This window comes from Actinotignum inguinis (assembly GCF_051265835.1).
GTDB classification, from domain to species: Bacteria; Actinomycetota; Actinomycetes; order Actinomycetales; family Actinomycetaceae; genus Actinotignum; species Actinotignum timonense.
Window position 1 is genome coordinate 1 of record NZ_JBOZDP010000016.1, and the last position, 40,667, is coordinate 40,667.

Below are 40,667 nucleotides of genomic sequence, written 5' to 3' on the forward strand. Positions count from 1 at the left end.
CACACCCCGCTGCCGGCGGACGTGGCCGTGCTTATCGAGTCACTGCCAAAGTCGCACTAAATGAGCCAAGTCAGGACTATGAATAGCACCGGCGCGGTGTGCGCGTGAGTTATTTGCGAATGAGGAGGCCGGCAGCCTGCTCCTGGGCAGTGGTCAAACGCTTCCCGGCTTCTTCCCAATTGACAATATTCCAGATCGCCTTGACGTAATCGGCCTTGACGTTGAGGTAGTCAAGATAGAAGGCGTGCTCCCACATATCGAGCTGGAAAACGGGCAGCACCCCGGCGGGCACATTATTGGCCTGGTCATACATTTGGTAGATCACCAGTTTGCCGGCCACGGAATCGTAGCCGAGCACCGCCCAGCCCGAGCCTTGAATGCCGGTGGCCACGGCCGTGAACTGCTGCTGGAAGGTGGCGAAATCACCGAAAGAATCCTTGATCGCTTCGGCAAGTTCGCCTTCCGGCTGCCCACCGCCGTTGGGAGAGAGCAGGGTCCAGAAAATCGAGTGGTTAATATGACCGCCCAGATTGAAGGAAAAATCCTTCGTGTACTGGTTTACCGCCGTGAAATCGCCCTTCTCGCGAGCCTCGCTAAGGTTCTCCAGGGCTTTATTGGCACCGTCCACATAGGTCTTGTGGTGTTTATCGTGGTGGAGCTCCATGATCTTTCCGGAAATATGCGGTTCGAGTGCCGCGTAATCGTAGGGAAGATCGGGGAGGGTGTAGGTTGCCATTCTCATACTCCAATTCTGGGCGGCATCGCGGTGCCGCCCGTTAGATATGTTCGGAATCTCCGAACAGTAATTGAATGCGAACGTCATCAGTATATGTGGTGTCTGGCACATAGGTGGCGAGAATGGAGGAGGTTTAGCGCTCAGCCAACCCGGGCGATTCTTCGGCGCCCGGGAAGGAAGCGGAGAAGCGGTGCGCGGAGGCGAGGGGGACCGCGAGGGGAACCTCGCCCTCAATAGCGAGCACCCGCGAACGCGGATCAGCTAGCCACGCGGCCAGAAGCTGGGTTTCCTCCGGGTGGGCGTGCTCGGCGGCGCGGGCGGGAGCCGCGAGCAGGGGAGTGGCACTGCGGAGCGCTGCGGCATGTTCGGGAACATCGCGGGCTTCGCCGACCGTCGCGCTAGCAAGCAGCCTGCCGTAACTCGCGAGGATAATTTCCCAGTGATCCTCTCGTTTAGACGCAGCGACGACGCAGCTTGCTTGCCACAGCGGAACCAACAATTCCCGCCGCTGGGCTGCGGTGAGGAGCGCCGAAAGTCGGTCGCGTTCCACTCCGGCTTCTTCGAAACGTTCTGCACCGGCCAGGCGGGCAATGCGGGCCATCTGGTGATCCCACACTTCGGCAAGGGAGCCGGCCAGCAGCCGGCGGGCGCGGGAGATGGCCACCGCGGCGGTGTTCACGGTGCCTCGCGGGGCAAGATAGCAGGGCGCGTGGGAGGTAAAACGGCACGGGCAATCGCTCAGATCTGCCTGGCGGGGCACATTGAGGCCGGCGGGGTTGAGCCCGGCTTCATCGCCGATGAGTTCAGCGGCGCGCCGGGCAGCGCTGCGGGAGCCAAAAGGTCCCAGGGAATTCGCGACTTCCGTTGCCGAACAGCTGCGCGTTATTTTCAGGCGTGCCACGGGCGTGGTATCCAAGCTGATCCAGGTGCGGGTTTGTGGGCGGCGCGAGCGGCGATTATAGGGCGGGTCGAAGCGGGTGATATCGCGCAGCTCCACTACCCGTGCCTCCAGCAGAGTGGCGGTGGGTGTGCTTTCTACCCGGGTGGCCAGCTCTACCATTTCTGCCATGCGGCGGCGTTTTTCCGCGGCGGTGAAATACTGGCGCACCCTCCGGTACATATTCCCGGAGCTGCCCACGTAGAGAACCTCATCATTCGGGCCGATAAAACGGTAGCTACCCGGGCCGTGCGGCACCTGATCGGCGAGCACGGCGCGGCGGCGCCGGCGGGCCGGAACCGGATTGGATGCGGTGAGCAGGTCCTCAATATGGGTGACTCCCAGCGGGCCGAGCCGCCCGATCATCGCGTGGAGCACATCCACGGTGGCCCGCGCATCATCGAGGGCACGATGGCTTGGCTGCACCGTGGCCCGGCAGTAGCCAGCCAGGGTGCTCAATTTATGGTTGGGGACTTCGTCGCGGGTGAAAATACGCCGCGCCAGCCCGAGGGTATCGAGAACGCGCAGCCGTGGCCAGGGCACATCTATCGCCTCGCAAGCCCCGCGCAAATGGGACATATCGAAGCGGGCGTTATGAGCCACGAGCACCGGTGGTTCCGCCGCCCGGTTTCGGGCAGGCACTCTACTGCTTGGAACGGGAGTCCCACCGCCGGAAACAGGAGCTCCACCGTCAAGCGCTGGGACATCGGGCTCAAGAAAATTGAGAAAAGCAGGGAGGACCTCGCTGAGCGGGGGAGCGCTTACCGCCATCGCGGTGGTGATTCCGGTGAGCACGGTGATCTGAGCCGGGATGGGCACCCCGGGATTGACGAGTAAGGAAAACTCCTGCACCACCTCCCCGCCGCAAACTTTCACCGCCCCTATTTCGGTGAGTGAATGCGCCCCGGGCTGCCCTCCGGTGGTTTCCACGTCCACCACCACGAAGGTCACTTCCTCCAGGGGAGTACCGAGGTCCGCGAATTCCAGCTGGCGGGGCAGCAACGGGCGGCCGGATCGATACACCTCAATGGGTTCGGTATCGATCCGGGTGCCAGGGCGCTGAGCATACCGCGATGTCATGCTTTTTACCCTAGCGCGGAGCTACGACATAAATTCGCGGGGAAGGGGCGTGCTACAGGCGGGCGCCGTCGTCGTACGGATCGGTATCTTCGCGGGCGGGTGCCGTCAAAATAATGGCGACAACCACGCCCACCAGCGCCCCGCCGGCCAGGATCCACGCGGTCAGGCGCGGGGCGGGCAGTAGGCCAATAAACATGAGTGCACTGATGAGGACCAGCACCCCGGTGGCCACCCATGCGAGACTGGCGTAGCGGTGGGCGGGGGCTTGGGGAACATAGTATTCTTCGCGAGAGGCTGGGTCGAAAGTGGCGTCGTCGTCGGAAAAATCTGAATCTTCCGGGGCTGGGGACCAATCGCGCGGGCCGGCCGCGCGCCCACCACCCAGTGCCCACGCGGCATCGGTGTAACGCGGGGAAGTATCCACCGGAGGCAGCGCGCCGCCGCCATCGCGGGCGCTATCGATATTGGCTCCCACGCCTTCGGCTTCCAGTTCGCGCGCGATCTTGTCCCACTGCGCATCGAAGCTATTTTCGGGGCGCTCGCCTGTAGGTCCTTCTCCCATGAAAGACACTATAGCGGCGGGTATAATCAACAGCGGAATAATCCCCCAATCAGAAACGGAAGGTTAACGATGACTGTCCGCCGCGTTGCGCTCTTGACCGCCGGAGGTTTCGCCCCGTGTTTGTCCTCGGCCGTGGGTGGCCTCATTGAGCGCTATACGGAAATTGCGCCCGATGTGGAAATTATTGCCTACCAGCATGGCTACCACGGGCTGCTCACCGGGAATTACATCACCATCGATAAAGAAGGGCGCGAACAGGCCCATATCCTGCACCGTTTCGGCGGTTCGCCCATCGGTAACTCTCGCGTCAAGCTGACCAATACCGAGGATCTGGTCAAGCGTGGCCTCGTGGAAGAAGGCGTGAACCCGCTGGAATTCGCCGCCCAGCGCCTCGTGGAAGATGGCGTGGATGTGCTCCACACCATCGGCGGCGATGATACGAATACCACCGCCGCGGATCTGGCTGCCTACCTGGAGGAAAACGGGCATCACCTCGTGGTTGTGGGTCTGCCTAAGACCATCGATAATGACATTATTCCGGTGCGCCAGTCCCTGGGTGCCTGGACCGCCGCGGAGGAAGCCTCGCTTTACGCCCAGCATATTATTGGTGAGCATCGTTCCAACCCGCGCATGCTCATCGTGCACGAAGTTATGGGCCGTAATTGCGGCTACCTCACCGCGCAGGCTTCCAAGTACTACCACGATTGGGTTCAGGAGCAGGAATGGGCTCCGGCGCTTGGCCTGACCAAGGAACGCTGGGATGTACATGCCGTGTTCCTGCCCGAAATGGCGCTGGATATCAACGGCGAAGCCGAGCGCCTGAAGAAGATCATGGATGAGATTGGCAACGTCAATATCTTCCTTTCCGAAGGTGCGGGTGTGGATGAAATTGTGGCCGAAATGGAAGCCGCCGGCCAGGAAGTGCCGCGCGATCCCTTCGGGCACGTCCAGCTCGATAAGGTCAATCCGGGCCGCTGGTTCGCGGAGCAATTCGCGCAGAAGCTCGGCGCGGAAAAGGTTATGGTGCAAAAGTCCGGGTACTTCTCGCGCGCCTGGCACGCCAATGCTGAGGACCTGCGCCTCATTAAGGGCATGGTGGATCTGGCTGTGCAGTGCGCCCTGGAAGGCAAGCCCGGCCTCATCGGCCACGATGAGGAAAACGGTAACGTCCTCACCAATATTGCTTTCCCGCGGGTGAAGGGCCACAAGGCTTTCGATATCACCCAGGATTGGTTCGTGGAGACCATGAAGGCCATCGGCCAGGAGGTCCGCCCGCACGCCTAATGCGGCTGCGCCGTGGGCCTGGGCGGCCCGGCTGAACCGTATTCACACGCGATTGCTCGCCCCGTACCGGTTGACCTGGTGCGGGGCGAGTTTTTTCTGCGGAGCCCGTGGTGGTGCGGTTCGTGTTTCGCGGTGCCGCGCGTGGTGGTGCGGTTCGTGTTTCGCGGTGCCGCGCGTGGTGGTGCGGTTCGTGTTTCGTGACGCGCGCGTCTCATTGCATCGACGCGATTCTGCCCGCGCACCCGTTCCGGGCTAAGATTTCGTTTATGTTTGAGGACGATACTCATAAAATTGCCGCGCTGGCCCACACCTGGCGCGAGAAGCCCGCTCTGCACCAACCTCATTACGAGGACGAAGCAGAGCTCGCTGCGGTTATGCAGCGCTTGGCGAAAATGCCGCCCCTGGTTTTTGCGGGTGAATGTGATCGGCTGCGCGAAAGTATCGCGGCCGCGCAACGCGGCGAAGCTTTCGTCCTCATGGGTGGGGATTGTGCCGAATCTTTCGAGCAAATCACCGCGGATCGCATCCGTGCCAAGGTTCGCACCCTCCTGCAAATGTCGGTTATTTTGACGTACGGGGCTTCGGTGCCGGTGGTGAAAATCGGGCGGATGGCCGGCCAGTACTCCAAGCCGCGCTCCCAGGCCACCGAAACTATTGGGGACACCACCCTGCCCTCCTACCTGGGCGATTCCATTAACGGGCACGAATTCACGGCCGCGGCGCGCCGCCATGATCCGCACCGTTTAGAGGAGGCTTACCTGTACTCGGTGGCCACTCTTAACCTCATGCGTGCCTTCACGCGCGGCGGTTTCGCCGACCTGCGTTCCGTGCACGATTGGAACCGCGGTTTTATTGCCAACCCGGCCTACGTGCGGTACGAAAAAACCGCGAGCGAAATTGATCGCGCCATGCGTTTTGTGACCGCGGCCGGGGTCGACGGCGCCCAGCTGGCAGAAACACAACTGTATTCCTCCCACGAGGGCCTGGTGCTGCCCTTCGAGGAAATTATGATGCGCATCGACTCGCGCACCCACGACCCCTACCTCACCTCCGCACACTTCCTGTGGATCGGGGAACGCACCCGCGATGTTAATGGCGCCCACGTGGAAATGTTCTCCCACGCACGTAACCCGATCGGGGTGAAATTAGGTCCGACGACGACGCCAGATACCGCTCTCGCCCTTATCGATAAGCTCAATCCGGAAGGTGAACCGGGCCGACTCACCTTCATTACCCGCATGGGGGCCGGGCGGGTAGAAGAAGCCCTGCCGCCCCTGGTGGAAGCGGTGCAGCGTGATGGCCGCCCGGTCACCTGGGTCTCGGATCCCATGCACGGAAATACCATCAAGGCTTCCAATGGAATTAAGACCCGCCGCCTGAGCGATATTATGGCGGAAATCCGTGGGTTCTTCGCGGTCCACGAAGCCCTCGGTAGCCACCCGGGCGGTATTCACGTGGAACTGACCGGGGATGACGTGACGGAGGTGCTGGGCGGCTCCGAAGAGATCTTTGAGGAAACCCTTACCGAACGCTACGAATCGCTGGTCGATCCGCGCCTGAACCACCAGCAGTCCCTCGAGCTGGCTTACCAGCTGGCCGAAATGCTGCGCGACGTGCACCTGTAAAACGAGGGCGGGGCGCGCGTGGCCTGGGCTAGCGTGGCCTGGCTACCGCGCCGCAATAATAAGGGTGACCTTCTGCCCGGGCGCGGCGCTTATGCCGGGGCCGGGATCCTGGCGCAGTACGGTGCCCGGCGCGGCAGCCCGTATTTCCCGGTAGCGTACCTGCACCTGGAAGCCCGCTTTTTTGAGCGCGGCGCGCGCCTCCGCCTCCGCCATATCCGCCACGTCGGGAACGGTCGAGTCCAGGGCCGCACCGGCAATGAGGAGCTCAACGGTGCTTCCCGGGCGCACCCGACTCCCCGCCTCCGGATCGCTACCCAGTACGGTGCCCGGTGCCGCGCCGTTCCCGCCGCGCACCTCCGTCTCCACCGTGAGCCCGAGCGCCTCTATCTGGCTGCGTGCTTGGGTGAGACCGGTAGCAAGCTCAGGCACCGTTACCCGCGCCCACGGGCCGGCCGTGAGCGCCCAGGTGGCACCTCCTGCCCCGGCCAGCAATGCAATTGTGCATATCCAGGCAGCAATCCGCCACGCGCGGGCGCGCCGCCGCCCAGCGCTGTGCTGCCGAGGTGTTCCCGCACCGCGCGGCGAGAGTGCCGTATCTTGCTGCGAGCTTGCCGGCCGCGCCGTAAGTTTCTGGGTGGGGCGGAGGACGGACGGAGCACGGTGCACCGGGGCGCGCACCGGAACGGTTGCATCCGCGCCAGCGTTGAGCGTGGCGGCGCGCCCCGTGCTTGCGGCAACCGCGGTCTCCAGCTCCGCGCCACCACAACCGCCCGCCTCATCCTCACGGTGCACCGGCTGCGGGCGGCGCGGGGTGACCGGAATACGCCGCAGCGCGGCATCATCAGCGATGCCAGCCCGCAGCCCCCGCAGCAACTCGCGGGCCTCCACGGCACTCGCCGGGCGATCCGCCGGATTCTTCGCGGTGAGCACCCCGATAAAAGAATCCACCTGCGCCGGCAGCCACGGATTATCCCCGGCCAGGCGCGGCAGATCATCCCGGGCCTGGGCCGCCGCGAGCTGCGCGGCTGAATACCCGGCCCAGGGCAGGCGCCCGGCAAGTAACTCAAAAAGCACCAGGCCGGTGGCATAAATATCGCAGGCCGGGCTCACCGCCCGCTGCTCCAAAATTTCCGGAGCGGTATAGGCAAGAGTTCCCCAGCGCGGCAGCGCCCCCGAGGAAGCACTCACCGCATGTGCCAATCCGAAATCGGTCACCGTCACCGCGAGCTGTGGAGGGCGGACAGGGGAGGGCGGCGGGCAGGCGTCGTCGAATAAAATATTTTCCGGCTTGATATCCCGGTGGATAATGCCGGCCCGGTGGGCAGCGGCCAGGCCCTGGAGCACCTGGTCGCAGATGTCGAGTGCGGTGCCGAGCTGGAAGGAACCCAGGCGCTCCAGCTCGTGGCGCAACGTGGGGCCGGGCACGTATTCCATAACGAGGTACGCGCGCTCAGCTGCGCCGTCGTTCCACACCCCGCGGTCATAAATAGTGACGATATGCGGGCTGCTCAACGCGGCAACCGCCCGCGCTTCCCGCTGAAAAAGCCGCGTGAAATCATCGAGGGCGGCTAAATCGGGGTGCATAATTTTGATCGCCACCACGCGATCCAGCTTCGTATCGTAGCCGCGGTACACCGTGGCCATCCCGCCGCGCGCCACCGGGGCGTCGAGACGGTAGCGGCCCTCAAGCCACCCGGTCGGCAGGGAAGGAATAGTCACACACCTAGGGTAGCGCGCCGCTTCGCAACGCCGCGTTTAGAAACTCTTGGCCGCGCGCAAGACCCGCAGCACATACTTTTGGGTCGAGGGATACGGCCCCGCCTCCCGCAGCCGCGCCAGGCCCTGATAGTAGGCGGCAATTGCCTCGTGGGTACTGGAGGTATGGCGCTGCAAATAGCGAATAATCGCAATACCTGCGGTGATATTATCCGCGGGAATAAGCCAGTCCAGATCACGGCCGACCATCCGCCCCGCCCACCGCGAAGCCGCGGGAATCAGCTGCATCACACCCGCCGCACCGCTGGGGGAGAGCGCCCGGGAATTAAAACCGGATTCGATATAGGCATGCGCCATTGCAAGCCGAGGATTGACGCCCATAAGCGCCGCCGTATCACGCACCATCTTCTGTGTTTCCGCCCGGCTCGGGGCGATAATCGCATTTAAACGCGCCGCGATTTCCGCGTGCGAAAGCTCGTAGCGCGGGGCCGGTGCCTGCGCCCGCAAACGTGCCAGATTCGCCTTCGATCCCACCGTTTCTCACTTCCTGGCCGGTGCGGGGGACATCTCGATTGCGCCCCGGCCGCTGTTCCACTTGTGACAATAGTGCACTGTTGTGAAAATGTCACCAGATTGTGACGATTTTGTAATGGCGACGACGCCGCGCTCTTGCCCACCTGCGCGCTTGGACGGCCGCGGCATTAAGATGGGAAGCGTGGAAAAAGAGAATACAACTGTGACGTGGTTGAGCCTTCCGGAGCTGGCCGATTACCTCGAAACCGATCTGCGTACGGTACGCTCCCAGCTGCGCGATGCCCGTTTCCTGGCGGTACGGCGCGGGGAAAATAACGCACTCTATGCCGATGCGGGGCAATTTGTGGTGAAAGAGGGGCGGCGCGTACCCCTGCCCTCGCTGCGCGGCACCATTATTTCCCTGCGCGATGCCGGATATAACGACGACGAAGCCCAGGAATGGCTGCGCCGCTTCGAACCGGAACTACGCAACACCCCATTGGATGCGCTGATTACCGGGCATACTCATGCGGTCCGGCGCGTTATCGCCGGCCTGGCTTTCTAGTGGGTGCGTGAGCGCAGGCGCTGGAGGAGTTCCCCTAAGCTCTCGCGGGCGGCCTCATTCAGGCGCGGCAAGATAGCCCGCGCACTATCTTCACGTTGGCGAATCATCTTTTCCACGTGAGCCCGCGCTCCGGAGTCCTCCATGAGGGCCTGAGCGCGAGCGACGTCGTCGCCCTCCAGACGCTTCCCACGCAAGGACCGCAGCCACCGGGCATCCACCTCGCTGACTCGCTCCAATGTTTCGAGGAAGAGGAAGGTGTTTTTCCCTTCCGTGAGGTCATCGCCGGCGGGTTTGCCGGTGACGGCCGGATCGCCGAATATCCCGAGGATATCGTCGCGCAATTGGAAGGCCTCACCGAAAGGCGTGGCGAAAGCCCGCAAATCTGCGATTGTTTCCGGGGCGGGTTGTTCGGCGAGCGCCGCCCCGATAAGCAGGGGGAAGAGCGCGGAATACGAGACCGTTTTATGGGTGATAATCGCGTGGATATCTTCCCGGGTAGCTGCGCGGGTGTATTCGCAGCGGATATCGAGGAACTGGCCGATACCAACGTCCTCACACATGGTGAAGAACGGCTCGAGGGGGGCACTGCGCCCGGCGCTCACCGCTTCTTGGGACGCCAGTGCCAGCACGGCATCACCCACAATCAAACCGGAGCGGAAACCGTAGCGTTCCGGGGAACCATCCCAGCCCGATGCGCGGTGATAATTCGCCAACTCGGCATGCACCGTGGGGACCCCGCGGCGCGTGGCAGAAGCGTCAATAATATCGTCATGAATGAGGGCCGCGAGCTGGAAAAGTTCCACGGCCGCGCCTAAACGGACCGCCGCCACCATATCCGGGCAGGTAGGATCCGGGAGAGTAGCGAGCATCCCGGCCCGCACCAGCCGCGCCCGGGTCCGCTTACCGCCGGACGCCAGCGCGGTAACAGTATCGATGAAATCTTCCACCTCGGGCTGATTCCAGCGGCGCAGCGAATCCAAACGCGCCTCAATACGGCTATCAACCCCGTTGGTGAAATCGCGAGTGCTCCACTCCATTGCTCATGCTCCGCTTCTTTTATCCACAGATTCGTGAGGTGCGCGCCCCATCCACAGGGTACCGGCACTCGCGAGCACGCGCTTGCTGAAGCTGGTTATCTAGTGCTATGGACACAATCACACTTCATCATCCGCGCGATGCCCTCGCTGTTATTCCCCATCTGCTGGGCTATTACCCGCGCCACCACTTCGTACTCTTCGGGGGAAGCCCGGAAATACACCGGGCCGTGGGCCCGGAGAGTGAGGAACTACCTCAATGGTTCGATTCCCTGGAATCTTCACAGCGGCCGGAAGTTGCCGTGGCCGGGGGTGAAACGCCACTCATTCGGGTAGATCTGCGCGCCGGGCCTATCTCACCCTATGTTGCGCGGCAGATTACTGACGCGGTAGCAGCCTGCCGCATGTTTAGCTGCGTGGCGGTGGTGTACTGCCCAAGTTTTGTTCGCTTCGCGCACACCCGCGAATTTGCCTCGGTGCTAGCCCTCTTGGAGCTGCTCTGCGCTGCTCTTTCCCGGCTCTGGGATGGCGACCCGGGCACTCGCGATGCGTGGAGCTGTGATTTTTTCATTGCTGATAACGAAGGATTTATGGATATGGGAGAAGAAACATTTTGCCCTTGGGAAGAACTGGAATCTACCGAGGCAGCAGCTGCTCTTGTATATAAGGGTTCGGCTCCGCTGGAACAAGAACCGAGCCGGAATATTGTCAAAGCCAGTCCCACCCGGGTGCGTAATACCGCCGTGGCGCTGGAAGAAGCACGCGGGGAGGAGGTCACCGCGCTGGAAGAGCATTGGGATATGCTCCTCGCCCGGGTGGTGCGCCGCCGCCAAGCCGGCCCGCCGCGCATCACCACCCGCGAAGCGGGGCGGGCCCTGGCCGGGCTCACGCATATTCCTATTCGGGACAAAATCTTGCAGGTTTCCCTCGAACACGATCCGCTGTTACCGATGTCATCCGTTGATCCCGCGGTGGGCTTTGCCACCGGGGTGGGGGAGCGCCCCAATATTGTGCGGGCCTTGGGGATGATGGCGCTGCTGGATGAATTAGCTCGGCTGGCCCCGGAAGGAGTGGAGGTTCCCTATGCCTGCTCGGCGTATTTAGCCTGGTGGGTGGGGCAAAACTCCATGACGGCGCTACGCGCTCAAGAAGCGCTGGAAATCAATCCCGGCTCGCGCCTGGCTCGCATGCTCAAAGACGCTGCCGAATGGAACGCGCTGCCGCCTTGGCTGCTAGGTCCGAACGGGAGTGGGAGCTGCTCGCGCGCCAAAGCTGGTAGTGGCGGTGAAGGGCACGCGGACAGTCGCGGTTCTGGTAACGCGGATGGTGATGGAGCTGCCAACGCGGATAGCGACGGCGCTGGTGACGCGGCCACACCGTGCGGTTCGGTGGATATTGAGCCGGAAGCTGCGGACCAAGAGCCGGAAACTATGGACCAATACGGACCCGGCAGACAAGCAGCCTAAGTAGCTGCGTGGGTGAATGTGGTATGTGCGCTGGCGGGGAAGTTCGCGCTCGCGGAGGTTTGCGCCGGCGGCTGAAGTTCGCGCTCGCGGAAGTGGGAGAACTATAGTCGCCGGGGATAAGAATGCTATGTGAGGATCGGCACGTTGGGGAGGCCGGGGAACAAAAAGCGGGTCGGGCGCGTTCCGCTAAGTAGCTCTTTGGGGTGGATAACCCCGTGCCGATTCTCGGCATTCGTTGATAACACTAGGGAAAGGTCTCACGTGGCCACAAAGTCTGCCAGTGCACAAGAAACCGCTGCCGTGGAAAAGGACACCGCGGTCTCCGCATCCGCTTCGGGTACGAAGAAGAAGGCGGCCTCTCGCTCCTCCAGTCGCACGGCATCGGCCACCTCGGCAGCTACCGCTTCCGAAAGCACAACGGCTGCGAAGAAGCCGGCCGCTAAGAAGGCCACTGCCACCAAGGCCACCACTACCAAGAAGGCTGCCACCAAGAAGACCACCTCCAAGGCAAACGAATCGAAGGCGGCTGAATCTAAAGCGGCCGAATCCAAGGCAGCTTCTTCGGCATCTTCCACGAAGAAGGCCACCACCGCGAAGTCAGCTGCTACAAAGTCCGCTGCCTCGAAGTCCACCGCGTCGAAGTCCACCGCGGCGAAGAAGACCTCCACTAAGAAGGCAGCCGCTGAAGCCGAAGCTCCGGAAACTGCTACGGCAGCCACGGAGGCTTCCGCAGCCACCGCGGAATCCAAGGAGGAGAAGTCGGCCGCTAAGAAGCCGGCCACCCGCAAGACTACCGCGAAGAAGACCACCTCCAAGGCGGCCGAATCCAAGGCGGCTTCTTCGGCATCTTCCACCAAGAAGGCCACCTCGAAGCGTGCTACTGCTAAGCAGGAAGAACCCGAAGATCCCGAAGAACATGAGGATCTCGAAGATGAGGATTTCGACGTCGATGCTGAGGATGTTGATGCCGAGGATCTAGACGACGATCTCGAGGACGACGAAGACGATTCTGAGGACTCCGAAGAGGAGCCCGAGGAAGAAGAGGACGAAGCCGATAAGGAAACGGATAGCGCCGCCAAAACGGAAACAACCGGGCGTAATTCCCGGGGTGGTTTCACCGTCAAGGATTCCGACGATTCGGATGAACCGGCGGTGCGTGTTCACGTTGCCGGTGCCACCGCGGATCCGGTCAAGGACTACCTCAAGCAGATCGGTAAAGTTCCCCTGCTCAACGCCGCTGAAGAAGTGGAACTCGCCAAGCGAATCGAGGCCGGGCTCTACGCTCAGCACCTGCTGGACCAGGGCAATCTCGATAAGGAGAAAGACCACGCCTATATCCGTGAACTGCGGATTATTTCCCGCGATGGCAAGCACGCCAAGAACCACCTGCTCGAAGCGAATCTCCGCCTGGTAGTTTCTTTGGCCAAGCGCTACACGGGCCGCGGCATGCTCTTCCTTGATCTTATTCAGGAAGGGAATTTGGGGCTGGTGCGCGCCGTCGAAAAGTTTGACTACGCCAAGGGCTACAAGTTCTCCACCTACGCCACCTGGTGGATTCGCCAGGCCATTACCCGTGCTATGGCAGACCAAGCCCGCACCATTCGTATCCCGGTGCATATGGTTGAAGTCATCAACAAGCTCGCGCGGGTCCAGCGCCAGATGCTCCAGGAACTCGGGCGGGAACCAACCACCGAGGAACTGGCGAAAGAACTGGATATGACCGAAGAAAAGGTCGTCGAAGTTCAAAAGTACGGCCGGGAACCCATTTCCCTGCACACCCCGCTCGGTGAAGATGGCGATTCCGAATTCGGTGATCTCATTGAGGATTCCGAAGCGGTGGTCCCGGCGGATGCCGTCGGCTTCACCCTGCTCCAAGAGCAGCTCCATCGCGTTCTCGATACCCTGTCCGAACGCGAAGCCGGGGTGGTTTCCATGCGCTTTGGCCTCACCGACGGCCAGCCGAAAACCCTGGATGAAATCGGCAAGGTTTACGGGGTCACCCGCGAACGCATTCGCCAGATCGAATCCAAGACCATGTCTAAGCTGCGCCACCCGAGCCGTTCGCAGGTGCTGCGTGACTACCTGGAGTAAATCCAGGCGTGGCAGGTTCCCGGCGCGCGCGGCGCACACCGGGAAACTCCACCTCGAATAGCGGGGTGGGCCAAATAATCTCAGCGGCGTGGCGGCGAGCATCGTCCCACGCCGCTGCTGTTATTTCCCGCCCGTCTCGGCTGTGCGCGCGGGTGGCGTAGCGTTCCCCGCGCGCCTCCCGACGCAGATATTCCGCCAGGAGCCGCCCGCACATACGCGCATCCGTGATGGCGCGGTGGTGTTCTTCTATCTCTATTCCCGCCCGTTGGGCCACGGCCATGAGGGAATGGCGCCCCTCCGGAACATAAATGCGCGAGAGATCCATCGTGCACACGGCGGCGCTGAGCGGGATACGTAGCGGGCTTCCGGCCCGGCGAAAAGCTTCGTTGAGAAAATCCAGGTCAAAGCGGGCATTATGCGCCACGAGGATACGCCCGTGCAGCAACCGTTCCACGTGAGGGAGCAGTTGTGAGAACGACGGCGCCTGTGCCACTTCCGCAGCGTGTACCCCGTGAATCTCCGTAGCTCCCATGGGCCGCAGCGGGTTCACCAGGCTGTCCCATTCGCGCTCCGGGTTGCCCTGCTCATCCAGAAGCACCACCCCGATCTCCACAATCCGGTCAGTGCGCGCATCTAAACCGGTGGTTTCCAGATCGAGGGCAGCGTAGCCAGAAGAAATACCGTGCGCCTGAGAAACACCCATGCGTTCAGCTTACCGAGAGCACGGGCCTGGGGTGATCTTCTCCTCAGGAATAAGCGCGCCCTTTTATGCTTTGATAGGTATGTGAGTACTACATTGACTGAATTAGCTCCCTTGACCGCGCAGGATCGTTGCGATGCCTGCGGAGCCCAGGCTTACGTTCGGGTACGCCTGCCTTATGGAGAACTTTTCTTCTGCGGCCATCATGCTTCCCAGCACCTCGATAAGCTGCGTGAAGATGCCCTTGAGATTCAAGACGAACGCGAAAATATCGCCTAGCTTCGCTTCGATCTCACCACCAGCGGCCCATCCGGGCCGCTTTTGAGTTAATGCGCCCCGCTGGGACTGGTGTGAACCGTGGGATTCCCACACTTTCACGCACTTTCACACGCATTCACACACTCTCACGCGCGCCGCGGCGGCTCGCGAACAGCCGTTCGCGTAAACTACCGGTGTGTCAACTTCCGAAGAATACTCAGCTCGTCACCTCCAAGTCCTCGAAGGCCTGGAAGCCGTGCGCAAACGCCCCGGCATGTACATCGGCTCCACGGATTCACGCGGACTCATGCACTGCCTCTGGGAAATCATCGACAACGGAATCGACGAAGCCCTGGAAGGATTCGCCACCCATATCACCGTCACCCTCTACGCCGACGGCTCGGTTGAGGTAACCGACGACGGCCGCGGCGTCCCCGTGGATACCGTTCCCGGGGTGGGACTTTCCGGCGTGGAAGTTGTGTACACCCGCCTGCACGCCGGCGGAAAATTCGGCGGCGGATCCTATTCCGCCTCCGGCGGCCTCCACGGCGTAGGTGCCTCGGTGGTCAATGCCCTCTCCGCGCGCATGGATGTGAAAGTCCGGCGCGGCGGCAAAATCTACCAGATGCAATTCAAGCGCGGGGAACCCGGGCGTTTTCAGGACGGCGCCCAGCCCTCCCCGGAAGCACCTTTCGAAGCTTTTACCCACGGCAGCGAACTTGACACAGTCGGGAAAGTAGCGAAGAAAAACACCGGAACCTCCGTGCGCTACTGGGCTGACCCCCAGATTTTCCTGGCCGAAGCAGAATTCTCCTATGACCTGCTCACCGAACGGGTACGCCAATCCGCGTTCCTGGTGCCCGGCCTGACCATCACCATCCGTGATGAGCGCGACCTGGCGGGTACCCCGGGGGAGAACGGCCCCCATGAGGAAGTGTTCCACTACGAGGGCGGCGTCGTCGATTTTGCGGACTACCTGGCCACCGATCCGGCCCTCACCGCCACCATGCACCTCACGGGCAGTGAAACTTTCACCGAAAACGTGCAGGTGCTCGACCCGGAAAGTGGGCATTTGCGCGCCCAGGAAGTTGAACGCACCTGCGAAGTGGATGTGGCCCTGCGCTGGGGAACCGGATATGACACCACCACGGAATCCTTCGTTAATATTATTCGCACGCCCGGGGGAGGGGCGCACCAGAGCGGCTTCGAGCAGGGCGTGGTGAAAACCCTGCGCGCCCTGATCGACACCAATTCGCGGCGCCTCAAGCTCACCGCCAAAGATGCCAAAATCGAGAAAGACGATATTTTGGCCGGGATGACCGCGGTTGTCACGGTTCGGCTGGCCGAACCCCAATTCGAGGGGCAAACGAAGGAGATCCTGGGGACGGCGGCAGTGCGCCCTATTGTGGCGCGCGTCGTCGCCGCACAACTCCACAGTATCCTGGCGTCCACGAAACGCGACCAAAAAACCGAAACCTCGCGGCTCCTCGAAAAAATCGTGGCGGAAATGCGGGCTCGGGTGGCTGCGCGTGTCCATAAGGAAATCTCGCGGCGCAAAAATGCGCTCGAAAATTCCACCCTGCCCGCCAAGCTCGCCGATTGCCGCAGCGATGATATTGAACACACCGAACTTTTTATCGTCGAGGGGGATTCGGCGCTGGGCACCGCGAAACTGGCGCGTTCCTCGGAATTCCAGGCTCTGCTGCCCATCCGCGGCAAGATCCTCAACGTGCAGCGCGCCTCGCCCGCCGATATTCTGCGCAACCAGGAAGTTTCTTCCATTATTCAGGTGGTGGGGGCCGGCTCCGGGCGCACGTTTGACCTCGCCGCGGCGCGCTACGGGAAAATTATTATGATGACGGATGCGGACGTAGACGGCGCCCATATCCGCACGCTCCTGCTCACGCTGTTCTTCCGCTATATGCGTCCCCTCGTGGAAGCCGGGCGGGTTTTCGCCGCGGTGCCGCCGCTGCACCGCATCGAGGTGGCCGGCCGCGGCGGGAAAAAGGGCTCGTATATTTATACCTATTCCGAAGAGGAATTGCATCGGGAACTCAAGAAGCTCGAACGCGCCGGGAAAAGCTATAAGGAGCCCATCCAGCGCTACAAGGGCCTGGGGGAGATGGACGCGCACCAGCTCGCGGAAACCACCATGGATCCGGCCCACCGCACCCTGCGGCGTATCCGGATCGAGGACGAAGCCGCGCTGCGGGAAGCCGAGTCCGTTTTTGAGGTATTGATGGGTAACGAGGTGGCTCCGCGCCGCGAATTTATTGTCGAGGGTGCCGAGCATATTTCCTACGACAAGATCGATGCCTAAGTTTCCCGGCCCGCGCTTCGCTACACTTGAGAGTCATACCCGTAAAGGAGGGCTCATGGGTAACGGCGCGATACGGTGGAGCGATCTCACGGCGGCGGATGCCCGCGCGATTTTCACGCTGCTGGACACCCACCAAAGCTCCGTGAACTCCAGTTTCCGCACCTCGCGTGAAGAAATCGACCTCATGTTTGAGCCCTCGGTTCCGCATAGCGTTTTTGGGTGGTACGACGACGCAGCACCGGGCCGGCGCCTCCTCGCCTTCGGTATCGTGCGCCTTTACGATGCGCGCACCGCGCATCCCACGGTCACGCTCTCGGCCAGCGTGCACCCCGAGCTCAGCCCGGAGGTGCGGGAACAGGCCGCCCGCGAGGTGCTCACCGAACAATTACGCCGCGCCCCGGCCCTGGCGGCCGGCACCCTCCACCCGGTGGCCGTGGCGAATGTGGAAAGCTGGGATCCCGAACGGGGCCGGGCCCTGGCGGCCGCCGGTTTCACCGACCGGCTCTCCTACCTGCAAATGCGCCGCCCGCTCACGCGCGGGCCGCTGCCCCTGCCCGCTTCCGCGCATACGGATAATAGCGGCGTGGAGCTGGTTCCCCTCACCCCGGATCGGGACGACGCCGCGCTTCTCGCCCACAATTCCTTTTACGCAGATAAATTGAATTACCCGATTTACACTCGGGAGCAGTGGCGTATCGAATGTGCTTTTATGCGCCGGGAATGGAGTTTCCTGGCGGTGGATACCCGCGGGGATCGGCCCCGGGTACTCGGGTGCATTATGACCGCCGCCTATGAACAGGACTGGCCCGGTCTGGGATTCCAGGAGGGCTATGTGGATGAGCTCGCGGTGCGGGCCGAAAGCCCGGACGGGGTCAATGCCCGCCTGCTGGCCGCCAGTATTGCCGCCCAGGCGCATAGCGGCATGGATGCCACCACCCTGGATCTCACCGTCCACTACGAGCCGGACGGCAGCCGCCTGACTCCCGAAAGCGCGGCGCGCCTGAGCCTGTATGAAAGCTTCGGCTTCGAGGTCACCGAACGCACCCGGGTGGTGCACCACCCGCTCCCGGATCTGCCGGCGCGCTCCTAAGGAGCCGGGTTCCGCGGCGGCGTAGCAGGCGGTGCCTAGCGGCGTGCGATGGTACGTGCAGCGAGGCGACCGGGCCGTGCGGCTAGCTTCCGATAGCCGCCACCGGGACCGTCAGGGCGCTGCCCGAAGCATCCCGCTTTTCTTCAACCTCGGGTAGCTCAACGGGCTGGCCGGAGGCCGTGATGGCGCGCAGCGGCTCCGGGCCGATAGCGGCCACCGCCAACATATTTTCCCCGCGCAGGAAACGCTGGGCGCGCACCCCGCCCGTACCCCGGCCTTTCGCCGGGAAACGATCCAGCGGCGTCACCTTCGCGCTGCCCGGTTCGGTACCCGGGAGCGCCTGCGCATTCGAGGCAATCGTGGCCACCAGGGAACCGGCAAGATCATCACCGGGCACCACCCCGAGGGTAATCACCTGGGCGCCCTCTGCGCAGCGAATCCCGGCAATACCCTGGCCGGCCCGGCCCTGCGGGCGCACCAGTGATGCCTCAAAGCGCAATAATTGCGCATCGCTCGTAATAAGCACCACCTGATCGGTATCGCGGGCCAGCGCGCAACCAACCACGCTATCGCCCTCAGCCAGGGTTATAACCTCCCAGCTTTCCTTATTCGGGTATGCGCCGTTCACCCGCTTAATTCGCCCGTGCGCGGTGGCCAGGGTGAGAACCGGATCGCCCTCAGTGGCGGTAAGCGGGGCCAGCCCGATCACGCGCTCCCCGGAATCCAGAGAAATCAGATCCGCTATCGGGGTGCCACCGGCCAGCGAGGGAGCCCCCGCGGTATCGGGAAGCGCCGGGATGGTGAGCACATCCAGGTCGATCATGCGCCCGTAGCTGGTCACCACCCCGATATGCCCGCGGGCCGTGGCGGCAACTCGCGAAATAATCGCATCGTGGGCACGGCGCGGGCCGCTGCGCTCGGGAGCATCGCCGCCCACGGTGCGCGCCACCAGCCCCGTTCCCGAGAGCAATACCCAGGTCGGATCATCAGAAGCTTCCAGGGGGAGAGCAGCCGGTGCCGCCGCGCTGGCCGCCCCATCCGATTCCAACAGCACGGTGCGCCGCGGGGTCCCGAACTGCTGGGCCACCTCCGTCATCTCGGAAGCCACAACCTCCCGCAGCCGCTCGGGCGAACCGAGGATTTCTTGCAGCTCCGCGATGGTGCGCTCCAGCTCTTCGCGGCGCCCTTCCAGCTCAATCTGGGAGTACTTGGTGAGGCGGCGCAGCCGCAGCTCCAAAATATAATCGGCCTGCGCCTCGGAGAGATCAAAAACAGCGATGAGTCGCTCGCGGGCCGCCGCGGTATCCTCCGAAGAACGAATAACCGCGATTACCTCATCAATATTGAGGACGGCAATGAGCAAGCCCTCCACCAGGTGCAAATCAGATTGCGCGGCCCGTAAACGGTGCTCACTGCGCCGGCGCGTCACCGTGATGCGGTGCTTAATCCACACCCGCAGCAGTTCCAGCAGCCCCAGGGTTTGCGGCTGACCATCAACCAAAGCCACATTATTAATCCCGAAAGAATCCTCGAGCGGGGTGTGCTGGTAGAGCTGGGCGAGCACCGCTTCAGGGTGGAACCCATTTTTTACTTCGACGACGAGCCGCATGCCATGGTGCCGGTCGGTCAGGTTTTGAACCCCGGAGACCCCCTGAATTTTCTTGGCGTTAACGGCATCCTTGAGCTTGTCAATGATCTTTTCCGGACCCACAAGATAGGGCAATTCCGTAATAACAATGCCGCGCTTACGGGCGCTGATTTTTTCGATGCGCGCCGTCGCGCTGGTACGGAAAATGCCGCGCCCGGTTTCGTACGCCTCCCGGATGCCGTCCAAACCAATAATTTTGCCGCCTTCGGGCAGGTCCGGGCCGGGGATAAAACGCATAATATCCTCGAGGCTCGCATCCGGGTGGCGCAGCAGGTGCTTCGCCCCGTTAATAACCTCAATAAGATTATGCGGTGGAATATTCGTCGCCATTCCCACCGCAATACCGGAGGAACCATTGACCAGCAGATTAGGGATGGCGGCCGGGAGCACCTCGGGCTGCTGGAGGGTGTTGTCATAATTGGGGACCATATCAACGACGTCCTCGTCCAGCGAGGAAATCATCGCCATGGCCGGGGCCGCCAGGCGTGCCTCGGTATAGCGCGAGGCAGCTGGCCCGTCATCGAGCGAACCGAAATTACCGTGCCCGTCCACCAGCGGCAAGCGCATGGTAAAAGGCTGGGCGAGGCGCACCATTGCGTCATAAATAGCGGTATCACCGTGCGGGTGGAGGCGCCCCATCACGTCACCCACCACGCGCGAGGATTTCACGTGGGCGCGGTCGGGGCGCAGGCCCATCTGCCCCATTTGGAAGAGGATGCGGCGCTGCACCGGCTTGAGGCCGTCGCGAGCATCGGGGAGGGCACGCGCGTAAATCACCGAGTAGGAGTACTCGAGGAAGGAGGTGCGCATCTCCTCCGACACGTTAATATCGACGATATGTTCCGCGGGGCTCGTATTCTTGGGCATTGCTCAATTATCCCGCTTTTTGGCCGCGGGCGGGGCGGCGGCGCAGGAGTGTCGAGGCGGAAAGTAGACTGAGAGGCATGACTGAGCTTCCTGTGCTGCCCGCCGCGCGCTCGCTGCGTGCCGTCCTGGGTGAATGTTTAGCTGCTTGCGGGGTGCTACCCGAAATGGAATCCGCGGCGGCGGAAACGGAGCAGGCGGTGCTGGCCCCGGCGCAGAGTGCGGGTGCGCCCGAAACAGCGCGGGCTGGCCTATCCGAAACGGCGCGGGCGGGCGTGCTGGATTTGCCGCGTGCCAGCCGGGTCTGCCTCGTTCTCGTGGATGGCCTGGGAGCGGAGAACCTCGCGGCGCGCATTGGTCACGCGCCCACCCTGCGCGCGCTCACCACCCGCGAACCGCTCACCTCCACCGCGCCATCCACCACCGCGGCCGCCCTCACCACCCTGGGCACCGGGGAACTCCCCGGGCGCACCTCGATGCTGTCCTACTCCCTGCGCTCCCCGCGTACCGGCCGCAATTTCTCCCTGATTAGCTGGGAGGATAGCGGGCTCGATCCGGAGGAATGGCAGCCGGTCCCCACCTGGGCGCAGCGCCTGGAGGCCGCCCGGCCCGGCATAGCCAAGCAGCTGGGAGCCATCCAGGATCCGGACCATATTGGTTCGGGGCTGACCCGGGCCGCCTGGCGCGGCTTTACCGCGATCGGGGGCCCGGCCCTCGATGACCGGGTGCATCTAGCCGCGCGTTTTCTGCGCGAGGGCGGGCGTTTCGCTTACCTGTACTGGGGGGAAGTTGATCACCGCGGGCACCGCTGGGGTGCCACCAGCGAAGAATGGACTATGGCGCTCGAAGATTTGGACGCCGGAATCCGCCTGCTCACTCGGCTGCTACCCCCGGATACCCTGCTGGTCCTCACCGCTGATCACGGCATGGTCGATCCGAGCGAGCGCATCGATGTAGCTACCACGCCGGCCCTAAGCGAGGGCGTGGACCTGTATTCCGGGGAAGAACGCGCGGTGCATCTCTACACCCGGCAACCGGAAGCGGTCGCGGCACGCTGGCGGGACTACCTGGGGGAGCGCTCCTGGATCTACACAAAAGAGGAAGCCATCGCCACCGGCATGTTCGGGCCGGTTACCGCGCAGGCACGCGAAGCCATGGGGGATGTGCTCGCTTTCCAGCGCGGTCGCCTGAGCGTGGTCCACACCGGGCAGATGCAGCCGGGCGCCACCTTTATGCGCGGGGTCCACGGTTCGCTCACCCCCACGGAAATGCTGATTCCCCTGCTCCTGGAGCTCAGGTAGCGCGCCTGAACTAGTCCTTTTTACCGAAGACGATCTCATCCCAGGACGGCATAGTGGGCCGATCCGTGCGCTTGCGCCCGCGCCGCGCCTCGGTAGCTGCCGGAGCGGCTTTCTCCGGTGCGCTCGCCGGGGCCGTTTTATCGGGCGCCGGTGCGGAGGCCGCGGTGGGTGCCGGCGCGGGAGTCGGGCTTTCTGTTGCTGTACCACTAGCCGCATCCGCACCGCTCGGTTCCGCACCCGCACCGGAGACCGCCCCAGCACTCGCATCAGAACCAGCACCCGCATCCGAAGCGGAAGCCGGGCGAAGCACCGGGGTCGGCGCCAGCTCCTCCGGCTCCAGCAGCGCCCGCTGGCCGGGCAGCTGCCCCTCGCGCGAAGGCAAGGAAACGATAGTGGCCGGAGCCCGCAGCTCCTCCTCATCTTCGGGAGCTCGATGCGCCCCATCCCATTCATCGGGATCAACATCATGATCGGCATCCGGCATGGGCCGTGACTTACCACGCTGAGAATCCAGCGAGGCCAGCACCTCATCAATAGAGGCACGCGCCGGGGGAGTATCCACCGTGTTCGGGAGGGCCGCCGCCGGGGAGGCCACCGCGGCGGGAACCGCCGCGGGCGTCGTCGTACCCGAAAAAACAGGATCCGTAGCGCCGGGCACCACCGCGGGGGTGTGATCCGGGCGCCACGGGCCGGCATCGGCCGTGAGGGACGTCTCCGACAGCCAGGAGGCCTCATCATTGCGGGCCTGGAGAGTGTGGCGATCCGTATCAATAAACCAGCGGGCCTCGTGCTCGCGGCCGGCGGAGATAAACCGCACAATCAGCGCCCAGGGCTGCCCGGCCTCACGCACCGCATCCCACGTAATCGACGCGGTATCCACATCGCGGGCAACCAGCCGCGATGTGACGAGTTCTTCAACTGTGAAACCTCCCACATCGCGCCCGAGAGTGTAGTTCCGGGCCTGCGCGGCGGTGTAGTTACGCTCCGCAATAATAGGGTGAGCTAGGGCGGAGATACGCGAAGGAGGCAGCGCGGCCATCTCGGAAATGTCATCAACGCTGCGGCCTGCCCGCACCAAAGCTTGGATTTCACGCGGCCCCATCGGAGTGATCTCCTCATCAGGAGCGCTGGGATGGGGATCCTTGCGCAGGGCCGCCCGCAGATCATCGGTGACGGGCAGCAGGTAGCGATTGCCCTCCTCATCATTAAGCGTGAGGTTGTGACCGTCGGGTTGCAAGCCGAGCAGCTCCAGCTTTTTCATCTCTTCCCTTACTCTTGGTACCACTCTTAGGGTGCCACCTCCGGGCCCGAAAAGCAGGCATTGGGCGCGGGTGTGTTTCCATGTGGCGCGGGTGCTGTTACACTAAGCGCGCAGTACCACCCGTCAGGACCATACGCGAGGGCGGAAAGATCCGTTTCTCGCGGGTGGACGCCGGTTCGTGCGGAATCCACCGCGTGGACCCCGGCACTTTTGGAGAGTGACTTTATGGCAACAGATTACGATGCTCCGCGCAAGCAAGACGAGGAGCTCCGCGAGGATTCCTTCGAGCAGCTCGCCGGGCGGCGCTCGGACCAGCAATCCGGTGCGGTTGACGAGGACGAGGTCGAAGCGGCCGAGGGCTTTGAGCTGCCCGGCGCGGACCTGTCCAATGTTGAGCTATCCGTCAATGTGATTCCGGCCCAGGATGATGAATTCACCTGCTCGCAGTGCTTCCTGGTTCACCACCGCTCCCAATTGGATCACGTGGAAGATGGCCTGCCCGTCTGCGTGGATTGCGCGGGCTAGCGGGAAACGAGCTTGCGTGCGGCGGTTACGCTTGCGGCACGCGAAGAAGAAGTACGACGACGCCGCGGCCCACGGGCCGCGGTATCTCACTACAGTGCATCCATACGGTGGGTGCATTCCACGAGGGTGAGCTCCCTCAGTAGACTAGAGGGAATGACGGAATCGGGACGAGGAGTATAAGCATGGCATGGTTCTCACGGCGGAAGAAAAACGAGGCCCCGGCATCGCAGCCGGACGAACGTGACGAAACCGGCCAGGACCTCGCCGCGGATAACTCCGGCGTGGCGGATGGCGCTGCCGGCAATGCTGATGCCGGTAGCGCAGATGCCGCGGCCGGCCCGAAAGAACGCGGCCCCTATGATGAATCGGAGGCTCCGGAGAATCCCGCGCTCATTGACGGTGGGGCCCTGCGCCTGCCGATCCTGCCCGATGCCACCATGCAATTCTCGGTGGATCGCGAACGCCAGGTCGTGCTCGGCGTGGTCTACATGATGGGCGATTCCGCGGTGCAATTACAGGTTTTCGCCGCCCCGAAATCCACCGGCCTGTGGGAGGACATCCGCGTAGAAGTTATCTCCTCCATCGCCAACCAGGGCGGACGCTTCCAGGAAGCCGAAGGGGAGTACGGCCCGGAAATTCAAGCCCAGATGCCCGCGGAAAACGGCCGGGTACCGGTGCGCTTTATCGGTATTGACGGCCCGCGCTGGCTGCTGCGGGTAGCCGTGACCGGCCGCGGGGCGGTAGACCCCGCCCGCGGCACCGAAGTACTCCACCGCGTCCTTGACGATCTGGTGGTGGTGCGCGGCACCCAGGCCATCCCGCCGCGCGAATTACTTCCCCTCGCCCTTCCCCAGCAGGGCGAACCGGAACCCGAAACACCCGATACCGGCATTGAGCTGCCCAAGCGCGGCCCGGAAATCCAAGAGATTCGCTAGTTAGCTAGATAGTTAGGTACCTATGGCTACGCCGGTGTGGGTGACGGGGGATATTATCGCCATCACATACCCGGGTGCCCCGGGAGGAAACGGGGCACATACCCCGGAGGTGCGTATCGCCGTGGAAACCACCGCGGGGCTCCTCACCCTTATTTTCCAAGGGCGGCGCACCATTGATTGCGTGCGGGTCGGGGACCGCATCCGCGCCCGGGTGGTGCCATTGCGGCGCCGGGGCGTGCTGGTAGCATATAACCCGGAATATACGGTGCTTTAGCGAGCGCCCCGCACCCGTACCGCCCACGTCACAAGCCGGGAGGACCCATGGATACCACCACACCCGGCGGCGGCCTACGCGCGGTGCTCGGGGAAGAATTTGACGCCTGGAAAGCTATCGGCGGGGTGCGCGGCGTTATCGAAGCCAATGTTCCCGCACTCGTTTTTGTCATTATTTATTTAGCCACCCGCAATATTCCCCTGGCGGTGCTCGTGCCCCTGGGCATGGCGATCCTGGCCATCCTGGTACGGCTCATCCAACGCATCGACGTGATGCCGGCCCTCGGCGGGCTCTTCGTGGTGGGAATCTCCGCCTTCTTTGCCTGGCGATCCGGGCGGGCAGAAACCTATTTCCTACCCGGCTTCCTCACCAACGCCGCCTACGCGGTAGGAGTAACGATTTCCCTCCTCATCCGGCGGCCCATTATGGGCTATATCATCGGGATGCTGCGCGGGGATATTGCCAGCTGGCGTAGTGCCACCCACCCGGCCGCCCGGCTCACCTACCGGCGCTACACCCGCATTACATGGCTGTGGCTCGCCATGTTCGCTGGCCGCGTCGTCGTACAACTACCCTTCTTTATCAGCGGTAATACCGCGGCGCTGGGAGTCATCAAAATTATTGCCGGGCCCGTGCTGTTCTGCCTGATCCTGTGGGCCACCTGGCTGCTGGTGCGCGGCCTGCCGCCCGCCAGTATCTACCTGGAGCCTTCCGAATCCGCGGCGGATTCCCCTTCCGCATCCTGAGCGGGAGCCACCGGGCGGGGCCGGAAATAGTTCTTGAGGGCGGACATATCCACATCGTCCCCGCCGTCAATGAGGAGCACCTGGTCATCCACGTCCACGATGAGATCGGCATCGGCCGTGAGGGGTACGCCGTCGCGAATAATAGCGTTAATGGCGACGCCGGCGGGAAGCTCAATATCACTAATGGCGCTGCCCACCACCGGGGCCTCGGCGGATACCGAAACCTGCCACAGGCTCGCCCCGCTGCGGTGGAAACGCATGACCTGGGTGAGGGAGCCATCTGAGACCGCATCCTCCACCAGGGAAGCCATAATCCGCGGGGTGGATACGGTTACGTCCACCCCCCAGGCATCGGTGAAAAGCCATTCATTACGCGGGTTATTCACGCGCGCGATGGTGCGGGCGATCCCGAATTCGGTTTTCGCCAGCAAGGACACCACCAGATTCACTTTGTCATCCCCGGTGGCGCAGACGATAATATCTGCCTCCGCGGCGCCTGCCTCGCGCAGCGCGGGAACCTCGCAGGCATCGGCCAGGTGCCAATCCGCATCCGAAGCGCTCGAAATGCGCATGGCGGACGGCTTCTTATCCACAATCGAAATGGAATGCTCGGATTTGAGGAGTTCGCGGGCCACCGACACCCCAACCGCGCCGGCCCCAATAATGAGAATATTCACTGCGCACCTTCCGATTTGAGCAGCACATGTTGCACGCCGGAGGCATTCTCAGAAGCGACGAGCACTTTGAGGGTGTCCCCGTCCTGGATCACGGTGTCGCTATGGGGGAGGAGCCCGGCCAGACTGCGGATAATATAGGCGACCCGCGCCCCGGTTTCCTCTTCCACATCCGCCACGGTGCGCCCGAACCAGCGCCGATCCACCGCCACTTCAATAAGGGAAATTCGGGCGAGGGGATCGCGGAATTCGTGGTGGGGGCCCAGCGGGATGAGCTCGCGCAGCACCCGGTCCGCCGTCCAGCGCACCGGGGCCACCGTGGCGATCCCGAGCCGTTCGTAGATAATTGCGCGGGTCGGATCATAGACCCGCGCCACCACATTGGTGAGCCCGAAGGTTTCGCGCGCCACCCGGGCGGCGATGATATTCGAATTATCGCCTGAGGAAACGGCGGCGAAGCCGGCGGCGTCGTCGATATTCGCACGCGCTAACACATCACGGTCGAAACCCACGCCGGTGATCTGCTGCCCCGGGAAATCTTCGGGGAGCTTGCGGAAAGCTTCGGCATCCTGGTCGATAATGGCCACCGAATGGCCGATGGCGGAAAGCGAAAGCGCCAGCGCGGCACCCACGCGCCCGCATCCCATAATTACGAAGTGCACTACATTACGCTACCGCAAAGCGGGTACCGTATCCTAGTGATGAGAAAATTATCCTTCCTGGGGATGTCCCAGTACGTGGGCGCGGCCACCTGCGTGTGCCTGGCGGTGGTGCTCCTCCCGCGCAGTATTCAACGCGGGGCACCTTTCGCGAACCCCACCCTGGTGGGGGCGATGGCGCTGGCGGGGGCCGCGGTGCTCGCGCTCGTGGTGGCGGCCACCATCGCCGCCTCCAGCGTGGTGCCCGGAAAAGCCGCCCACCAGGTTGTTTCCCGCTATATCTCCCCGGCTTTCGGCACCGTTGCCGCCGCCGCGCGCTTCGCCGCTTTCGCGCTGCTCCTGGTACTGGCCGCCGGACTGGTGGGCATGGCAGTCAATGCCCTCACCCCGCTGGCGGTCGATGGGCGGCTCATCCAAATCCCGCTGGTGGTGGTGTGCGCCCTGCCCGCGCTGGTGCACTGGCGCCTGCCCCTGGCGGGAGCGCTGCTTGCCGTGCTCGCGGCGAGCGGGGTGATTATCGCAACCCTGGTGACCGGGCTGGTGCGCGAGGCCCGCGGCACCGTTTCCCTCGCGGATCTCATCACGAACCGCGCCGAAGAACTCCCAGGTTCCCAAGCTATCCACCCGCTCGGAAATACCTTCGTCATTATGTGCTTCCTGGCCGCGGTGGTGCTGCTGGTGGGCGGGCGCATCGGTACCGGGCGCGAACGTTTCCTAGGGCCGCGCGCCCTGAGCACCATTGCCGGCATCGCCGCGGTGGTGCTTTCGGGCACCTTCTACCTGGAAATGCGCCTGGATATTCTCACCGTTCCGGTGGGCCTGCCGAGCATCGTCATGGGCACCGCGTTCTGGGGGAGTACCGGGCGTATTATCACCGCGATTGCTTTCGGTTTCTTGGGTTTGATCTGCGTTTTCGTGGTGTACGAACGCCTCCCGCGCCTATTGCGGGAACTTGCCTTCGACGGCGCCCTTCCCGCTCGCCTGGCCGCCCCGGAAGCTTCCCGGGCCCGCAGCGGCGTCGTTTTGCTGGTGGCGGTCCTTGCCGGCGCCCTCGGGGTATTTTTATCGACGACGCACGCCGGCGTCGTCGCCCTTGTCTTTGTATGTTTCCTTATCTTCACGCTTCATTGCGCGGCCCTCTCCCTGCGCGGCGGGCAGATTCTCAAAACTTCGGAGCGGCGGGAAGAACGCCGGGCCGCGCATGCCTCCCGCTGGGGTTTTGCTTTCTTCGCGCTGGCGGGATTCCTGGTTTTGCTCGTCACGGTGGCGATGCAGCCGGCCTGGACCCTGACTTCGCTGGCGGCGGTGGCGGTGCCCACGGCGGGGATGCTCATCGCTCAGCGCGGGCGTGGAAAAATGAGCGCCCACCTCAAACCGCTGGATTTGGGAGCCGGGCGGCGCCTGCCGGTCCGCACCCACGCCGTTGTGCTGGTTCAAGAACTCAATTTGCCGACCCTGCGGGCGGTTACCTACGCGCGGGCGCTGCGCCCCTCCACCCTCACCGCGCTCACCGTGGACCTGAGCAAAAGCCGTACCGCCGCGCTGCGCGCCGCCTGGAGCCAATCCCAATTACCGGTGGGATTGACGGTGCTGGGCAATCCCACCAGCGGGGCGCGCGGGCCGCTCGTGGATTACATTCGTTTCCTCCTCGATACCCACCCGCAGGATATTGTGCTGGTTATCGCCCCGAAGGTGGTCTCCACCACCCTGTGGCACCGGGTGTACCTGCGCCGTTCCGTGCCCGCGCTTTTCGCTGACCTGTCCTATGACTCGCGCCTCATGCTGGTGCAAGTTCCCTACCAAATCCATTCGGGAGAAGACCTGTGACCACCCCTGCTGCTCAATCTCATCATTCGACCGTCGATATCACCCTGGAGGATATCGGCCACGGTGGTATTGCCATCGGGCGCGCCGAAGGCAAAGCAATCCTGGCTCGCTTCGGGCTGCCCGGGGAACGCGTGCGGGTAGCGCTCACTGAAGAACGTGCTCGTTTCGCCCGCGGGGATGTCATCGAGGTACTCGGCGAGCCTTCTCCCTACCGCCAAGCCCATCCCTGGCCGGAAGCCGGGCCCGGGGGCGTGGGTGGCGCGGACCTGGGCCACGTGATCTTCGACTACCAGCACGAGTGGAAAACCCAGGTGCTCGCCGCCACGCTGCGCCGCATCGGCGGGCAAGCGCTCAGCGATCACCTGGCGGAGCAGGGCATTGTTCCCGAAGTCGCGGCCCTGGAATCCGACCGCGCCAGTGGGGGCTGGGCCAGCCGCACCCGCATCGACGTAACCGTGAACGCGGGGCGCTTCGGAATGTTCCGCGAAGGCAGCCGCGAAGTTCTCCCCATTACCTCCATGCCCCTCGCGGTGCAGGACATCGAGGAACTGGGCCTATGGGACGGCAGCTACCTCACCCGGCTGGCTCGCACTATCGGCCCGCTGCGCGAGGGCCAACGGGTACGCATCCTCGCCCCCTCAGCCAGCCCGGTAGCGGTGAGCATCGGCGGGCGCACCTTCGACGCGACCGGCGCGGAATGCTCCCCCTTCGCGCGCGAAGAAGTAGTGGTGGGGGAGAACAGCTACCGCTACCGGGTACGGGCCTCCGGTTTTTGGCAGGTCCACCGCGAAGCACCAGCCACCCTCATCGACCTGGTGACCCGCGCGGCCGAGGTTGAGCCCGGTGACCATATTCTTGAGCTGTACGCGGGAGCGGGGCTGCTCACCGTACCGCTGGCCCGCGCCACCGGGCCAACCGGCCGGGTGGAAAGCCTGGAAGGTGCACGTACCGCGGTGGAAGACGCCCGCGCGAACCTGCGGGGCTACCCGTGGGCACGTGCCCGCACCGCCGCTATTTCCGTACGGGATATTAGCGACGCCGATATTCTCCTCGCCGATCCTCCCCGGAGCGGATTGGGAATCGCGGCGGCCCGGGCCGCCGCAGCCAGCCGCGCCCGCCGGATCGTCCTGGTGTCCTGCGACCCGGCCGCGCTGGCCCGCGATGTGGCCGCCATGGTGGAGTCCGGGCGGAGCGTGGAATCCATGCGCGCCGTCGATCTTTTCCCCAATACCCACCATTTCGAAGTGGTCACAGCGCTGCGCTAAACTACGGCGCACTAAGCTGGGCCGCGCCAGGCCGCGCCAGGCCGCGCAGGACGGCGCCAGGCCGCGCCGAGCTCGCTACCCGAGGCTAGGAGCGCACCGCGGCGGCAATCCAGCTGGCGGTATTCTCCACCTGCCAAGGGCGGGCTCCCAGCTCAGCTAGCGCATCGCCAATGGCGGGAGCGGTGCGCGCCACCCGGTGACGCAAGAGGCGCGCCAGTTCGCGCTGCACGGCCGGTTTGAGAAGCACATCGTGGCGGATTCCCAGCTCCGCCGCGCGTTCCTGAACGGCACCGCGCACGTGATCAAGCAGGTGCGGAATGCCGCGTTCGGCACGCCGGGCGGGCCGGGCCTGTGCGAGTTCGGGAAGCTCGGAACTCGGCAGCGCCCAGGCCTTCGCCACTGCCTGCCACAGAGCCGGCGCCAAATACTGTTTGCCTCCGCTGCGCAGCGGCCGGGAGGTACGCACATCGGCCAGGGAACGCGGGCGGCGCCGCGCGAGGGCCGCGATATCGGCGCGGGAAAGCACCAGGTCGGGGGCGGTATCGGTGGTTTGCGCGATACGATCCCGCTCCTGCCACAGGGCCCGCACCAGGGCAAGATCACGCCGGGAAGAGAAATCTTGGCGGTGGGTGGCGCGCCGCCACGGTTCCGCGGGGGCGGCTTTGGGTGGCCGGGTACGGATCTCTTCAAATTCTTGGGCCGCCCACTCCAGGCGCCCGGCCCGCTCCAGGCGCTCAAGCTGCACTTCGCGCAGGGGCGCGAGCAATTCCACATCGAGGGCAGCATAGGAACGCAGGTCATCGGCGAGCGGGCGTTCGGACCAATCCGCCTGCGAATGTTCTTTCGCCAGGAGCAGCCCCAAATTTTCCGCCAGCTGAGCTTGCAAGGAAATATTCTCATCGCCTAAAAGCAGCGCGGCCACCTCGGTATCGAAAAGCTTGCCGGGCCCCGGGCGCAAACCGAGATCACCCAGGGAGGGCAAATCCTGATCGGCGGCGTGCAAAATCCACACGGTATCGTCAAGAATCCCAGCCAGTTCCGGGTAATATTCCTCGTTTCCGATTGGATCACACAGCAGCGTTCCCGAACCTTCGCGGCGCAGTTGTATCAGGTAGGCCCGGGCCGAATAGCGGATTCCCATGGCGCGTTCCACATCCACCGCCACGGGGCCACTCCCGCGCCGCAGCCTCGTTAGCGCGGGGCGATAGGCAGAGCCGGTGGTGAGCGGCGGGATACCTTCGCGCGGGGTATCCACATGAATTAGGGTGGGATCCTCGCTCCAGCGAATAGAAGAAGACGTCATAACCTCACAACTGCTCAGACTAGGGGCCGCGGTTAATACTAGCGGGCATGCGCGGGCGCGGGGCTGCCACGCGCAGGGGCGCTACCTCCTAGCGGGAGTGCTCCTAGCGGGCTGGCAGCGCCGTCGTTCCTTCCGGAGCTAAGCCGCAAGCGAGCGCGATAAAATCCGCCCACGCCCGCACGTGGTGATAAAGATCGGGGCTGCTCGGGGTCCAGGAGGCCCGCAATTCCAGTTCGGTGAGGGAGGAGGAAAGCTCCAGTCCGCCGAAAGTTTCGTTATACATGCGGGTGACGGTGCCGACCAGGTGGTGGTAATCAGCGCCGTTCGCATCCAGAGTATCGGCCAGCCACGCCCAGGCAACTTCGCCGAGCAACGGATCACCGGCCATGGCCGCATCCATCGGCGCACCCATATGGCACACAATCCGGAAGGTTCCGTGCCAGGCCTCCTGACCGGCCGGGTCGTGCAGCACCACGAAACGTGCCCCGCCGCGATAGTTTTCCGGCTCCATCGCCGTCGAATCATTAATCTCAGCTTGCAGCGCAACAGCCCACGGAGCAATGCGTTTCGGGGGCGGTATCTGCACGATGTGCAGCTCGGGACGAAACTCGTGCCCGCGCAGGCTATCGAGCGCGGTGAGGAAGTCCTCGGGTGCATGAATCTGAGACACGCTCATTACCGTAATGCGCCCGCGCGCGGGTTTTAGCCAGGCGCGCCGCGCAGGTAGGATGGCGGCATGTCTACACTCTCGCTGTCGCGGATCGATGACACCACCTACCTGGACCTGGCTGCCGGCCACGGCCTGCCCCTTGAGCAACTGCCCGCCTGGGACCGCTACGAGGATGCCCTGCCCGGCCACGCACCATTCGGGCGTTTCCTGTGGCGCGATAGCGCAGGTGCGCCGCGTGCCCTTATTTCTCTGACCCGGATGGAAGGGCGCGGTTTCACCTACCTGTGGGCGAAAAAAGGCCCGGTGTGGCTCGGGGAACGGCCCGCGGCGGCGGAAGAACTGGAGTTCCGGACCGCGTTGGCGCGGCTGGTGCGGGGCTCGGATCGCAGCCTCGCCTTCATGCGGATTCACGCCTGGCACCCGGCCCCGGATCTGAACGAATTACTGCAAACGGTCACTTATGATCGCACCGTTATGGTCGACGTCGCACGCCCGGATGCGGAGATCCGGGCGAGTTTCTCCAAGTCGGGGCGCCGCCAAGCACGCAAAGCCGAGGCGGAAGGCCTGGAATTTTGCGATGAAACGGAGCGGGCTCGGGAGGTTTTCCCGGAGCTATACGCCATTCTCACCGAAACGGCCAGCCGGGATGATTTCGGGGCGGCACCCATGAGCCAATACGTGACCATGCTGGAATCCCTGGGCCCGGACCACGCCCGTCTTTTCGTGGCGCGTGCGGAGGGGCGGGCGCTGGCCTGGCAAATTGTGCTCGCTACCGATGACCTCGGGGAAGCCTATTACGCGGCAACCAGCGCGGAAGCCCGCCAGCGCCACGCCTCCATGTTCATGGATCTGCACACCATAACGTGGCTGCGGGAAACCGGGCGGAAAGCTTATGACCTGATGGGGGTGCATTCGGAGCGCGCCCCGCAATTAGAAGGCGTGACCGGCTACAAACAAAAATTCGCTGCCGAGTTCACCGAGGTGGCCGGTGCCTGGGACGTGCCGCTGCGTCCGCGCTACTACCGCGGTCTCAAGCTGGCGCTGCGCGCTAAACGCTCCGCGGTGGGTGCGGTTCGGACTGCCCGGGGCCGCCTGGGCCGGCGCGGTAGGGGCTGAGCACCGCGAAACCGGGCCCGGAAAAATCAACATAGGATTCGGCCACGCTCACGCTACCCCAGGTGAGGAGCGTATGCAGGCGGCTCGCTTCGGGCGGCAGCTGCACCCGGGTTGGATGCGCAGCCGCGGTGGCCGTTTCTTCCGCTTGTGGTTCCGCTTGTGTTTCCGCTTGTTTATTGGCAGTTGTTTCGGCGAGGAGCGGGTCGGCCGCGCCTATATGGAAAACCACGAAACTGTTCCCGCGCCGGTAATATCCCGCCTCACCCAGGCGCACGATCTCCGAATCTTCCCGGTCGGGGGAAGAAAAATCGGGGTGCTCGCGCCGTAGCCGCAGCAGTTCCCGGGTCGCCTCGAGATAGCGAGCATGGGAGGGCTCCTCGAGCTCCGCCCAGTCCAGATGCGAGCGCGTGAACGTAGAAAGCGCCTGGGGTGGGGGAATCTGGCCGGCGTGCTCACCCCAATCCCAGTCGCGAAATTCCGCAATCCGCCCCGCATCTACGCGTTCTCCCAGCTCCGGAGTGTGATCGGTGAAGAATTGGAAGGGCACGGAAGCACTCCACTCCTGACCCATAAAAAGGAGGGACGTGAAGGGGGAGAGTAGCGTGAGCGCATCAGCAACAAGGGTGTGCTCCGCGCTCAACGTAGCGGAGCGGCGGTCACCGAGCGCGCGGTTACCCACCTGGTCGTGGTTTTCGGTGTAGGCGAGGAAACGGCGCGAATCAAGCGCGTCGGGCACCGGGGCACCCCAGTTCCGCTTCCGGAAACTAGAGAAATTACCATCATGCACGAAGACGCGGCGCATGGCTTTTTCCAGGGCGCCGGGAAGCGCAAAATCCCCGTAATAGGCGAAATCTTCCCCGGTCACGTAGGCATGCAGGGCATGGTGAATATCATCAGCCCACTGCATATCCATACCGTAGCCGCCCTCCTCGGTAGGGCGCAGCATCGTCACATCATTGAGATCGGATTCTGCCACGAGGGCGATATGCCGGCCGGTTTCCGCGGCGAAAGCCGCGGCGGCGTCGGATAATTCCGCGAGAATATGTGTACGGGAGCGGTCCCGGATCGCGTGGACGGCGTCAAGCCGAAAAATATCAACGTGGTAATCGCGGGCCCACTGGAGCATATTGTCAATAAAATAACGCCGCACCGGGCCGGAATCCGGGCCGTCCACGTTCACACCCGGGCCCCACACCGAAGAATAGCGATCTGTGGTGTAGGGGCCGAACTCGGCTAAGAAATTCCCGTCCGGCCCGAAATGGTTGTAGACCACGTCGAGGCACACCGCTAGGCCAGCGCTATGCGCGGCCTCCACGAACCGCGCGAAACCTGCCGGACCACCGTAATTTTCGGTGACCGCATAGATATCCACGCCGTCATAGCCCCAATTACGGGTGCCGGGCACCGGGCAAATCGGCATAACCTCCACGATATCCACCCCGAGTTCGCGCAAATATCCGAATTTTTGCGCCGCCGCATTGAAGGTGCCCTCCGGGGTGAAGGTGCCAATATGCATTTCGTAAAAAACCTTGCCGAGCGGATCCACCCCGGGGAAGGGCGACAACTCGAAGGCATCGAGATCACCAATTTCGGAGGGTCCCATGACACCTTCGGGCTGGCGCCGGGTGCGCGGATCGGGCAGGCCCATCCCGCCATCCAGACTGATGCGGTAGCGGGTGCCGGCCGGCAGGGGAGTATCGAGGATCCACCATCCCGGCCCGCTGGCCAGGGCCGCGCCGTCGCGTCCCGCGCGCGCTGCCGCAATATCCGCGGCGGTGACCGGCCGGAAGGGGAGGCGCTCCCCGTCTACCAGGGCCTCAACGCTCGTACGGCCCGGCGTCCATACGCTCAGCGGTTCCATTAATCGGTGCTCCCTCCTGCGTCGGACCCGTAGGTATCAGCGCGGACGTACACCGCCACCGGCAGATTCGCGCAGGCATCACGAACAAAGAGCTGCGGCCCTTCGAGCTCTCCTTCCTCCAGCACACTGCGCCAACGCCCGGCCGGGAGCACGATATGCGCATCGCCCCAGCCCCCGGCCACCTCCTGGCGGTGCGCGAGGCGCGCGACCACCACGATCACATCCGGCTCCCCATCCAGGGTGCGGGTAAAAGCAAAAATATTTCCGGTGGTGGCAGCCAGCGGCTCGTAGCCCGAACGCAGCGAAACAAAAGTATCCGGGCGGTCGCGGCGCAGGCGCAAGAGGCGCGAGGTCACCCACATTTTTTCTTCATCGACGCTCGCCTGCGCGGGGAGCGCCCCGGCGCTATCGAGCTGCTCGAGCATGCTGGCGAGCCGCGGATAATTTACCGGGCGGCGGTTATCCGGATCCACCAGCAGATTCCGGGTGATTTCCTCCCCTTGATAGGTATCGGGCACCCCGATCAGCGTGAGGGCCAGAACCTTCGCGGCGAGGATACGCGCGCGGCGCGCCGGGCGGGTATGTTCCCACCACTCCGTGAGCTCAGCCACCGATTCCGGTGTGGAAATAACCGAGCGTGCATAGGCAAAAAGCCCGGTCTCCAGTGCTTCATCCGGTTCGGTCCACGTGGTCCATGATTTTTGTTCGCGGGCGGCCTTGCGCAGGTAGTCAATGAGGCGATCAGCTTCGATGGGCCCGTTATCCGTCCAGGTTCCCATAATTGTTTGCCACATGAGATTCTCGATCTGGCCATCGAGTTCCGCCGGGCGGGAAGCAGCGTGCCGTTCGCGCAGCCGTTCCAGGAGCTCCAACCATTCGGTGGGGTAATCGGCCAAGGTAGCAATAGCGGCGCGGGTATCTTCCCCGCGTTTCGTGTCATGAGTGGTGAGCGTGGTCATCATCACGGGCCAATCGGCCATCATCTGCCGGGTCCAGGTATGCAGCTCATCGGGGGTGAGCGATGCGCGCAGCGGATCGGATCCCACCTCGGTTGCCGAGGTAAGCGCGGTATACCGATAAAAAGCGGTATCCTCCACGCCCTTGGCCATAACCGCTCCGCACACCTGCTGGAAGCGAATAATCGCCTCGTTTCGGGAAGCATCATGACGTTTCGTTGCCGAACCGATTTCCCGCCCGAGCAAAATATCAACAACAACGTCCAGGGTTTCGCATCGGTCTTCGGAGAGCAGGCCCCGGGCGCGTTCGGCGGCTTCAAGCAGCGCAGTTTCAGCGCTGGCATGCGCTTTCTCCCCGGGAACTACGTAGGCCCGATACCGATCCATGCAGATGACGAGCGCGGAGACCGCATCGTACAAGGACCGCTGGGAATGGTCCCGCAGGCGCAGATCATCGCGGCACACTTCCGCCATGAGCCGCGCCATCCGCTCCACTTCCGCCTGGAGGGAGGAATGCATAATTTGGCTTTTCGCCTCGCGCTCCAGGATCGGATACGGCTGGGTGGTATGGGACAGATGCACGAAATTCGCGGTGAGGGCACGCACGCCCTCCGGGTCGGTCAGCAGCGCCCCGATGCGCCACGAAGCCTCATACCCGGTACACCCCGCGCACTTCCAATCCGAAGGCAATTTTTCGTTGCCCTCCAGGATCTTTTCCGCCACAATCCACGCCCCGCCGGTCGCTTCGTGCAGGCGCTCCATATACTGGCGCGGATCGGCCAGCCCATCGGGATGATCGATCCGGAAAGCATCAATGAAGCCGGCGTGGAACAGTTCAAGCAGCAGCGCGTGGGAAGCCTGAAATACCTCCGGATCCTCCACCCGGATCCCGGCGAGGGTATCTACATCGAAGAACCGCCGATAATTGAGTTCTTCCTCGGCGACCCGCCAATAGGCAAGCCGATAGTACTGGCGTTGCAGCAGTTCTGCCAGCGGCAGAAATTCGGTGCCTTTCCGGACCGGGTAAACGTGGTCATAGTAGCGCAAGACGGGAACTGCGCCGTCGCCCTCATAACCCGGTACGACGACGTGATCGAGGCTAATCGCCTCCCGGGCGAGCGCCGTACCCACGCGTTCGCCGAGCACCGGGATGAGGATCCCATCGTCGCTGGACTCCACGTCGATATCGAACCAGGAAGCGTAGGGGGACTCGGGGCCGTCACGCAGCAGGGACCACATGGCCCGGTTGAGGTAGAGCGGGGTGGGCATAGCCATATGGTTAGGCACCACATCAACGACGACGCCGAGGCCGGCCGCGTGCGCGGCATTCGCAAAAGCCTCAAAACCGGCCCGCCCGCCCATCGGCTCGGAAATCCGGGTGTGATCCACCACGTCATAGCCGTGCGTGGAGCCCGGGGCAGCCTGGAGGATAGGGGAGCAATACACATCGGTAATCCCGAGCTGCACCAGGTAGGGGAGCAGGGCGGTGGCATCCGCGAAGGTGAAGTGGGGACCGAGTTGCAGCCGGTACGTGGACACGGGCTGGCGCCGCCCGGCGCTGGGCACGTGGGAACGTAGAGCTGGAATACTGGAGGTGTCAGTGATTGCGGTCATACTTTCGAGCTTAGCGCACGGCCTGCGGAGTTTTCTGGGCGCCGGCCAGGGCATCATCGATATCTTCCTCGGACGGCTCATGCACGAAGACACGCAGGGAGCGCCCGATCACGCTGGTGGTATCCCCGGAAGCGAAGACGACCTGGGGATTGACCTCCGCCGCGGTATTGACCACTTCCGTCCATTCGCGGTCGTAGACGCCGCCGGGGATGGCGAACTCGACTTCGTCGTCGCCGGCATTGAACATGAGGAGAACATCATCATCAATAATCGGGTTGCCGCGCTCATCGGGTTCGCGAATACCCGCACCGTTGAGGAATACCATGAGGGCCCGCGCGAACCCGGAATCCCAATCGGAATCTTCCATCTGGCTGGAATCGGGGCGGAACCATTCGATTTCCGGTAGGCAGCCTTCGCATACAGGATCGAAACCGGCCACGAAGCGCCGGCGCCGGAACACCGGGTGATTCTTGCGGAAAGCAATAGCAGCTCGCGTGAATTGCAGGATATCCATCTGGCGGTCATCGAGATCCCAATCCATCCACGCGATCTCATTGTCCTGGCAGTAGGTGTTGTTATTACCGCCCTGGGTGCGCCCAATTTCATCACCGTGGGAAATCATGGGAACACCTTGAGAAAGCAGCAGGGTGGAGATGAAATTGCGGATTTGCCGTTCGCGCAGATCGAGGATCTCGGGATTATCCGTGGGGCCTTCTTCCCCGCAATTCCAGGAGCGGTTATTCGATTCGCCATCCGCGTTGTTTTCACCATTGGCTTCATTGTGTTTCTCGTTATAGGAAACCAGATCGCGCATGGTGAAACCATCGTGGGCGGTCACGAAATTAATGGAGGCGAAGGGGCGGCGTCCGGAGGATTCATACAGGTCCGCGCTGCCCGTTAGCCGCGAGGCGAATTCCGGAAGTGCGGCCGGTTCCCCGCGCCAGAAATCACGCACGGTGTCACGGTATTTGCCGTTCCATTCCGTCCACAGCGGTGGGAAGCCACCCACCTGGTAGCCGCCTTCGCCCACATCCCAGGGCTCAGCGATGAGTTTGACCTGGGAAATGATGGGATCCTGCTGGATGATGTCAAAGAAGGAAGAAAGCTTATCCACCGCGTGGAGTTCGCGAGCCAGGGTGGAAGCCAAATCGAAACGGAAACCATCTACGTGCATTTCCGTCACCCAATACCGCAGCGAATCCATAATGAGTTGGAGGGTATGCGGGGAGGTCATATTCAAGGAGTTCCCGGTCCCGGTGGTATCGAAATAGTGCCGCGGGTCATCGGGGACCAGGCGGTAGTAGGAGCGGTTATCAATACCCTTGAAGGACAGGGTGGGCCCCATGTGGTTCCCCTCGGCCGTGTGGTTGTATACCACGTCAAGGATGACCTCAATATCGGCTTCGTGGAAGGCCTTGACCATGGCCTTAAACTCATCGACCTGCTCCCCGCGCGAGCGGGTGGCGTAGCCATCATGGGGTGCGAAGAAACCGATGGTGTTATAACCCCAGTAATTGCTCAGGCCCCGATCCTGGAGCGAGGTGTCATTGATGAACTGGTGTACCGGCATGAGCTCAATAGCCGTTACCCCTAGGGAGGTGAAGTAATCAAGAACGGGCGGGTGGGTGAGACCCTGGTAGGTACCGCGTAATTCTTCGGGAACATCCGGGTGGCGCTGGGTGAAGCCCTTCACGTGCGTCTCATAAATAATGGTCTCGTTATATTCATGCTTGGGCGGGCGGTCATAACCCCAATCGAAGTAGGGGCTGATAACCACGGAGACCGGCACGTGGCCGAGCGAATCCAACGTGCACGGTTGCGAAGGATCGTTGAAGTCATAGGAAAAGACTTCCTGAGCATTGGTGATATTGCCTTCGATGGCTTTGGCGTAGGGATCCAGGAGGAACTTGGAAGGATCGCAACGCAGGCCCTGAGCCGGATCGTAGGGGCCGTAGACGCGGTATCCGTAACGCTGCCCGGGGCGAATCGAGGTGAGGTAACAATGCCAGACATTGGCATCAACTTCCCGCAGTTCCACGCGGGTTTCTTTGTTGTTATCGTCAAGCAGGCAGAGTTCGATTTTCTCAGCCACGGAGGAGTAGATCGCGAAATTCGTGCCGGTGCCGTCGAAAGTAGCGCCCAGCGGATACGGGTGTCCAGGCCAAATTCTCATACCTGAGTATCTCATACGAAAATGGGAATCTACTGAAAATCTAGTGAAACGGTGGGCGATACTGGGTTCGAACCAGTGACCTCTTCGGTGTGAACGAAGCGCTCTACCACTGAGCTAATCGCCCGGGCGACCGTAACGGCCCGTGCATCACGCAAGCTTATAGGGGGTGGGCGGGGAAACTCAAATTTAACTAACGTGGTGTGCACCTCACTGCCTTGGTTTGACCGGGTGCGCGGAATGTTGCTATAGTTTTTCGATGTCATCGACGTCGCCGCGGCGGTTCCCGCCACGGTTAACCTGGCCAGCGTGGCTTGGTTAGTGATTGTTGATCGACCACGCGGATGTAGCTCAGTTGGTAGAGCGCAACCTTGCCAAGGTTGAGGTCGCGGGTTCGAGCCCCGTCATCCGCTCGGATGTGAAGAAAGGCAAAGCGGCACACGTGCCCATATTCCTCTCACGTATCCGGACGGTGGGTTGGCCGAGAGGCGAGGCAACGGCCTGCAAAGCCGTGTACACGGGTTCGAATCCCGTACCCACCTCGCGGGGCGATTGGCGCAGCGGGAGCGCGCTTCCCTGACACGGAAGAGGTCACTGGTTCGATCCCAGTATCGCCCACCACTATTTCCTTGCAGCGCCATTTTGACCCGGCTCTCACGGTTGGGTAAACTAGTGGCTCGCTGTGAAACAGTGCGGATGTAGCTCAGTTGGTAGAGCGCAACCTTGCCAAGGTTGAGGTCGCGGGTTCGAGCCCCGTCATCCGCTCGGGCGATTGGCGCAGCGGGAGCGCGCTTCCCTGACACGGAAGAGGTCACTGGTTCGATCCCAGTATCGCCCACCATATTTATTCACCACATATCGCCCTCCGTACCCGCGTCCGCCCGGAATCAAAGTGCAACGGCAGCTACGTTAAGAAATTGTTTTGATGTCGTCAGGTTGCATCCTGGGCCTATAGGACACTTGGTGTTGGTTTTATCCGGACTTTTCGGCTTGCTAGCGGGCTAAAGTCGGGTTCAAACTC

32 protein-coding genes and 6 tRNA genes are annotated in these 40,667 nt (G+C 63.0%); 21 read left to right on the plus strand and 17 right to left on the minus strand.

Annotated features, from left to right (window positions below; genetic code table 11):
- Positions 1-109: 109 nt before the first annotated feature.
- From ACRQFC_RS07495 to ACRQFC_RS07505, 3 genes are all read right to left on the minus strand, one after another.
- Positions 110-736 carry a superoxide dismutase gene (locus ACRQFC_RS07495; RefSeq protein ID WP_284896645.1) on the minus strand — a complete coding sequence of 209 codons (627 nt, stop codon included), beginning with the start codon at positions 734-736 and terminating at the stop codon, positions 110-112.
- Positions 737-869: 133 nt separating this feature from the next.
- Entirely contained in the window at positions 870-2,753 is a 1,884-nt protein-coding gene (locus ACRQFC_RS07500; RefSeq protein WP_284896584.1) for a DEDD exonuclease domain-containing protein, read from the minus strand.
- A 52-nt stretch (positions 2,754-2,805) separates the two neighbouring features.
- Positions 2,806-3,315 (minus strand): SdpI family protein, encoded by a 510-nt coding sequence (locus ACRQFC_RS07505; RefSeq protein WP_284896586.1) that lies wholly within the window; start codon positions 3,313-3,315, stop codon positions 2,806-2,808.
- 69 nt (positions 3,316-3,384) lie between these two features.
- On the opposite strand from ACRQFC_RS07505, the gene ACRQFC_RS07510 reads away from it, so the two are divergent.
- Together ACRQFC_RS07510 and ACRQFC_RS07515 are read left to right on the plus strand one after the other, a co-directional pair.
- Positions 3,385-4,599: a pyrophosphate--fructose-6-phosphate 1-phosphotransferase gene (locus tag ACRQFC_RS07510; protein WP_284896588.1), complete on the plus strand. Its 1,215-nt coding sequence runs from the start codon at positions 3,385-3,387 to the stop codon at positions 4,597-4,599.
- A 266-nt stretch (positions 4,600-4,865) separates the two neighbouring features.
- Positions 4,866-6,224 carry a class II 3-deoxy-7-phosphoheptulonate synthase gene (locus ACRQFC_RS07515; protein WP_284896589.1) on the plus strand — a complete coding sequence of 453 codons (1,359 nt, stop codon included), beginning with the start codon at positions 4,866-4,868 and terminating at the stop codon, positions 6,222-6,224.
- A gap of 42 nt (positions 6,225-6,266) precedes the next feature.
- On the opposite strand, the gene ACRQFC_RS07520 is transcribed toward ACRQFC_RS07515, so the two are convergent.
- Together ACRQFC_RS07520 and ACRQFC_RS07525 are read right to left on the minus strand one after the other, a co-directional pair.
- On the minus strand, positions 6,267-7,943 hold the full coding sequence (locus tag ACRQFC_RS07520; protein WP_284896591.1) for a protein kinase domain-containing protein: 1,677 nt from the start codon (positions 7,941-7,943) through the stop codon (positions 6,267-6,269).
- 36 nt (positions 7,944-7,979) lie between these two features.
- Entirely contained in the window at positions 7,980-8,474 is a 495-nt protein-coding gene (locus ACRQFC_RS07525) for a lytic transglycosylase domain-containing protein (protein WP_284889556.1), read from the minus strand.
- Between the two features lie 202 nt (positions 8,475-8,676).
- Here ACRQFC_RS07525 and ACRQFC_RS07530 point away from each other — a divergent pair, with 202 nt between their 5' ends.
- Positions 8,677-9,018: an Rv2175c family DNA-binding protein gene (locus ACRQFC_RS07530; protein WP_284896594.1), complete on the plus strand. Its 342-nt coding sequence runs from the start codon at positions 8,677-8,679 to the stop codon at positions 9,016-9,018.
- Here ACRQFC_RS07530 and ACRQFC_RS07535 read toward each other — a convergent pair.
- Complete coding sequence (locus ACRQFC_RS07535; protein ID WP_284896596.1) at positions 9,015-10,055, minus strand: polyprenyl synthetase family protein; 1,041 nt, start codon at positions 10,053-10,055, stop codon at positions 9,015-9,017. The two genes, ACRQFC_RS07530 and ACRQFC_RS07535, sit on opposite strands and share 4 nt — an antisense overlap.
- 107 nt (positions 10,056-10,162) lie before the next feature.
- Here ACRQFC_RS07535 and ACRQFC_RS07540 point away from each other — a divergent pair, with 107 nt between their 5' ends.
- Together ACRQFC_RS07540 and ACRQFC_RS07545 are read left to right on the plus strand one after the other, a co-directional pair.
- On the plus strand, positions 10,163-11,518 hold the full coding sequence (locus tag ACRQFC_RS07540; protein WP_284896598.1) for a DUF4192 family protein: 1,356 nt from the start codon (positions 10,163-10,165) through the stop codon (positions 11,516-11,518).
- Between the two features lie 261 nt (positions 11,519-11,779).
- Positions 11,780-13,609, plus strand: a complete 1,830-nt coding sequence (locus tag ACRQFC_RS07545) for an RNA polymerase sigma factor (protein ID WP_407706198.1) — start codon at positions 11,780-11,782, stop codon at positions 13,607-13,609.
- Here ACRQFC_RS07545 and ACRQFC_RS07550 read toward each other — a convergent pair.
- Entirely contained in the window at positions 13,557-14,312 is a 756-nt protein-coding gene (locus tag ACRQFC_RS07550; protein ID WP_284896600.1) for a 3'-5' exonuclease, read from the minus strand. The two genes, ACRQFC_RS07545 and ACRQFC_RS07550, sit on opposite strands and share 53 nt — an antisense overlap.
- Before the next feature lie 81 nt (positions 14,313-14,393).
- Between ACRQFC_RS07550 and ACRQFC_RS07555 the strand changes: the two genes are divergently transcribed.
- The 3 genes from ACRQFC_RS07555 to ACRQFC_RS07565 all read left to right on the plus strand — a co-directional run bounded on the left by ACRQFC_RS07555 (position 14,394) and on the right by ACRQFC_RS07565 (position 17,977).
- Positions 14,394-14,588 carry a DUF7455 domain-containing protein gene (locus tag ACRQFC_RS07555; protein ID WP_026428827.1) on the plus strand — a complete coding sequence of 65 codons (195 nt, stop codon included), beginning with the start codon at positions 14,394-14,396 and terminating at the stop codon, positions 14,586-14,588.
- 175 nt (positions 14,589-14,763) lie between these two features.
- Positions 14,764-16,887: a DNA gyrase/topoisomerase IV subunit B gene (locus ACRQFC_RS07560; RefSeq protein ID WP_284901383.1), complete on the plus strand. Its 2,124-nt coding sequence runs from the start codon at positions 14,764-14,766 to the stop codon at positions 16,885-16,887.
- Between the two features lie 55 nt (positions 16,888-16,942).
- Positions 16,943-17,977, plus strand: a complete 1,035-nt coding sequence (locus tag ACRQFC_RS07565) for a hypothetical protein (protein ID WP_284896605.1) — start codon at positions 16,943-16,945, stop codon at positions 17,975-17,977.
- A gap of 82 nt (positions 17,978-18,059) precedes the next feature.
- Here ACRQFC_RS07565 and ACRQFC_RS07570 read toward each other — a convergent pair whose 3' ends face one another.
- Entirely contained in the window at positions 18,060-20,492 is a 2,433-nt protein-coding gene (locus tag ACRQFC_RS07570) for a DNA gyrase/topoisomerase IV subunit A (RefSeq protein WP_284896607.1), read from the minus strand.
- 77 nt (positions 20,493-20,569) lie between these two features.
- Here ACRQFC_RS07570 and ACRQFC_RS07575 point away from each other — a divergent pair, with 77 nt between their 5' ends.
- Positions 20,570-21,790 carry an alkaline phosphatase family protein gene (locus tag ACRQFC_RS07575; RefSeq protein ID WP_284896610.1) on the plus strand — a complete coding sequence of 407 codons (1,221 nt, stop codon included), beginning with the start codon at positions 20,570-20,572 and terminating at the stop codon, positions 21,788-21,790.
- A 10-nt stretch (positions 21,791-21,800) separates the two neighbouring features.
- Here the strand turns inward: ACRQFC_RS07575 and sepH are convergent, their stop codons facing one another.
- Positions 21,801-23,051 carry a septation protein SepH gene (gene sepH / locus ACRQFC_RS07580; protein ID WP_284896611.1) on the minus strand — a complete coding sequence of 417 codons (1,251 nt, stop codon included), beginning with the start codon at positions 23,049-23,051 and terminating at the stop codon, positions 21,801-21,803.
- Between the two features lie 225 nt (positions 23,052-23,276).
- Between sepH and ACRQFC_RS07585 the strand changes: the two genes are divergently transcribed.
- From ACRQFC_RS07585 to ACRQFC_RS07600, 4 genes are all read left to right on the plus strand, one after another.
- Positions 23,277-23,576 (plus strand): DUF4193 domain-containing protein, encoded by a 300-nt coding sequence (locus ACRQFC_RS07585; RefSeq protein ID WP_016442648.1) that lies wholly within the window; start codon positions 23,277-23,279, stop codon positions 23,574-23,576.
- 182 nt (positions 23,577-23,758) lie between these two features.
- On the plus strand, positions 23,759-24,511 hold the full coding sequence (locus tag ACRQFC_RS07590; RefSeq protein WP_284896613.1) for a DUF3710 domain-containing protein: 753 nt from the start codon (positions 23,759-23,761) through the stop codon (positions 24,509-24,511).
- Between the two features lie 22 nt (positions 24,512-24,533).
- Positions 24,534-24,785 (plus strand): hypothetical protein, encoded by a 252-nt coding sequence (locus ACRQFC_RS07595; protein WP_026428833.1) that lies wholly within the window; start codon positions 24,534-24,536, stop codon positions 24,783-24,785.
- Between the two features lie 47 nt (positions 24,786-24,832).
- Entirely contained in the window at positions 24,833-25,531 is a 699-nt protein-coding gene (locus ACRQFC_RS07600; RefSeq protein WP_284896615.1) for a DUF3159 domain-containing protein, read from the plus strand.
- Here the strand turns inward: ACRQFC_RS07600 and ACRQFC_RS07605 are convergent.
- Positions 25,483-26,208 carry a potassium channel family protein gene (locus tag ACRQFC_RS07605; RefSeq protein WP_284896617.1) on the minus strand — a complete coding sequence of 242 codons (726 nt, stop codon included), beginning with the start codon at positions 26,206-26,208 and terminating at the stop codon, positions 25,483-25,485. The genes ACRQFC_RS07600 and ACRQFC_RS07605 overlap by 49 nt on opposite strands.
- Positions 26,205-26,852: a potassium channel family protein gene (locus tag ACRQFC_RS07610; protein WP_035276902.1), complete on the minus strand. Its 648-nt coding sequence runs from the start codon at positions 26,850-26,852 to the stop codon at positions 26,205-26,207. The genes ACRQFC_RS07605 and ACRQFC_RS07610 overlap by 4 nt, the downstream gene beginning before the upstream one ends.
- Before the next feature lie 54 nt (positions 26,853-26,906).
- On the opposite strand from ACRQFC_RS07610, the gene ACRQFC_RS07615 reads away from it, so the two are divergent.
- Together ACRQFC_RS07615 and ACRQFC_RS07620 are read left to right on the plus strand one after the other, a co-directional pair.
- Positions 26,907-28,691, plus strand: a complete 1,785-nt coding sequence (locus ACRQFC_RS07615; RefSeq protein WP_493926082.1) for an APC family permease — start codon at positions 26,907-26,909, stop codon at positions 28,689-28,691.
- Positions 28,688-29,956 (plus strand): class I SAM-dependent RNA methyltransferase, encoded by a 1,269-nt coding sequence (locus ACRQFC_RS07620; RefSeq protein WP_284896619.1) that lies wholly within the window; start codon positions 28,688-28,690, stop codon positions 29,954-29,956. Before ACRQFC_RS07615 ends, ACRQFC_RS07620 begins: the two co-directional genes overlap by 4 nt.
- Before the next feature lie 85 nt (positions 29,957-30,041).
- On the opposite strand, the gene ACRQFC_RS07625 is transcribed toward ACRQFC_RS07620, so the two are convergent.
- Both ACRQFC_RS07625 and ACRQFC_RS07630 read right to left on the minus strand, forming a co-directional pair.
- A complete protein-coding gene (locus tag ACRQFC_RS07625) occupies positions 30,042-31,259 on the minus strand; it encodes an HRDC domain-containing protein (RefSeq protein WP_284896620.1) in 1,218 nt (405 codons plus the stop codon).
- A gap of 103 nt (positions 31,260-31,362) precedes the next feature.
- Positions 31,363-31,935, minus strand: coding sequence for a DUF3000 domain-containing protein (locus tag ACRQFC_RS07630; RefSeq protein WP_284896622.1), 573 nt, complete (start codon positions 31,933-31,935; stop codon positions 31,363-31,365).
- Between the two features lie 60 nt (positions 31,936-31,995).
- On the opposite strand from ACRQFC_RS07630, the gene ACRQFC_RS07635 reads away from it, so the two are divergent.
- Entirely contained in the window at positions 31,996-33,045 is a 1,050-nt protein-coding gene (locus ACRQFC_RS07635; protein ID WP_284896623.1) for a lipid II:glycine glycyltransferase FemX, read from the plus strand.
- On the opposite strand, the gene treZ is transcribed toward ACRQFC_RS07635, so the two are convergent.
- From treZ to ACRQFC_RS07655, 4 genes are all read right to left on the minus strand, one after another.
- Positions 32,978-34,906 carry a malto-oligosyltrehalose trehalohydrolase gene (treZ, locus tag ACRQFC_RS07640; protein WP_284896625.1) on the minus strand — a complete coding sequence of 643 codons (1,929 nt, stop codon included), beginning with the start codon at positions 34,904-34,906 and terminating at the stop codon, positions 32,978-32,980. The two genes, ACRQFC_RS07635 and treZ, sit on opposite strands and share 68 nt — an antisense overlap.
- Positions 34,906-37,476, minus strand: a complete 2,571-nt coding sequence (gene treY / locus ACRQFC_RS07645) for a malto-oligosyltrehalose synthase (RefSeq protein ID WP_284901204.1) — start codon at positions 37,474-37,476, stop codon at positions 34,906-34,908. The genes treZ and treY overlap by 1 nt, the downstream gene beginning before the upstream one ends.
- Before the next feature lie 10 nt (positions 37,477-37,486).
- Positions 37,487-39,649: a glycogen debranching protein GlgX gene (gene glgX, locus ACRQFC_RS07650; protein ID WP_284901203.1), complete on the minus strand. Its 2,163-nt coding sequence runs from the start codon at positions 39,647-39,649 to the stop codon at positions 37,487-37,489.
- Positions 39,650-39,701: 52 nt separating this feature from the next.
- A tRNA-Val gene (locus tag ACRQFC_RS07655) sits at positions 39,702-39,773 on the minus strand.
- A gap of 213 nt (positions 39,774-39,986) precedes the next feature.
- On the opposite strand from ACRQFC_RS07655, the gene ACRQFC_RS07660 reads away from it, so the two are divergent.
- The 5 genes from ACRQFC_RS07660 (at position 39,987) to ACRQFC_RS07680 (ending at position 40,487) form a co-directional block, all read left to right on the plus strand.
- Positions 39,987-40,059, plus strand: a tRNA-Gly gene (locus ACRQFC_RS07660).
- 58 nt (positions 40,060-40,117) lie between these two features.
- Positions 40,118-40,188 (plus strand) — tRNA-Cys (locus ACRQFC_RS07665).
- Between the two features lie 4 nt (positions 40,189-40,192).
- Positions 40,193-40,267 (plus strand) — tRNA-Val (locus tag ACRQFC_RS07670).
- A 71-nt stretch (positions 40,268-40,338) separates the two neighbouring features.
- Positions 40,339-40,411 (plus strand) — tRNA-Gly (locus ACRQFC_RS07675).
- A gap of 1 nt (position 40,412) precedes the next feature.
- A tRNA-Val gene (locus ACRQFC_RS07680) sits at positions 40,413-40,487 on the plus strand.
- Positions 40,488-40,667: the final 180 nt, after the last annotated feature.

What these genes read in the sequence shown, in the direction of transcription:
- ACRQFC_RS07630 (WP_284896622.1), bottom strand. Translation starts at nt 31,935, where the DNA reads ATGAGCGTGTCTCAGATTCATGCACCCGAGGACTTCCTCACCGCGCTC.
- ACRQFC_RS07540 (WP_284896598.1), top strand. Translation starts at nt 10,163, where the DNA reads ATGGACACAATCACACTTCATCATCCGCGCGATGCCCTCGCTGTTATT.
- ACRQFC_RS07535 (WP_284896596.1), bottom strand. Translation starts at nt 10,055, where the DNA reads ATGGAGTGGAGCACTCGCGATTTCACCAACGGGGTTGATAGCCGTATT.
- ACRQFC_RS07595 (WP_026428833.1), top strand. Translation starts at nt 24,534, where the DNA reads ATGGCTACGCCGGTGTGGGTGACGGGGGATATTATCGCCATCACATAC.
- ACRQFC_RS07600 (WP_284896615.1), top strand. Translation starts at nt 24,833, where the DNA reads ATGGATACCACCACACCCGGCGGCGGCCTACGCGCGGTGCTCGGGGAA.
- ACRQFC_RS07495 (WP_284896645.1), bottom strand. Translation starts at nt 736, where the DNA reads ATGGCAACCTACACCCTCCCCGATCTTCCCTACGATTACGCGGCACTC.
- ACRQFC_RS07635 (WP_284896623.1), top strand. Translation starts at nt 31,996, where the DNA reads ATGTCTACACTCTCGCTGTCGCGGATCGATGACACCACCTACCTGGAC.
- ACRQFC_RS07610 (WP_035276902.1), bottom strand. Translation starts at nt 26,852, where the DNA reads ATGGGATGCGGGCGCGTGGGTGCCGCGCTGGCGCTTTCGCTTTCCGCC.
- ACRQFC_RS07550 (WP_284896600.1), bottom strand. Translation starts at nt 14,312, where the DNA reads ATGGGTGTTTCTCAGGCGCACGGTATTTCTTCTGGCTACGCTGCCCTC.
- ACRQFC_RS07590 (WP_284896613.1), top strand. Translation starts at nt 23,759, where the DNA reads ATGGCATGGTTCTCACGGCGGAAGAAAAACGAGGCCCCGGCATCGCAG.
- ACRQFC_RS07500 (WP_284896584.1), bottom strand. Translation starts at nt 2,753, where the DNA reads ATGACATCGCGGTATGCTCAGCGCCCTGGCACCCGGATCGATACCGAA.
- ACRQFC_RS07570 (WP_284896607.1), bottom strand. Translation starts at nt 20,492, where the DNA reads ATGCCCAAGAATACGAGCCCCGCGGAACATATCGTCGATATTAACGTG.
- ACRQFC_RS07565 (WP_284896605.1), top strand. Translation starts at nt 16,943, where the DNA reads ATGGGTAACGGCGCGATACGGTGGAGCGATCTCACGGCGGCGGATGCC.
- sepH (WP_284896611.1), bottom strand. Translation starts at nt 23,051, where the DNA reads ATGAAAAAGCTGGAGCTGCTCGGCTTGCAACCCGACGGTCACAACCTC.
- glgX (WP_284901203.1), bottom strand. Translation starts at nt 39,649, where the DNA reads ATGAGAATTTGGCCTGGACACCCGTATCCGCTGGGCGCTACTTTCGAC.
- treY (WP_284901204.1), bottom strand. Translation starts at nt 37,476, where the DNA reads ATGACCGCAATCACTGACACCTCCAGTATTCCAGCTCTACGTTCCCAC.
- ACRQFC_RS07575 (WP_284896610.1), top strand. Translation starts at nt 20,570, where the DNA reads ATGACTGAGCTTCCTGTGCTGCCCGCCGCGCGCTCGCTGCGTGCCGTC.
- ACRQFC_RS07615 (WP_493926082.1), top strand. Translation starts at nt 26,907, where the DNA reads ATGAGAAAATTATCCTTCCTGGGGATGTCCCAGTACGTGGGCGCGGCC.
- ACRQFC_RS07510 (WP_284896588.1), top strand. Translation starts at nt 3,385, where the DNA reads ATGACTGTCCGCCGCGTTGCGCTCTTGACCGCCGGAGGTTTCGCCCCG.
- treZ (WP_284896625.1), bottom strand. Translation starts at nt 34,906, where the DNA reads ATGGAACCGCTGAGCGTATGGACGCCGGGCCGTACGAGCGTTGAGGCC.
- ACRQFC_RS07505 (WP_284896586.1), bottom strand. Translation starts at nt 3,315, where the DNA reads ATGGGAGAAGGACCTACAGGCGAGCGCCCCGAAAATAGCTTCGATGCG.
- ACRQFC_RS07585 (WP_016442648.1), top strand. Translation starts at nt 23,277, where the DNA reads ATGGCAACAGATTACGATGCTCCGCGCAAGCAAGACGAGGAGCTCCGC.
- ACRQFC_RS07625 (WP_284896620.1), bottom strand. Translation starts at nt 31,259, where the DNA reads ATGACGTCTTCTTCTATTCGCTGGAGCGAGGATCCCACCCTAATTCAT.
- ACRQFC_RS07515 (WP_284896589.1), top strand. Translation starts at nt 4,866, where the DNA reads ATGTTTGAGGACGATACTCATAAAATTGCCGCGCTGGCCCACACCTGG.